General features: G+C 69.3%; 57 protein-coding genes and 5 pseudogenes (1 of these 62 running past the window's edge). 16 read left to right on the forward strand and 46 right to left on the reverse strand.

The genetic code is table 11. The annotated features are described in order from the left end of the window. The first annotated feature begins 552 nt into the window (after window positions 1-552). Window positions 553-2,958, forward strand: a complete 2,406-nt coding sequence (locus QT196_RS38485; RefSeq protein WP_290356832.1) for a DEAD/DEAH box helicase — start codon at window positions 553-555, stop codon at window positions 2,956-2,958. Further along, window positions 2,958-3,347, forward strand: a complete 390-nt coding sequence (locus QT196_RS38490) for a hypothetical protein (protein WP_290356833.1) — start codon at window positions 2,958-2,960, stop codon at window positions 3,345-3,347. Before QT196_RS38485 ends, QT196_RS38490 begins: the two co-directional genes overlap by 1 nt. Window positions 3,348-3,376: 29 nt before the next feature. On the opposite strand, the gene QT196_RS38495 is transcribed toward QT196_RS38490, so the two are convergent. The 16 genes from QT196_RS38495 to QT196_RS38570 form a co-directional block, all read right to left on the reverse strand. Then, window positions 3,377-3,694 carry a hypothetical protein gene (locus tag QT196_RS38495; protein WP_290356834.1) on the reverse strand — a complete coding sequence of 106 codons (318 nt, stop codon included), beginning with the start codon at window positions 3,692-3,694 and terminating at the stop codon, window positions 3,377-3,379. A gap of 222 nt (window positions 3,695-3,916) precedes the next feature. Then, window positions 3,917-4,228, reverse strand: a complete 312-nt coding sequence (locus tag QT196_RS38500; protein ID WP_290356835.1) for a hypothetical protein — start codon at window positions 4,226-4,228, stop codon at window positions 3,917-3,919. 84 nt (window positions 4,229-4,312) lie between these two features. After that, on the reverse strand, window positions 4,313-4,933 hold the full coding sequence (locus tag QT196_RS38505; protein ID WP_290356836.1) for a hypothetical protein: 621 nt from the start codon (window positions 4,931-4,933) through the stop codon (window positions 4,313-4,315). 70 nt (window positions 4,934-5,003) lie between these two features. Continuing rightward, window positions 5,004-5,567, reverse strand: a complete 564-nt coding sequence (locus QT196_RS38510) for an AAA family ATPase (protein ID WP_290356837.1) — start codon at window positions 5,565-5,567, stop codon at window positions 5,004-5,006. Continuing rightward, a complete protein-coding gene (locus QT196_RS38515; RefSeq protein WP_290356838.1) occupies window positions 5,560-6,363 on the reverse strand; it encodes a DUF6042 family protein in 804 nt (267 codons plus the stop codon). Before QT196_RS38515 ends, QT196_RS38510 begins: the two co-directional genes overlap by 8 nt. A gap of 63 nt (window positions 6,364-6,426) precedes the next feature. Further along, the gene (locus QT196_RS38520; RefSeq protein WP_290356839.1) at window positions 6,427-6,942 is read right to left on the reverse strand and encodes a hypothetical protein; all 516 of its coding nucleotides are present in this window, start codon (window positions 6,940-6,942) and stop codon (window positions 6,427-6,429) included. A 1-nt stretch (window position 6,943) separates the two neighbouring features. After that, entirely contained in the window at window positions 6,944-7,432 is a 489-nt protein-coding gene (locus QT196_RS38525; protein WP_290356840.1) for a GNAT family N-acetyltransferase, read from the reverse strand. Beyond that, entirely contained in the window at window positions 7,426-8,313 is an 888-nt protein-coding gene (locus QT196_RS38530) for a hypothetical protein (RefSeq protein WP_290356841.1), read from the reverse strand. The genes QT196_RS38525 and QT196_RS38530 overlap by 7 nt, the downstream gene beginning before the upstream one ends. Beyond that, the gene (locus tag QT196_RS38535) at window positions 8,229-8,927 is read right to left on the reverse strand and encodes a DUF6875 domain-containing protein (RefSeq protein WP_290356842.1); all 699 of its coding nucleotides are present in this window, start codon (window positions 8,925-8,927) and stop codon (window positions 8,229-8,231) included. The genes QT196_RS38530 and QT196_RS38535 overlap by 85 nt, the downstream gene beginning before the upstream one ends. Continuing rightward, a complete protein-coding gene (locus QT196_RS38540; RefSeq protein WP_290356843.1) occupies window positions 8,924-9,322 on the reverse strand; it encodes a hypothetical protein in 399 nt (132 codons plus the stop codon). Before QT196_RS38540 ends, QT196_RS38535 begins: the two co-directional genes overlap by 4 nt. Window positions 9,323-9,433: 111 nt before the next feature. Next, the gene (locus tag QT196_RS38545; protein WP_290356844.1) at window positions 9,434-9,841 is read right to left on the reverse strand and encodes a DUF6415 family natural product biosynthesis protein; all 408 of its coding nucleotides are present in this window, start codon (window positions 9,839-9,841) and stop codon (window positions 9,434-9,436) included. 104 nt (window positions 9,842-9,945) lie between these two features. Next, window positions 9,946-10,797 carry a helix-turn-helix transcriptional regulator gene (locus tag QT196_RS38550; protein WP_290356845.1) on the reverse strand — a complete coding sequence of 284 codons (852 nt, stop codon included), beginning with the start codon at window positions 10,795-10,797 and terminating at the stop codon, window positions 9,946-9,948. Between the two features lie 27 nt (window positions 10,798-10,824). After that, window positions 10,825-11,355, reverse strand: coding sequence for a DUF6879 family protein (locus QT196_RS38555; protein WP_290356846.1), 531 nt, complete (start codon window positions 11,353-11,355; stop codon window positions 10,825-10,827). Beyond that, complete coding sequence (locus QT196_RS38560) at window positions 11,321-11,575, reverse strand: hypothetical protein (RefSeq protein ID WP_290356847.1); 255 nt, start codon at window positions 11,573-11,575, stop codon at window positions 11,321-11,323. The genes QT196_RS38555 and QT196_RS38560 overlap by 35 nt, the downstream gene beginning before the upstream one ends. Before the next feature lie 427 nt (window positions 11,576-12,002). Further along, window positions 12,003-12,203, reverse strand: coding sequence for a winged helix-turn-helix transcriptional regulator (locus QT196_RS38565; RefSeq protein ID WP_290356848.1), 201 nt, complete (start codon window positions 12,201-12,203; stop codon window positions 12,003-12,005). Window positions 12,204-12,211: 8 nt separating this feature from the next. Next, the gene (locus tag QT196_RS38570; protein WP_290356849.1) at window positions 12,212-12,457 is read right to left on the reverse strand and encodes a hypothetical protein; all 246 of its coding nucleotides are present in this window, start codon (window positions 12,455-12,457) and stop codon (window positions 12,212-12,214) included. Window positions 12,458-13,264: 807 nt separating this feature from the next. Here QT196_RS38570 and QT196_RS38575 point away from each other — a divergent pair. Both QT196_RS38575 and QT196_RS38580 read left to right on the forward strand, forming a co-directional pair. Continuing rightward, window positions 13,265-13,936, forward strand: a complete 672-nt coding sequence (locus QT196_RS38575) for a hypothetical protein (protein ID WP_290356850.1) — start codon at window positions 13,265-13,267, stop codon at window positions 13,934-13,936. A 35-nt stretch (window positions 13,937-13,971) separates the two neighbouring features. Beyond that, the gene (locus tag QT196_RS38580; RefSeq protein WP_290356851.1) at window positions 13,972-14,283 is read left to right on the forward strand and encodes a hypothetical protein; all 312 of its coding nucleotides are present in this window, start codon (window positions 13,972-13,974) and stop codon (window positions 14,281-14,283) included. A gap of 115 nt (window positions 14,284-14,398) precedes the next feature. Here the strand turns inward: QT196_RS38580 and QT196_RS38585 are convergent, their stop codons facing one another. Both QT196_RS38585 and QT196_RS38590 read right to left on the reverse strand, forming a co-directional pair. After that, window positions 14,399-15,232 (reverse strand): FtsK/SpoIIIE domain-containing protein, encoded by an 834-nt coding sequence (locus QT196_RS38585; RefSeq protein WP_290356852.1) that lies wholly within the window; start codon window positions 15,230-15,232, stop codon window positions 14,399-14,401. Between the two features lie 110 nt (window positions 15,233-15,342). Further along, on the reverse strand, window positions 15,343-15,540 hold the full coding sequence (locus tag QT196_RS38590) for a hypothetical protein (RefSeq protein WP_290356853.1): 198 nt from the start codon (window positions 15,538-15,540) through the stop codon (window positions 15,343-15,345). Window positions 15,541-15,684: 144 nt separating this feature from the next. Between QT196_RS38590 and QT196_RS38595 the strand changes: the two genes are divergently transcribed. Further along, entirely contained in the window at window positions 15,685-15,972 is a 288-nt protein-coding gene (locus QT196_RS38595) for a hypothetical protein (protein ID WP_290356854.1), read from the forward strand. Window positions 15,973-16,436: 464 nt separating this feature from the next. Here the strand turns inward: QT196_RS38595 and QT196_RS39510 are convergent. Next, window positions 16,437-17,291, reverse strand: a pseudogene (locus tag QT196_RS39510) (pRL2-11); the annotation flags it as partial. Window positions 17,292-17,441: 150 nt separating this feature from the next. Here QT196_RS39510 and QT196_RS38605 point away from each other — a divergent pair. Both QT196_RS38605 and QT196_RS38610 read left to right on the forward strand, forming a co-directional pair. Beyond that, window positions 17,442-18,104, forward strand: coding sequence for a hypothetical protein (locus QT196_RS38605; protein ID WP_290356855.1), 663 nt, complete (start codon window positions 17,442-17,444; stop codon window positions 18,102-18,104). Window positions 18,105-18,211: 107 nt separating this feature from the next. Continuing rightward, window positions 18,212-18,730, forward strand: coding sequence for a DUF6233 domain-containing protein (locus QT196_RS38610; RefSeq protein WP_290356975.1), 519 nt, complete (start codon window positions 18,212-18,214; stop codon window positions 18,728-18,730). Window positions 18,731-18,752: 22 nt separating this feature from the next. Here the strand turns inward: QT196_RS38610 and QT196_RS38615 are convergent, their stop codons facing one another. The 11 genes from QT196_RS38615 to QT196_RS38665 all read right to left on the reverse strand — a co-directional run bounded on the left by QT196_RS38615 (window position 18,753) and on the right by QT196_RS38665 (window position 29,023). Then, a complete protein-coding gene (locus QT196_RS38615; protein WP_290356856.1) occupies window positions 18,753-19,049 on the reverse strand; it encodes a hypothetical protein in 297 nt (98 codons plus the stop codon). 91 nt (window positions 19,050-19,140) lie between these two features. Further along, window positions 19,141-20,538, reverse strand: coding sequence for a replication-relaxation family protein (locus QT196_RS38620; protein ID WP_290356857.1), 1,398 nt, complete (start codon window positions 20,536-20,538; stop codon window positions 19,141-19,143). Window positions 20,539-20,894: 356 nt separating this feature from the next. Next, window positions 20,895-21,092 (reverse strand): hypothetical protein, encoded by a 198-nt coding sequence (locus QT196_RS38625; RefSeq protein ID WP_290356858.1) that lies wholly within the window; start codon window positions 21,090-21,092, stop codon window positions 20,895-20,897. A 225-nt stretch (window positions 21,093-21,317) separates the two neighbouring features. Beyond that, entirely contained in the window at window positions 21,318-22,049 is a 732-nt protein-coding gene (locus QT196_RS38630) for a hypothetical protein (protein ID WP_290356859.1), read from the reverse strand. A 41-nt stretch (window positions 22,050-22,090) separates the two neighbouring features. After that, on the reverse strand, window positions 22,091-22,672 hold the full coding sequence (locus tag QT196_RS38635) for a hypothetical protein (RefSeq protein WP_290356860.1): 582 nt from the start codon (window positions 22,670-22,672) through the stop codon (window positions 22,091-22,093). 105 nt (window positions 22,673-22,777) lie between these two features. Then, complete coding sequence (gene mobF, locus QT196_RS38640; protein WP_290356861.1) at window positions 22,778-24,607, reverse strand: MobF family relaxase; 1,830 nt, start codon at window positions 24,605-24,607, stop codon at window positions 22,778-22,780. Between the two features lie 640 nt (window positions 24,608-25,247). Next, window positions 25,248-25,931: a hypothetical protein gene (locus tag QT196_RS38645; protein WP_290356862.1), complete on the reverse strand. Its 684-nt coding sequence runs from the start codon at window positions 25,929-25,931 to the stop codon at window positions 25,248-25,250. 134 nt (window positions 25,932-26,065) lie between these two features. After that, a complete protein-coding gene (locus tag QT196_RS38650) occupies window positions 26,066-26,971 on the reverse strand; it encodes a sigma-70 family RNA polymerase sigma factor (RefSeq protein WP_290356863.1) in 906 nt (301 codons plus the stop codon). After that, window positions 26,968-27,192: a hypothetical protein gene (locus tag QT196_RS38655; protein WP_290356864.1), complete on the reverse strand. Its 225-nt coding sequence runs from the start codon at window positions 27,190-27,192 to the stop codon at window positions 26,968-26,970. The genes QT196_RS38650 and QT196_RS38655 overlap by 4 nt, the downstream gene beginning before the upstream one ends. Window positions 27,193-27,726: 534 nt before the next feature. After that, window positions 27,727-28,419 carry an HNH endonuclease family protein gene (locus QT196_RS38660; RefSeq protein ID WP_290356865.1) on the reverse strand — a complete coding sequence of 231 codons (693 nt, stop codon included), beginning with the start codon at window positions 28,417-28,419 and terminating at the stop codon, window positions 27,727-27,729. Between the two features lie 223 nt (window positions 28,420-28,642). Then, complete coding sequence (locus tag QT196_RS38665) at window positions 28,643-29,023, reverse strand: DUF6193 family natural product biosynthesis protein (RefSeq protein ID WP_290356866.1); 381 nt, start codon at window positions 29,021-29,023, stop codon at window positions 28,643-28,645. Window positions 29,024-29,189: 166 nt separating this feature from the next. Here QT196_RS38665 and QT196_RS38670 point away from each other — a divergent pair, with 166 nt between their 5' ends. Next, entirely contained in the window at window positions 29,190-29,420 is a 231-nt protein-coding gene (locus QT196_RS38670; RefSeq protein WP_290356867.1) for a DUF6207 family protein, read from the forward strand. A gap of 186 nt (window positions 29,421-29,606) precedes the next feature. On the opposite strand, the gene QT196_RS38675 is transcribed toward QT196_RS38670, so the two are convergent. From QT196_RS38675 to QT196_RS38685, 3 genes and pseudogenes are all read right to left on the reverse strand, one after another. After that, a complete protein-coding gene (locus tag QT196_RS38675; RefSeq protein ID WP_290356868.1) occupies window positions 29,607-30,116 on the reverse strand; it encodes a hypothetical protein in 510 nt (169 codons plus the stop codon). Between the two features lie 82 nt (window positions 30,117-30,198). Then, window positions 30,199-31,569, reverse strand: a pseudogene (locus QT196_RS38680) (NF041680 family putative transposase). Beyond that, a complete protein-coding gene (locus QT196_RS38685; RefSeq protein WP_290356869.1) occupies window positions 31,566-31,919 on the reverse strand; it encodes a hypothetical protein in 354 nt (117 codons plus the stop codon). Before QT196_RS38685 ends, QT196_RS38680 begins: the two are co-directional and overlap by 4 nt. A gap of 459 nt (window positions 31,920-32,378) precedes the next feature. On the opposite strand from QT196_RS38685, the gene QT196_RS38690 reads away from it, so the two are divergent. The 3 genes and pseudogenes from QT196_RS38690 (at window position 32,379) to QT196_RS38700 (ending at window position 36,015) form a co-directional block, all read left to right on the forward strand. Then, window positions 32,379-33,278: an aminoglycoside phosphotransferase family protein gene (locus QT196_RS38690; protein ID WP_290356976.1), complete on the forward strand. Its 900-nt coding sequence runs from the start codon at window positions 32,379-32,381 to the stop codon at window positions 33,276-33,278. A gap of 198 nt (window positions 33,279-33,476) precedes the next feature. Continuing rightward, window positions 33,477-34,936, forward strand: a pseudogene (locus QT196_RS38695) (NF041680 family putative transposase). 237 nt (window positions 34,937-35,173) lie between these two features. Continuing rightward, window positions 35,174-36,015 (forward strand): annotated as a pseudogene (locus QT196_RS38700) (IS5 family transposase). A gap of 84 nt (window positions 36,016-36,099) precedes the next feature. Here the strand turns inward: QT196_RS38700 and QT196_RS38705 are convergent. Both QT196_RS38705 and QT196_RS38710 read right to left on the reverse strand, forming a co-directional pair. Beyond that, window positions 36,100-36,420, reverse strand: coding sequence for a hypothetical protein (locus tag QT196_RS38705; RefSeq protein ID WP_290356870.1), 321 nt, complete (start codon window positions 36,418-36,420; stop codon window positions 36,100-36,102). Between the two features lie 322 nt (window positions 36,421-36,742). After that, the gene (locus QT196_RS38710; protein ID WP_290356871.1) at window positions 36,743-37,249 is read right to left on the reverse strand and encodes a hypothetical protein; all 507 of its coding nucleotides are present in this window, start codon (window positions 37,247-37,249) and stop codon (window positions 36,743-36,745) included. Window positions 37,250-37,461: 212 nt separating this feature from the next. On the opposite strand from QT196_RS38710, the gene QT196_RS38715 reads away from it, so the two are divergent. Continuing rightward, window positions 37,462-38,112, forward strand: coding sequence for an HNH endonuclease family protein (locus QT196_RS38715; protein WP_290356872.1), 651 nt, complete (start codon window positions 37,462-37,464; stop codon window positions 38,110-38,112). Between the two features lie 454 nt (window positions 38,113-38,566). Here QT196_RS38715 and QT196_RS38720 read toward each other — a convergent pair whose 3' ends face one another. Beyond that, window positions 38,567-39,061 carry a hypothetical protein gene (locus tag QT196_RS38720; RefSeq protein WP_290356873.1) on the reverse strand — a complete coding sequence of 165 codons (495 nt, stop codon included), beginning with the start codon at window positions 39,059-39,061 and terminating at the stop codon, window positions 38,567-38,569. Window positions 39,062-39,702: 641 nt separating this feature from the next. On the opposite strand from QT196_RS38720, the gene QT196_RS38725 reads away from it, so the two are divergent. After that, complete coding sequence (locus QT196_RS38725) at window positions 39,703-39,873, forward strand: hypothetical protein (RefSeq protein WP_290356874.1); 171 nt, start codon at window positions 39,703-39,705, stop codon at window positions 39,871-39,873. Between the two features lie 495 nt (window positions 39,874-40,368). On the opposite strand, the gene QT196_RS38730 is transcribed toward QT196_RS38725, so the two are convergent. From QT196_RS38730 to QT196_RS38740, 3 genes are all read right to left on the reverse strand, one after another. After that, window positions 40,369-42,027 carry a DUF2637 domain-containing protein gene (locus QT196_RS38730; protein WP_290356875.1) on the reverse strand — a complete coding sequence of 553 codons (1,659 nt, stop codon included), beginning with the start codon at window positions 42,025-42,027 and terminating at the stop codon, window positions 40,369-40,371. Window positions 42,028-42,389: 362 nt separating this feature from the next. Next, a complete protein-coding gene (locus QT196_RS38735; protein WP_290356876.1) occupies window positions 42,390-43,487 on the reverse strand; it encodes a ParB/RepB/Spo0J family partition protein in 1,098 nt (365 codons plus the stop codon). Next, window positions 43,484-44,701, reverse strand: a complete 1,218-nt coding sequence (locus tag QT196_RS38740; RefSeq protein WP_290356977.1) for a ParA family protein — start codon at window positions 44,699-44,701, stop codon at window positions 43,484-43,486. Before QT196_RS38740 ends, QT196_RS38735 begins: the two co-directional genes overlap by 4 nt. Window positions 44,702-45,717: 1,016 nt before the next feature. Between QT196_RS38740 and QT196_RS38745 the strand changes: the two genes are divergently transcribed. Then, the gene (locus tag QT196_RS38745) at window positions 45,718-45,939 is read left to right on the forward strand and encodes a hypothetical protein (RefSeq protein ID WP_290356877.1); all 222 of its coding nucleotides are present in this window, start codon (window positions 45,718-45,720) and stop codon (window positions 45,937-45,939) included. Between the two features lie 60 nt (window positions 45,940-45,999). Further along, window positions 46,000-47,136, forward strand: coding sequence for a winged helix DNA-binding domain-containing protein (locus tag QT196_RS38750; RefSeq protein WP_246296132.1), 1,137 nt, complete (start codon window positions 46,000-46,002; stop codon window positions 47,134-47,136). Window positions 47,137-47,883: 747 nt separating this feature from the next. Here QT196_RS38750 and QT196_RS38755 read toward each other — a convergent pair. The 3 genes and pseudogenes from QT196_RS38755 to QT196_RS38765 all read right to left on the reverse strand — a co-directional run. Further along, a complete protein-coding gene (locus tag QT196_RS38755; RefSeq protein WP_290356878.1) occupies window positions 47,884-48,225 on the reverse strand; it encodes a hypothetical protein in 342 nt (113 codons plus the stop codon). 358 nt (window positions 48,226-48,583) lie between these two features. Then, window positions 48,584-48,784, reverse strand: coding sequence for a hypothetical protein (locus QT196_RS38760; protein WP_290356879.1), 201 nt, complete (start codon window positions 48,782-48,784; stop codon window positions 48,584-48,586). Window positions 48,785-48,786: 2 nt separating this feature from the next. Continuing rightward, window positions 48,787-48,975: pseudogene (locus tag QT196_RS38765) on the reverse strand (transposase); the annotation flags it as partial. 36 nt (window positions 48,976-49,011) lie between these two features. Here QT196_RS38765 and QT196_RS38770 point away from each other — a divergent pair. Beyond that, window positions 49,012-49,641: a class I SAM-dependent methyltransferase gene (locus tag QT196_RS38770; protein WP_290356880.1), complete on the forward strand. Its 630-nt coding sequence runs from the start codon at window positions 49,012-49,014 to the stop codon at window positions 49,639-49,641. Between the two features lie 48 nt (window positions 49,642-49,689). Here QT196_RS38770 and QT196_RS38775 read toward each other — a convergent pair whose 3' ends face one another. The 4 genes in view from QT196_RS38775 to QT196_RS38790 are tightly spaced (at most 59 nt apart) and all read right to left on the reverse strand, a layout consistent with a single transcriptional unit that may run on beyond the window. After that, window positions 49,690-50,094, reverse strand: a complete 405-nt coding sequence (locus tag QT196_RS38775; RefSeq protein ID WP_290356881.1) for a hypothetical protein — start codon at window positions 50,092-50,094, stop codon at window positions 49,690-49,692. Continuing rightward, on the reverse strand, window positions 50,087-52,249 hold the full coding sequence (locus QT196_RS38780; RefSeq protein WP_290356882.1) for a hypothetical protein: 2,163 nt from the start codon (window positions 52,247-52,249) through the stop codon (window positions 50,087-50,089). Before QT196_RS38780 ends, QT196_RS38775 begins: the two co-directional genes overlap by 8 nt. Further along, window positions 52,246-54,051: a hypothetical protein gene (locus QT196_RS38785; protein WP_290356883.1), complete on the reverse strand. Its 1,806-nt coding sequence runs from the start codon at window positions 54,049-54,051 to the stop codon at window positions 52,246-52,248. The genes QT196_RS38780 and QT196_RS38785 overlap by 4 nt, the downstream gene beginning before the upstream one ends. 59 nt (window positions 54,052-54,110) lie before the next feature. After that, on the reverse strand, window positions 54,111-54,920 hold the 3' portion of the coding sequence (locus QT196_RS38790) for an integrase (protein ID WP_290356884.1). It continues 717 nt past the right edge of the window; the window shows 810 of its 1,527 coding nt (coding positions 718-1,527); the start codon falls outside the window, past its right edge; the stop codon is at window positions 54,111-54,113.

Raw genomic sequence — 54,920 nt, forward strand, 5'->3', positions numbered from 1 at the left:
GCCCCGGCAAGCCGGGGCATAGAGTGCGAATTGCGCAAGCGCAATTCGAATTCCCCCGCAAGCGGGGGAATGGAATTCCGTAAACGGAATTCTCGAAGGGAATGTAATTCGCGCTTGCGCGAATTGAGGGAGCCCCGCAAGCGGGGCTCCGAAGGCTGGCTACGAGGGGAGGTGCATCGCGCGCGGGCCTGTGTAGTGACTGAGAATCACAGCCCGTACCCCCTACCGGAGGTGATGGCTCGTCGGCCTGACGAAGTGCCGGCCTCGCCGCAGTGACGGGCTCCGCTGCGCTCCACCCTGAACCCTCCTCCACCCTCGAAACCAGCCGCTCACGTTCACCAATACCCCGCCAGCATACAGCATGAACTGTGCCCGTGGGGAGAGAATCGGCCAAGTGTCAGCCTTCGGGACGAACCTGCCGCCCGGGTGATGCATCACAGGTGCTCGCTGTGTAGAGTTTGGGTCCAGACAGCAGATCCCCCGGCCCCTCTCACCGCGCCGGACTTTCCTTTCTGATTGCGCGCTGAACTTCACGAAAAGGAGAACACGGGAATGGCCGTGAAACTGCGTGACCACCAGATCGAGGCCGTGGCTGCCATTGTGCGCGGTCTTGATATCCCGCAAGGTGGTATTCCCGTCAATGGCCTGCGCGGGCAGGTGCACGCCGCGTGCGGTACGGGAAAGACCATCATTGCGGCGGCGGCGGCACGGCGCATTGTGCCCAAGGGCCGCGTTCTCGTTCTGGTGCCGACGCTGGATCTCCTGACGCAGACGGTGCAGGCGTGGCGCGAGGCTGGGCACACGGGGCCGGCGGTTGCGGTGTGCAGCCTCCAGGACGACCCGGAGATGTGGAGCCTTCAGGTGCGCTCCACCACGAACCCCGTACAGCTGGCTCTGCGGCACGGCCAGGGGCCGGTCACCATCTATGCCACCTACGCGTCGCTGGGCGTACTGGCGGAGGCGTTCGAGGGTGTCTATGGGCAGCAGTTGGCCCCGGTGGACCTCGCGGTGGTCGATGAGGCTCACAGGACTTCGGGCTCGATGGGCAAGGCGTGGGCGGACATCCACAACCAGAGGGTCATCCCGGCACACCGCCGGCTGTACCTGACGGCGACGCCTCGGATCTGGCAGGAGCGGCCGAACTGGGAGGTCGCGGAGGGGGTTCGCGAGGCGCTGCCGAAGGAGATGGCGGCGAGCATGGACGACGAGGCCGTGTTCGGGCCCGTCCTCTACAAGCTCTCGCTGGCATCGGCGGTGTCCCGCGGCTTGCTTGCGCGGTACCAGATCATCGTCCTGGAACTCCAGGACCCGGTCGTCACCCCGGAGCGGCTGATGGGCGAGGAGCGGCGCAGCGAGGAGGTGCGGGGCCAGCGGCTCGGGGCGCTCCAGGCGGCGTTGCTGCACACCATGAGCCAGCATCAGCTCCAGACGTGCATCACCTTCCACCACCGGACGATAGAGGCTCAGGCGTACGCGGAGGGCCTGGAGCGCGTGGCCAAGCGCCTGCACGCTGACCAGCCCGAGAAGTACCCGGCGAAGATCTGGGCGGACTGGCTGTGCGGCGAGCACGTCCCCGAGCGCCGGCGGGACGTCCTGGGCGAGTTCGGTTCCACCGCCCGGCGTGCGGTCCTGTCGAACTGTCGTGTCCTGGGTGAGGGTGTCGACATCAGGGCTGTGGACTCGGTGGCCCTCCTGGACCCGAAGGGCGCGCCGCACGACATCGTGCAGGCCATTGGCCGGGCGCTTCGCCAGAAGCCGGGACAAGGGAAATTGGCCTCTCTCATCGTGCCGGTTTTCCTCCAGCCCGGAGAGCAGCCGGAAGATATGTTCACGTCGGGATCGTACCGGCCTTTGGTGAAGGTTCTTGAGGGTCTTCGGGCTCATGATGAAGAGGCCGTGGAATTGCTTGCGATTCCGCAGGAGCCGCAGAAGGACGTCGTGCAGCCGTCCGAGTACATCGGATCAGCGCCCGAAGATGACGAGGAAGAATCGCGTCTGCTGCTCCGTTTTGCCGCTCCGCGTGACCCGGTGATGGTCGCGGACTGGGTTTCCTTCAACGTGATCGACACGGAGAAGCAGGACTGGGCGCGCGGCTGGGCGTCGCTCAAGAAGTTCACCGAACGTGAGCTTCACGCCCGAGTTCCGTACGGGCACAAGGAGGGCGCCTACCCCCTTGGGCAGTGGGTGGCAGAACAGCGACGGGCGTTCGGGGCCGGGCAGATGACCGGCAAGCGCGCGATGCGGCTGGAGAAGCTGGGCATGGTCTGGAGCCTGGCGGATGAGCGGTTCCAGGAGAACCTGGAGGCGGCCCGCGCGTACTTCGAGGAGCACTGGACGCTGTGCGCGCCGCGGTCGGCAACGGCGTTGGATCGGCCGGTGGGGCAGTGGCTGTCCAACCTGCGCCGCCCCGGGGCGCTGGAGGGTCGCCCGGAGTGGGAGACGGCGCTGAAGGCGATCGACGAGGACTGGAATCCGGACTGGTCTGCGGAGTGGCAGCGGCACTTCGCGGCGGTGCGGGAGATGGTCGCCGAGGAGAGCGAGAGCGCGCTGGTCTACGTGGAGCCGGGTGTAACGGTGCACGGGATGGACGTCGGCCGGTGGCTGGAGCGGCAGCGCCGGCACGAGGTCTGGCAGGGGCTGATGGACGGGCAGCGCGAGCGCCTGGAGCAGCTCGGCGTCAGGCCGCTGCCCGCGCCCAAGGAAGCGCCCGCGAAGCCGTCCACGGGGGCCTTGAGCGCCTTCGAGCGGGGCGTTGCGGCCCTGGCGCAGTACAAGGCCCGTGAGGGCTCTGTGACGGTCCCCAGGGCCCACGTAGAGGCGTTGCCGGACGGTTCAGAGGTGAAGCTCGGGGTGTTCCTGTCCAACACCAAGAGCCGCCGGGCCAAGCTGACCGTCGACAAGCTCGCCGCGCTCGCCGGCCTCGGGCTGGAGTGGGCGGCCACGGAAGGAGCGGCGTGATGACCGCACCCGAGGAAGAGCGGCGCGTGCAGGACGCCGTGCGGCGCCACGCCCGCACCAGCGCCTTCGCGGAGGCGGAGGACGTCATCGCGTTCGTGCTGTCCGACCCGGGGGTGCAGGAGGCGCGGGCCCGGGTGGAGACAGCGGAGACGGAGCTCGGGCTGGAGCTGTGCGACCGTCTCCAGCCGTTCCAGGACCGCTACTACCAGGCCGTGGCGGGTGGCAACGCGGCCCGGCTCACCGAGGTCTGCGCGGGCAAGCACGGCCACTGGGGGCGGATCTGCGTCCTGCCCGACGGACACGAGACCTCGATGGAGGAACCGCACTGGGGCCGCAACAGCGAGGGCCGGCCGATCGCGTGGGTGGGCAGCGCACCCGACGGCTGGTGAGCAGCGGCGCACGCCTCGCCCCACCCAGCTCAATCTTTGCCTCGTCCCTTGTCCTGGTTCTTGAGGTTGCGGCCTGCACCACTGGGTGACTTCAGGTAGGCGATCTCATCTTCTGCGCCCTGCCACTTGGCGTACAGGTACGTGCATGCCCAGATGGAGGCTCCGAGGGCAGTAAGGGTCACGCCCTGAGCTACCAACAGACGCTTGGTGAGCTTGGAGAGCTTGCCTCCAGTTGACGCGGCCTCGCTCTTGCAGATGCCGACGTGGCCCGTCTCTTGTGAGTGCCGCTGCAGATCTTCGAGACCTTCAGCCTGAAAAGGACACGCCGTGCACGCGTAATTGATCACCGGTTGATCCCCCCAAAAGAACCTAGATTGCCACAGTTTGAGTGCGTCAACGCACCACTTAGCCATCCTCCAGCCCGGAGCCAGCTGGAAGGTAACTGTCGCCCCCGCAGCAGCGTCGTGCCAGGCCCTGCACGCACTGAGGTGCGATGCCCGGGGTTCTGAACTGCGGCATCGCACTGGTGTGCGTGTAGGCCCGGGGATCTTGGGCTCTCCCCCGGCGAACTACGTTGCAGTGGGGGCGGGATCGGTGAACGAAATCGGCTTGCCGGTGGCGTGGGCATAGCCGATTTCCCTGCTCGTGGACTCGCCGATGTACCCGCCAGGGTTGACGACCAGAACCCGGTCTGCCAGGTCGATCTTGCGCAGATGGAGGGCGTCCAGCGCCGTCTTCTGCTTGTCGGTGATCAACTCGTCTGCTTCGCCTGGCGCGACAACAATGACCCCGGCGAAGGTCAGATCACGATTCACCGCACGCATCTCGTTCACGAACCGGGTAGAGCCGCAGATGCAGACGATTTCAGGTCGGTCGGGCACAGCTCAGCCCTTCGCTCGAACGGGACACCGCCAGCGTGCACGTTGGTACTGCATCGGCAGGAGGTTAGTGGGTTGACCGGCCGGTCAGCCGTCGGCTCGTTCCTTCTCGATCGCATTCATCCTGCGGACCATGTCGATCTGCGCGCGGATCATCGTGTCGAACAGGGCCTCCGGATCGCCGTCGGGTCCGGCGTTCGCAGCCAGCAGCGAGGCGACTTGGCTGGCGAGGACAGTGACCACGTCGGCCGTCCCCACCGGGCCGCGGACCTCGATCAGTTTGCGCACGGCGTCGTCGATGCGGTCCATGGCCTCCTCGCCCTGGAGGAGCAACCCGAGCCGGTCGGCGAGGAACATGCGGACGACCGCCACACCGTCGGCCAGGGCGGTGTCCACGTTGAAGTCGGCGCGGGCCTTCTCCGACTCCTTGAGCACGGCCGGAATCGTGTACGTCCGCTGCTCCGGGATGAGGCCCTCCTTTCGCCACTTCGCGTACGGGATGGGGCCGACGGCGTCACGGCGTGCACGGTGTTCGTTGGTCGGGCGGCCGCCCGCGGTGCGGCAGGCCCGCCCTGCGGCTGCCTTGCAGGTCGGGCATTCGACACGGCGCATCCACGAGCGCACGAGATCCAGCTCGGCATCGGAGCGGAGGTGGCGTCGCCACTCGCCGCCCCACGGGATGCTGTGCGATCCGTTCTCCACGCCCATTGCCCCCTGGGTCCGGTGGTGTGTGCCGTCGTCGGTGCCGTGATGATGACCGTACCTGCGGTGGCGCCCCTCAGCGGTCGATCGGGAGAATGCCGTCCAGGCCGCTCTCGGAGAGGATCTGTTGGACCGTGTCATCCAGGGTGCTGGCCGCGTCAACGACGGTCTCCAGGCCGTTGGGGAGCAGGTCCTGCTCTCGGTACCAGTCCCGTAGGTGGCCCTCGTTGACGTGCGCAAGGTACTCGGCATCTGGTTTCGTCGCGTGCCGGAGCACCGTCTCCTCGAAGGGCACGTGGAGGTAGTAGCACCGTGTGACGCCCTGATGGGCGCGCACCAGGTCCTGGAGCATCGCGCCGTAGCGGTCGGCGTACAGGATGCCTTCGACGACGACGTGGAAGCCGTGGTCCAGGGCGTAGCGGGCCGTGAGGTCGATCAGGCCGATGTTGGCGCCGCCGGGCCGGTCGCGTTCGCGCAGCACGATCCGGCGGAGGTTGTCCTGGGCGACGATAGCGAGGTTTCGCCCGAACTTTTCGCGCAGGCCGGCCGCGACGGACGACTTGCCCGAGGCGCTGTTGCCTCGGAGCACGATCAGGCGCGTGTCGCTGGTCCCCACGGTGCCGTGCGCGGCCTCAGCCACCGCGGCTGACCTGGATGCGGTTCTCGTGGAAGTGCTCCCAGTCCATGACCAGGCGGAAGCGGCGGTGTGCCTCCAGGCGCTCCGCGTCGGCCGGCTCCTCGCCGCGCTGGACGCGGGCGTCGCCGGATTTCACGAGTTCCGCGAGAGCGAGCCGGACGTCGTCGACGTCCTGGCCTGTGGCTGCCGCCAGCCGGTCCAGGGAGGTGAGGGTCTCTGTCGGTTCACCCAGATCGTCGACCAGGTGGTCGATGAGGGTGTCGAGGAGCGGGCCGGTGCGCATCGTCCAGCGGATCCCGTCGAGGCGCTCAGTGAGTTCGGGGTCCAAGGGCAGCAGGTCGCCGGGCAGCGGCAGCGCGGCGGGCATCGACCACCGGGTGCCGTCCGGCGTCTCCTCGCGGCGGGCCAGGCCCCACGTCAGGTAGAGCTCGGACAGGTCCCGCACGGTGGTGGGCACCTGGAAGCCGGCTGTCGTCAGCATGGCGCTGAACTGCTCCCAGCGAGCCGCCTCGCATGCCTCGCGGCCCTCCGGCGCGGCCTCGTAGTCCCATTCCTCATCCGCCCAGGAGAAGGTGAGGGGACCGTCGAGGTCGCCGCCGATCATGTCCCAGTGCCCGTCGAAGATCTCGTGCACCAGGTCGTCCAGGGAGCCGGTGAAACCGGGCTGGCACGCCGTCCCGATCAGCATGGTCAGCGGGAAGCCCTGACGGGGCAGGACGTGCTCCCAGCCGGACACCCACCAGTCGTTGTGCATCGCCAGGTCCCGGCGCGGCCCGGGAACAGACGCCTTCTCAGTCATCCGCAGCTCTTCCTCGAAAACACCTCGGTGCTCGCAGCGTACGCAGCGAGACGCGGCAGGTTCTCACGGACGTCCTACCCACGCCTGGTGGTGCGGGGCGACGCGCAGCTGCTCGCGGAGGCGGCCGCGCAGCACTCCGACGCGGGTGCGGCCCTCCAGGACCTGCAGTCCGCTGTCCGCCGGGTCCAGGAGGCGCCGGTCGATGAGGAGCGGCGGGCGCATCCACGTCCCGTGGTCTTCCCAGTGCCGGCCGATTTCCGGGGGCCGCACCTTGACCCAGTACACCGGGTCGGCGGCGTAGCTCTCGATGCAGCCGGCGTCGCTCTCGCCGGTCGGCATGGTGGGGAAGGCCGCGGCCGGAATCGTCTCCAGCTTCCAGGTGATGGCGCACAGATCGACGTCTCCGTAGTCGTCCACGAAGTGGCCGTTGTCGCCGTGGTCGAAGAGGAAGTCCCTCAGGACGTCGTCCGGCCATTGCAGGGCGGCCACTCCGGGGTCGGCGCGGAAGCGGTCGAAGTCGAAGCTGAGGCCGCCGTCCCGGCGGCGGGCCATCAGCGGGCTGAGGTCGTTGAGCTTCATGTCAGGCCCCGCTCTCCAGCGCGTACAGCTCGTAGGGGACGGTTCCGGTCTCGGTGTCCCGGTCGGCCGTGCCGATGCGGGTGAACCCGGCTTTGGCCAGGACGCGGCCGGAGGCGGGGTTGTCGGGGTGGTGCATGGCCTCCAGCCGGTTGAGGCCGGCGGTGATAAAGGCGGCGGTGACGACCTGGTGGGCGGCGTGGGTGGCGTAGCCGTGGCCCCAGCTGTCTTCCCGGAGGATGTAGCTGATGGTGCCCATGGCCGGGGTGCGTCGGCGCAGGGCGATCAGGCCGATCAGGTCGTGCTCGTGGAGGATGCCCCAGCTCCACTGCGCGCGCGGGGTTTCGACGGCTCGGGCGAGAGCGGTGCGGATCTTGTCGTGGGCCTGGTCGAGGGTGAGGGGCTTGCCGGTGGTGTGCCGGATGGAGGCCCCGCTGTAGATGCGGGTGAGGGCGGGGGCGTCGTCGAGGGCCAGGGCGCGCAGGGTCACCATGAGGCTGTCAGCTCCTTCGCGGTGGGCCGGTCGGCGGGGTCGGGGGCCAGGCACGCAGTGATGGCGTCCTCGAACGCGGGGAAGGGCCACGGCCGGACGTCGCGCAGCGCGGTGGTGGCGCCCCGGGCGATGACGGCCAGCTTCTCCAGCCGGTCGAGGTCGTCGTCGTAGGTGACGGGGCGCTGGCCGGTCCAGCACCAGAACAGGGAGGCGCCCAGGCTCCAGATGTCGCCGGGTGGCTGTGCCTGGATGTGGGTGTCGGCGGGGGTGTCGAGGATGGCGGTGGCAATCTCGGGGGCGGTGGTGTGGGTGAGGGCTCCCCGGTACGGGACGCGGCGATGAGCGTCGTCGGGGCCGCAGGCGAGGGCGTAGTCGATGACGGCGGCGTGGCCGTCGTGGGTGACCAGGGTGTTGGTCGGCTGGACGTCGGCGTGGGCCCACCCGGCGGCGTGCATGCGGGCGAGGTGCTCCGTCCAGGTGCGGGCGATGCCCGCGAGCCAGGGACGGACCGAGGCGCGGTCTCCTTCCGGGCCGCGGGCGAGGGCGAGGGCCCGCCACAGGGGCGCCCCGTCGATCCAGTTGACGGCCAGCCACCGGCCGCCGTCCCATGTCCCGGCGCTGACCCGGTAGTTGGGGCTGAGGGCGTCGGCGGCGGTGAGGCGAAGGAGGTGGTCGTCTTCCTGGGCCATCTCGGCGGCCTTGTCGCGGGCGTTGTCGCCGTCGGGGTTGTTGGTCTTCAGCGCGACGGCGCGCTTGGGGCCCTGGAGCTTCCAGGCCCGGGAGCCGCGCCGGTCGCTCAGGACTTGGATGGCGGTGGGCTCGCCGGTCTGGCCGGTGAGGAGGGCGACGGCTTCGCCGGGGGGAGCAGGTGTTGTGCCCATGTGCGGATCTCCGTCCACTCGGTGGGGATGTGCTCGAACACGTCGCGGCCGTCGTCGTCGGCCGCGGCGAGCGCGGCGGCCAGGTCGGGGGTCGCGCTCAGGAAGCGTGGGTCGCGGCGACGGACGGCGGCCCTCACGGGGAGGAACGAGGCGGGGGCGGCCGGGATCCGGTGGCCAGCCGCGGTGACTTCCTCTTCTCCCGCGTAGAACTTGCCGAACATCACCCCGACCGGGCCGTAGAGGTTCTTCAACACCCAGTGCGGCCAGGCGAGCAGGTCACGGTGCCGGGTACCGGGTACGTCGCCCAGCAGGACGATGTTCTCGCACCGTAGGAGGCCGTGCGGCCGGTTCAGCAAGGGTCGTAGCCATTCCGCGGCCTGGGCGCCCGCGTGGAACAGCTCGGCCTGGACGGCTTCGGCGTCGCCGTCGGCGCGGTAGACCGTCCAGGTCGTCAGACCCTGCTGGAGGGAAGGGGCGAGGTAGGGGCAGTGGGCGGTCATCTGCCGCGCGTAGTCGCTGATGTCCACGGAGGTCGGCTGGGTGGTGCTGGCCTCGACGAGTCGCAGCGCCCCGGCGGTGGGCCGGGGCGCTGGCGTGGTGCGGCCGGTGGTCACCGGCGGGCGGTCTCCGGCCGGTCGGGCGCGACGTCGTCGCCGCCGATCGGGCCGCAGTCCCATTCGGCGACCACGGTGCCGGTGGCGCGGTAGTGGGCGATGGCCTCCTGGTCGACGTTCCCGTCGGCGTCGGTGAACCAGATCTCCGGCAGCGGTCCGTACGCCTCTTCGTAGGCGGTGACCCAGGAGATCGGGCCGTGGCCACCTGTGGCGGCGTGACCGATCGGCCGGCCAGCGGTCTCCTGGCAAAGGGCCGCGTACTGCGGGGTGCCGAGCAGTTCGTGCCAGGCCGCGTCCACGGCCGGTGAGAACATCTCGGGTGCCAACTGGCCGTTGTTGAAGCGCTGGCCGGTGATGGTCAGGAATCTGCGCAGCTCGGTCGTTGCGGTGCTCACGGTGGTGCCCCTCTCGGTGTCGAGTGGTGCTCGCCAGGCCCGGGTTGGGCTGGGCGTGGTGCCGTGCACCGCGCACCCGGGAGACGGGTCTCGTCCGGGTGCGCGGTGGTCTCAGGGGGTCGTGGCGGCCTGGGGTGCGAGGCTGGCGAGGCGGTCCAGGCGCTCGTAGAGGGCGCGTACGAGCCGGGCTCTGTTCTGGCTACAGGCGACGGTGCCCTGTGCCGGCATCGACAGACGGCGGTCGGCCTCCGCGAGCACCACGTCGACGAGGGCGCGCCGCTTGCTGTCCTCGGGCAGGCCGGCGGCGCGGCGCCGTAGGTCGGCGGCGACGATCCTGGCGTGTCCGGTGAGTTGGAGGGCGATCTGGGCGAGGTCGCTTTCGCATAGATCGGCGGTGTCCGTCCATGCGAGGACGGCCTTGACGAGCGAGCGGTGCGGTTCGCGGTCCAGGGGGAGCTGGGCCTCGATCGTGCCGTCGGGGTCGTACAGGACCGCGCATGTACTGGGCGCATCCGTCATCAGGGCCTCGCTCAGGTCATGGGCCGCGTGCCGGGAATCCGGCAGTTCGACGCTAGGCAGGCGGGGATGGGCGTCTCAAGAAAGTTGCTGGAAGTTGCGCCGATTCACCCGAGAGCTTCGATCGCGGCGAGGATGCGCGCACGCGCTTTCGGCCCGAACACCGCGAGGTTCTGGAGCGCGGTGAACGCCTTGGTGTAGACGGCGATCTCCGAGGGCCGGGTGATGTTGATTTCGGCGGACAGCGTCTCGACCTGCACCCGGTCGGTGTCGAAGGCCATGAAGGTCTCCAGTGGCCACATGGTGCGTTCGGCGGTGAAGGGGATGACTCCGAACGCGACCGACGGCAGCGACATGAGCTCCAGGAGCTTGCCGAGCTGGCCGGCCATCACCTCGGGCGCGCCGATGCGGTGGCGCAGCACTGTCTCCTCGACGAGGAGGACGAAGCGGTGGTTGCCCTCGTAGATGACGCGGGAGCGGTCCAGGCGGGCGGCTGCGGCCTCGGGGGCGTCGTTGGGGGTGCCCTGGAAGTCGCTGATGGTGGACAGCAGGGCCTCGGCGTAGCCGTGGGTCTGCAGCAGGCCGGGGATGACGTTGGAGCAGTAGACGCGGAAGAGGCGGGTGCGCTGGTAGAGCGGGATCACGGACTGCTGGAAGTGGCGGATGCCGGTGCGGTGCAGGCGTTTCCACTCGACGTACATCTCGTCCGCGCTGCGGCTTTCGGCGATGAGGTCGTCGATGTGCTGGTCGGCGGAGCAGGCCGCGCACCAGGCGCGGATGTCGGCGTCGGAGGGCAGGACGCGGCCGTTTTCGATCCGGGATGCCTTGGACTTGTGCCAGCCGCAGCGGGCCGCCACCTCGAACGCCTTGAGGCCGGCGTTCTTGCGGATGGCCACCAGGCGCCCGGCGAGGGCCGCGCGTGCCGCTTGCGCGGCGGAGGACGGTGAGGCGGTGGTCATGAAAGGTGGCGGCCTGTTCGGGTGCTGTCAGATCTTGTACTGGTCGTGCGGGAGGGCGCGCTCCCACACCGTTTGGAAGGCGTCGGTGCAGAGCTTGATGACCTGTGGGTCGTCGCTGTGCTCGGGGTCCTGGGCCTCGCCGTCGCCGGAGAAGATGTTGAAGCGCACCAGGCGGTCGTCGATCAGCCAGAAGTCGTTGCCCGGCAGCGACAGGTCCGAGGCGCAGCGGCGGCCCAGCCAGCGCACTTCCTCGCCCGCGCGGAGGTTGGTGGCGGTGATGGCGTGCTCGAAGCGGACGTAGTCGGTGACCGGCTCCGAGACGATGCGGGCGCGCCGTACGGCGACCCCGCGGGCGACGGTCCGTTCCACCAGCGAGACCCATGGGCGCCAGAAGGCGGAGTCGTAGGCCGGCACGGCGCCGTCGGCGAGGAACGCGTCGTAGACACCGCGTTCGTCGCCGACGGCGTAGGCGTCGCGGAGTTCGAGGTGAAGGGCCTGGTGCTGGGCTGAGTCCAGCAGCTCGTCAAAGCTTGGGGGTGCCGGCACGCTCTGCGGCATCGCACGCCTTCCTGATCAGCGGCACCATCCGGGCCGGGATACGGATGACCGTCTCGTTCGCGGCCGGCGGGCTGTCCGCAGCGCACCTCGCGCGCATCACCTCACCCGCCGTCCATCCCTGGAGCACGAGCTCCGGCCGTTCCATGTCGGTGTCGACCCAGACCGCCGGGCAGTTGCCACCGCCTGACTCCGGGTCCGTTCCAACGAAAAGTAGTGCCATGTCCGCCTCCTGAGTCCAGAGAGTTGCGCCATGTTGCGCTGACCGTCCCGCGAGGAGGCACGGAGGGTCAAGAGGACAGTCGGTCGAACAGAGGCAGGGCCGCTATGTCAGGCACCGTTCTGCGCGGTCCGAAGGGAGAAAGGGCCTCTTCCTCCTTCTGAGGAAGAGGTGTCAGCGGCGCGCACTGCTTACCCTCGCGCCCTGACCTGCACGAATGCGGCTGCGGTTCGCAGGCACCTGGTACGCAGGGTGGTACTCACGGCGGTACCTACCGTGGAACGCGCGGTGGTCCGCACGGTGGAACGCACGGTGGTACCGCGCGCAGGGGTTCCTGCGGCAGCAGCTGGTTCTCGACGATCCGCTCACCGGCGTTCCGGGCACACCGCGCGGCTGGCGCCCAGCGTCACCTGCCGCAAGGGCGCGCCGCCTAGAGGAGTACCTGGTAGGAGCGGCTGCGGTGCGGGGCGTGGGTGACTATCCCGTGGCGTTCCAGGGCCCGCAGGTGGTAGGCGACCGTGGATACGGACGACCCGACCGCGCCCGCAATCTCCCGTATGGAGGGCGGGTAGCCGACATCGTCGGTGAGTTCCCGCAGCGCCCGCGCGATCCGCGCCTGGGCGTCAGTCATGAAGGCGGTCACCGCCGAGCCTCCGCCGGGCCCGACTCCCAGGTGTACTGCTTGAGCGCCATCCGGGCCGCCGGCGCCCGGCCGGGGATCGTCGCCCAGTAGGGGTGTGTGGCGATCCGGACAGAGAGCCGCTGCAGGGTGCGGCGCAGGACAGTGGTCTGGGACGGGTTCACCTCCTGGGCGAGCTGGCGGTAGGTGGCATACCAGGCCCGCTGGGCTTGCAGGAGGTCATCGGGGAAGTCGTAGGAGGACATCACCCCCAGATTGCATCACATGTTCGAATTGCGGTGCAGCACACGCAAGGGTGAATCGGGGCTACGGCTGGAGCTGACCGACGACCGCCCCGGTGAGCCGAACGCGATGGCATCGGCCACCCGGATCGGCTGCCGCTGTCCGACGCCGGACGTGTGGCGCCCAGCCGGTCCGGCCCTGGCCAGATTGAGGGTAAGCAGCGGGGGGAAGCGCTCGCCGCCGGTGGGATAAGCGGTCACACCTGCCCGGGTAAGCGGTTGCCCCCGCCGTGCTGACCGGCGAGTACCCGAGGATCGCCGTGGCAGCCGGGTTGGCCATAAGCGCCGGGCGGCCGCCGTGCTGGTGGCCGATCGGCCACTCCGGCCATCGGCCACCGGCGTGCGTTGGCACCGCCACGGCTGACTGGCCATCGGCCATGGCCGATGGCCGACGCCGGTATATCGGCCATCGGCCACCCGCCCGGACACTGGCCACCGGCGACGTGCTCCACCTCCCGGCCGACTGGGCAGAGCCACGGCCGCGCTGGGCAGGTCGGCTCTGCAGGCGGCCACCACGACATCCACGGTCGCGAGGGAGCAGCGGCACGGATCACGGCCCGCCTGGCTGCTGGCGGACGTCGATGAGCGGCGGGCAGCCGGGGCAACAAGGTCGACGGCGGCCGTGACGGCGTCTGACGCGTCGGCCAGGAGGCACTCTGCGTGGCGCGGTCAGGCATCGCGGCCGGGCAGCCGGTATGGCGTGAGGCGGTCTTGGGCCGCCGCTCATGCCTGATCGAGGCTTGGCTGATCACACACGGAGGGGGAACCTCGATGGGACGGTTCAAGCCCAAGAAGCAACGGCGTGACCAGCAGCAACCACCGCGTCAGCGGTTCCACATCGACGACCGGGCCGTCAGCCAGGCGGAGATCCTGGCAGCCGGGACGCAGCTGAGCGACAACGTCGACGACCACGGCCGGCTGCTCTACATGGACTCCCCCTCGCTCGGGCTGGGGCAGGTCGCCACCGGCATAGACCCGGACACCGGCACCGTGCAGACCACCGACGGCGAAGACCCGATGCCGGTTGCCCTGTTCGAGCCGGAACGCTCGATGATGTCCCGTCTGCCCGGCAACGATCCCAAGGAGATCCAGGTGGAGGGCGCGATCGCGGCCGGGTTGCGGCGCTTCCCCCGCGGCTTCGCCGATCTGCGGACCATCCCCGGCTGGGCTCTGCACCGGCTGGCCGACGACCGGATCGAGCTGCGCTCCCCGGACGGCGGCGTCTACTCCCGCATCACCGTCCCCGCCTCGCCCGACTGGTACTCAGCCGCCCTGCACCACGGGTACGTGGTGTGCTTCTACGGCCCGCAGCTCGGCGTGCGCACCCCGCCGGGCAGCACGCCGGAGCAGTACACCGACGCCAAGCGACTGGAGGAGTTCCGTACCGCCCGCGGCCGCGGCCTGGTCGCCGGCGGCATCATCGCCTACCGCAACAACCGCTGACCCGCGCCGTCCTGGGCGGTTGAGGAGGAGATTGCATGCCCACAGGAGTAGCTGTCGTCTGCGACACGGACGACTGCCTCGCCGTCTATCTGGCGGTCGAGACTGGCAACAACGATGACGAACGCTCTGCGGACGACGTCTCCCAGCTGGCCCGTAAGGCTGCTGAGGGTGATGGCTGGGTGATCGGCTTCGGCGTCGGCCAGCCGGTGATGACGTGCCCGGGATGCGCAGACGGTCGCGGCCCCGTCCGGGAACGCGGAACCTGCCGACGGTGCATCGGCCGCACCGATGCGGCGTCCAGGTGTACGTACTGCCTGCACTCCGAGCTGCCAGGCACCGGCGGCTGACGGCCTTCGCTGCGCGGCCCGTGACGCCGGAGTCGGGCCGTCGTTGCCCCGTACGACTCCATAGAGCCGGGCCCCGGGGATGTCCCCCGGGGCCCGTGGTGTGTCCGACGTGGGGTCAGCTCTCTTCGGCCGCCGTGGCAGTTACCCAGGCGGCGGCTTCGGCATCGGTCATGAGCAGTACCTGCGTCGGGTGGACGGTGAAGCCCTGCACGACGTGGACGCGGCCGGGGTGCGTGTTGCTCTTCGGGGTGGTGTCGACCTGCGGGGCCAGCTGGTCCCAGGTGCGGGTGGTGACCCGTCCCAAGACGACGGTGGAGAACTGCTCGCGCCCCTCCCGGCCGAGGGTGGTGTTGGCGGCGTGGCCGTCGAAGAAGACGTACATGCGGGCCTGGCGGCCCGCGAAGAGGAGCTCGTGGAGGGCGTCGACCGCCGGGGACGTCTTCGGGTCTCCCTTCTCCCGGACCGTGGCCCAGTAGCGGGCGAGCTTGCGCAGGGTGTGGTCGGCGGCCTCGAACACCACGGTCAGGCGCGGCAGGTCGTCGGCGCCGCCGTGCTGGTCGATGCGGTCGATGCGGTGCTGGAGTTCGGCCCGGAGGCCGACCAGGGCGTCGTGGATGTCGGCGATGTCGGTGCGGTAGGTCACCGTCGGCAGGTCGCTCGCCCACTGGTGGGATATCTGCTTGAGGTCGAGGACCAGGGCGTGGGCGCCGTGGTGCAGGAGCTGGGCGGCCAGGGTGCGCAGGATGGTCGTGGTGCCGCCGCCCCTGGCGGAGCAGACCAGGACGTGCGGGGATTCGTTGTCCAGGTCGACGCAGACCGGCTGCCCGTCGGTGGTCAGGCCGATGAGGACCTGGGAGGCCGGCAGTGCCTCCAGCTGCGCGCGGATGCCGGGGTCGGTGAGGCGCAGCAGCTCGGGGAGGTTGGTCGTGGGGGTGGTCGTCTTCTTCATGGTGCGGTGTTCCTTTTCTGTGCTGCCGGTGAACCGGGTGTTCTCCAGGCGAGGGGAATCGTGTCGGCTGAACCGGACAGGGCCGGTTCGTGGAGCCGGGGCCGGGACGCTCAGTCCGGGTCGGTGGTGCCGGAGGCTGCGCGGGGTCGGTTGCGGGCCCACTTCTTGAGGTCGCTGACGCGGTAGAGGAGTTCGGCGCCGCGCTTGCCAGCCGAGCCGGGAAAGGTCGCGTCGTTGGCGCGGGCGTAGCGCAGGGCGACGAGGGTGACGTCCGGCAGGTGGTGTTCGTGGGCCTCGCGCAGCCCCACCGCCTGGTCGTCGTCGACCGGGGCCTTCGCTGGCGACGTCGCCGTGGTGGCGCTGGCCGCCCCGTCGTCCGGGTCGACGGCCGGGGCGTGATGCTCCAGGCGTCGGCAGGGAGGTCACCGTCGGAGGCCGGTGCAGGGTCGGCCGTGGACGTGCTAGCCGGGGCACTGCTGTTCCAGGCGTCAGCGAGGAAGTCGGCGGGCAGCTTCTGCATCTGCACGGGGCCGGGCTGTGCCGGGACAGCCGCGCGGTTCGGGGCGGTGACGGCCGCGCCGGTGCTGGCCCACTGGCGGGCTTCGGCGTCGGTGAAGAACAGCACCTGGGTCTCGCGGGCGGTGCCGCCCATGACGACCTGGGCGCGCCCCTGGTGCTTGGTGGACTTCGGCGCCGGATGGATCTCCGGAGCGAGCATGCGCCAGGCGTTCACGCTGTAGCGGGCGAGGATGCGGGTGGCGAACTGCTCGCGGACTTCCGGGCCTCCGAGGGCGCGGGCGGTGGCGGACTGGGCGACCAGGAGCACGTGCATGCGGACCTGTCGGCCCATGTAGAGGATCTCGTTGAGTGCGTCGACCGCCGGGGAGACCTTCGGGTCGCCGGACTCGCGGGTCTTCTCCCAGTAGCGGGCCAACTGCTTCATCGTGGCGTTGACCTCTTCGAGGAGGATCAGCAGCCGTGGGCCGATGGCGTCCGGGTCGGCGTCTGGCCCGAGTTCGTCGGCGACGCGCACCCGGCGCCGGCCTTCCATGCCGAGGTCGACCAAGGCGTCGTGGATGTCGGCGATGTCGCGGCAGTAGGTGACGCCGGGCAGGCCGTTCGCCCACGGGTGAGAGATCCGCTTGGTGTCGAGGACGAACACGCGCGAGCCGTGGTGGAGCATCTGGCAGGCGATGCAGCGCAGGGTCACCGACTTGCCGCCGCCGGTGGAGGCGTTGACCAGGATGTGCGGGGATTCGGCGTCCAGGTCGACGGAGACGACCCGGCCCGCGGAGCCGATCCCGATGACTGGTGCGGACTCCGGGGCCTTGGCCACCAGCTCCCGCATCTTGGGGTCCTTGAAGAGGGCCTTGGCCGGGGGCTTGCGGGCCTTCTTCACCAGCAGGTGCGTGTCGCGTCCGGCGACGTTCCAGGAGAACGTCACGCCCTCCAGGGCGAGTTTCTGGGTGATGAGGTCGGCGACCTGGTCCCGCGAGAACTTCAGGTTCCTGGGCAGGTCGACGCGTATCTGCGCGTCGTCGTCGGAGAAGTTCTTCGGGATGTGGAGGTAGCGGCGGGGGTCGGTCTGCTCCGCGTAGCCCAGCGGTCCGGCGATCGCTTCGTGCAGCGGGACGACCCACTCGCGCATCAGCTCCCGGCGCTCGCGGGTCAGCATCATGTAGGCCGCGGTGCCGACGGTGAGGACGGAGGCCGCGCCGATCCCGCTGGTCTCCAGCGCGGCGAAGGTGGCGTCCCGGTTCTCCCACAGGTCCTGGGCGCTCTGCGCGGTGGCGTCGAGGTCCCGGCCGGCCAGGTAGCCGGTTTCCGCGACGCCTGCCCCGAGGGCGAGACGGAAGGTCAGGCGCCGCCACCCGGCCTTGTAGGAGCGGCGCCGTACGCGGCCCTCCACCTTCGGCAGGACGCGTGTTCCCGGGCGCCAGAAGGTGGCGTCGGTGCGCTTCACGCCGTCCAGGTCCCGGCCGGCCAAGGCCCGGCCGATGCCGAACGCGAGGGATTCGGCGGTCTCTTCCACCTGCCTGTCGAACTTCGTCTGTGCCATCGACCGTGCCCTTTCGGTGTGCGTCCCGGCACCTCACCCCCGGAAGCGGACACCGACCGTAAAAGCGCGGGCCTGTGGATAGATTCTGGCGACCCACACCGCTCGAAACTTTTGTTGTCGCAACTCGCATACGTGCTCTATGGTTGTCGCATGGTTGACATGTGGGACCTCGACGGCGAGGCCATCGAAGAGCGGGTTTCCTTCCACGCGCAGGTGCGTGACCTCGTGTGGCGCGAGACGAAGAAGCGCCTGGGCTTCGGCGAGCACGAGGGCCCCGCCACCCCGAACGCGCTCGCCCCCACCTCCGCGGCCGCCATGCACCTGCACCTCATGTACCTCCAGGTGGCCACGCAGGCCGGAGAGGCCGCGCAGCAGCTGGCCGCCGACGCCGCCAAGCGCGCCGGCCGCGCCGGGGCCACCTACGCGGACCTCGGGCTGTCCGCGGACATCACCCGGCAGGCCGCCCGCAAGCGGTGGCCTGGCACCGTCGGCACCCAGTGGGTGCTGCAACTCCTCACCGGCAAGAGCCACCCGCACGGCATGGCCACCCGCGTGTTCCGCAGCGGCGAGAAGGCGATCGAGACCGGGCGCACTGCCGTGGACGAAGGCGCCCTCGCCGACGACGGAGCCGTGGGCGCGGTCGTCATCGACTCCTCCCGTCAGGCCGTGTGGGCCTGCTACTTCAACGACGGCACCTGGGCGCCGGAGGAGATCACCCTGCCCGAGACCCTGCGGACTGTCCCCAAGAGCGGTGAGGCCGGGCACGGCGACTGGCTGTGCCGGTGGGAGCAGCACATCACCAGCCTGCTCTGACCCGCAGCTGCCGGTCACTCCACGGGCCCGGTCCTCCGGTGGGAGGGCCGGGCCCGGTTGTTTACGGTGGGGCCGTGACGACGTCCTCAGACGACGCGGCCGAGCCGGTGCCGGTGCGGGTCGCGCTGCCCGCCGACCCGGTGCTGGGGCATCCGGAGCAGGAGGTCGTCGCGCGGCTGTGGAGGCGGCGGCAGACCGAGGCGGGCTGGTTGTACCTGGTGGGGCTGCCGTCGTACCGGGACCTCGAGGACGGCGGTGTGGAGGCGGCGGAGTACCGGGTGTGGCTCCGGGCTCCCGACCAGGTGCGTCCGGTCGACGGCGTCGACTACGACCAGGTCGCCACCGAGCGGCTGGAGCCGTCGCCGAAGTCGGCGGTTCGGGAGGTGCTCGGGGAGCGCCGGCCTTCGGGCTGGGTGCTGGCGAAGGTGCGCGAGAGGCGGGGCCCGGCCCGGGGTGTGCTGCACGCGCCCGACTGCGAAGAGGCACCGCAGGGCGCTCCACTGCTCGATGTGGAGCACGCCTTGAACATCGCGGAGAACCCGGGGACGCGGCTGTACACGCTGTGCGGCTGCGCGCAGGAGCTGACGCCGATGCTGAGCGGGTTCGACCACATCACCAACTCCTGACCTGGCGTGGTCGGGCCTGTGGTCAGGGCGTGTCGCCGGAGTAGTAGAAGCGGCAGCTCACACCCGGGCCCAGTGTGCGCGGCTCGCCGGGGTGGGGGTCGTACAGAGCGCGGCCGCCGGGCCACCGCGACAGCTCGGTGGGCAGGGCAACGCCGTCGTCGACTTCCTCGGTCCGCCATCCGTGGATGTCCAGCAGCAGGCCGTCCAGCGGTCCGCCGACCAGTTCGGCGTAGGTCCGGTGCGGGAGCGGGCCGGGGTTGGGGGCGTCGTGGTCGTGGCCATAGACGCGGCCGTTCAGCAGCTGCTCATCGCCGTTCATGCCGTTCAGCCTTGCAGCCGCCACCGACAACGCGGGCTTGCCCAGGGGCACCTTGGGCTTGCCCGCGTCGCCGGCGGACGGCTTGCCCGGGTCAGGCGCGGAAGCGGGAGAGCCAGCCGCCGGCCTTCTGCGTGGCCTGCTCGGCTTCCTGCTCCTGGTGGAGGCGCTCCTGCTCCTGGCGCTCGCGTTCGTCGGCTTCGGCCCGCTGCTCGGCTGCGGCCGTCCGGCTCTGGCAGTCCTCGCACAGGTGCGGGTGCGATTCGCGCGGGTGGCTCCAGTCGTAGGAGTCGACGGCCTTCCACCGGTCGTCGGTGAACTTGCGCCCGCAGTCCGCGCACACCGGCCGCCGCGCCTCCCGTGCCGCGGCTTCCTGCTCCGCGCGGCGCCGTTCCCGCTCGCGGGCGGCAGCGCGACGGCGCGCGAGGGCTGCGTCCCGGCGGGGGTTGCCGATCGCCTCCAGCAGCGGCTGGCGGTGGTCGCGGCCGAAGCGCCAGAACACGGGTCCAGCCGGGCCGTGTTCGCGCAGAAGCTCCAGCGTGGTCGCCACGATCGGGATGCGGCCGTCGTAGGAGTGGTAGCCGTTCTCGCGGTCCCACGTTCCTTGCCAGTGGTGGCGGGTGAGTTCGGCGACCTTCGCCATCTGGCTCTTGGCGGAGCGCTTGCCGACCTGGTGGAAGACGAGCAGGACCGGCGGGTGCACACGCTCGAATCCATCCCATTCCGGTGCGGACCAGCGGGTGCGCCACATTGGCTTCTCTATGCCGTCGGTGTCCTTCTCCTTGCGCTGAAAGAACCGGGCGTACTTGTCGAACTTCCGCCCGATCAGCACGGCTTCCTCGGTGCAGTTGTCGGCCTCGATGAACAGCAGCGGCACCCCGGCCTCCGGGGCGATCACGACGATGTCGGCGCGGGCGCTGCCGATCGCGGGGTTCTTCCAGGTGCCCTTCACCGGGAGCGCGACCTCGGTGGCGTACGAGGTGAGGGTGCCGGTCCCGTCCGGCGCGTCGACGGCGGCCCGCGCGGCTGCCTGGGCTTCGGCCGGCTGCTCGGTGAGCCGGTCGAGGTCGGGCTTCGGGCGGATCAGCGCGATGACCGTCTCGTTCACCGTCATCGGGTGCGAGGCGCCGGAGCGGCCCGCGCTCTTGGGCATGCCGCCCATCTCCTCCGGCTCGCGGTCCAGGTCGATCGCGGCGGCGGCCAGCCCGGCCGCGGTGAGCAGCCGGACCTCCTCCCCGCCCCGGGTCCGGCCGCCGTCGACGGCCAGGCCGTGACGCCGCAGATCGTTCGCCGCACCACGGTGGGAGGCAGTACGGGCTTCCTTCCGCTGGGCGGCCGTCTTCTTCTCGGTGTGCCGAAAGGACAGGTGCGGTGAGGCCAGCCGCTGGATCTGGTCGGCCGTGGCGACCTTCAGCACTCCGAGCACGCGCAGCACGTCACCGCGCAGGTCATTGGTCGATCCCGCCTCGTTCGCCTTCCTCTTGCCTGCCATCAGGCTCGCCCTCCCGTCGTCCGCGTCCGGTCGGCGGCCGGGCACCGGCCCCCGGCCGTGGAGGGGACCAGGCCCCCGAACCCGATGATCTCCCCCACCACTGACAACCAACTCAGGTCATAGGGAAGAGAAGAGGGTTGTGACGATCCGGCGTGGGCCCTGAAACCGTGGTGACAAGGGGAAATGCAGGCGGGCGGGTTTCGGGCACGGAAGTGGCTTCGGCAGTGGGAACGCAAGCGTCGGCGGCAGGGCCTCACCAGGGCTTGCCCACCGCTGCGCGCAGGACGCGGACGGCACGGGCCGGGCTGCGCGCAGCGCCGGAGCGGTTACGCACCGGATGCCGGGATGCCCCGCACTCACCGCTGATGACGTCGGCGCAGGCGCGCGGACCGCCGCGGCTTCGACCGGCCGTTGGGGTACTGCCGCGATCGGCGCCGGACCGGCGGCGGCTTCGGGGCCGGGTACAGGGCCGCTCGCAGCCGGACCGCGTCGGTGAGCTGCTGGAGTCGCTCCAGTCGCTCCGGCGAGAGGTGCGGCGGGATCGGTTCAACCATGCGGGCCTCCGCGCTCGGTGAGTCGGTCCCCGCACCCTTGCCACTCCCGCTCGGTGCCGGGTCGTGCGCGTCGGCAGCGTCCCGGCAAGTGGCTCGGCGACTTCGCTGCCCGTCCCGTAGGACGGGCCTCGGCCCCGATGCGCACCGCGCGCACGACGGCGGGCCGACCGCCACGGCTGCTGGCCGCGGACCTGAGTGTGGTGGCGGTCGGCCGTGCGGGGCCGGTCAGCTCCGCTGCATCGCCTTGAGGTCGCGCAGCGTCAGCTCGTTCTTGCCGCGGTCGGCCGCGCTGCTCTGGGTCCAGGCGAGGATCGCGGGGTGTGCCTGCTCGTATGGGGCGCCGGCGGCTGTGTTCTCTCCATCGGTGTCGGCGACCTGGGTGAGGTAGGTGGCCAGGGCGTGCGGGCCGCCGCCGTTGTAGCCGATGTTGTAACCGAGGGCGTTGCGCTGCGGCAGGATCGACAGGAGCCCCTTCTCCGTCCGGGCCCAGAACAGGCCGCGGCCGGTGATGAAGCTGCTGAAGGCGTCGTCAGGGCGCAGTTCGAGCGGAGCGTAGGTCTTGTAGGACCACTGGTCCGTGCCTCCCTCGCCTACGTGCTTGAAGTGTTTGGCTACGACGGGCAGCCCGAATTCCGGGTCGTAGAAGGTCCGGCGGCACACGCAGCCCGATCCGGAGTTGGCCGACGGGCTGTTCTTGTCCTCCGTGACGCACGGGTGGAACAGGGCAGGGATCTTCATCGGCTCCACGAGCGTGCAGTGCATCGCGTTCGGCTCGCAGCGCACCAACCTGCTCAGCCACTCCTGCATGTGTGGGGTCTGGGTCTGGTTCGCCTCGATGGACACCTCGGCATTCAGCGACGTCGAGGCGATGCCGAGGCGGGCCTCGGTGTAGAGGACGAAGTTCAGGTAGCCCTTTGTCGGGTCGGTGAGGTTCAGGTCGACTGGCTCGAAGGTCAACGTGGTGCTCCAATGCGGGCCGTGCTCGGTGGGCGGCGGGGTCAGGAGACGCGGTGGTCGGGGCGCAGGGTCAGGCCGCGGTGCAGGAACTGCTCGGTGTCGTGCGTCCCGAGTCCGAGGGCGCGGGAGACGGCTGTGCCTTCGTCGTGGGCGAAGGCGAGCAGGATCTTGCGGCTGGCGGGATCGGCCATGGCCCGGCGAGCGGCTTCGACGGTGTGGGCGACGCAGCCGGTGGTGCCGTCTTCGACGATGTCCCGGCGCGTGGTGTCGTCCCAGACGTTGAGCTGGAGGTGGGCGCCCTCGGTGGAGCAGTCCTGTTTGGAGTCCGCACCGAGCACGCACCGCCCGAGCATGGCGGCGTGGGCATGGCGCTGGAGGTAGACGGCCTTGCCCAGGAGCCGGTCGACTTCCTTCTCTGTGTTCTCCCGTGCCTTCTCAGGACTGACGAGCGAGGTCTTCGGGTTGTATGGCTGCACCCGGATTTTCAGCGCCGAAAGGCTGCGGGCGAGGTCGTCGGCGACGCTGAGCAGGCCCACCAGGTTCACGTCGCCGCGCTGCCGGGGCGGGGGCAGTTCGTCGGGGTAGCTGTCGAGCGGTTCCAGCGGTTCGTGCAGGTCGGTCAAGGGTTCCTCCCGTGCCGGGTGCCAACTTCCCGATTCTCGATCCGCCCCGAGACGGAGACAGCGCGAAGGCGGAGATCAGCCACGCGCTGGCCGGTTGCCATCCCCTCAGTGGTCACGATCCGCTCCCCTGCCCTGGTCCGGCCGGGGCGTGTGGTGCTGCCGTTGGTCGGCGGAACTGGCCGCGTCGGTCGGCTGCTCGGGGTGCGGCCGGTCGGCGACGGCGCGGCGGCGGGCATCGGCGTCCCGCTTGTAGGCGGCAAACCGGGCGAGGCTCTCCGGCGAGCGCATCCACGTCGCCGGATCGGTCGTGCGGCCCTCCAACTGCTCCGGCATCGCGGCCTGCTGGTGAGCGTGGACGGCGGCGGCCTGCTGCGCCCGGGTGAGGGCTGCGTCCCGGTCTGGGTGGTCGACGGCGTGCGGTGCAGTCGCGGTCGGGGCTCCGTCCCGCGCGGGAGCGGGTGCGGTGCGGGTGGCGCGGATCGCGTTCTGCACGGCGAGGCTGGCGACCTGGGCGCGCTCGTACCTGCTCGACTCCCGGGGCGGTCTGCCGTCGGTGCCGGCGATCCACCAGCGCTTGGGCCAGGCGAAGTCGGCGGTGTAGGTGAGCTGGTCCGGCTCCGGGGTCCGGCGGCCGGGCTGGGGAATGGTGAGCTGGCGGGAGTGGCGGGTGAGGGCCGCGTCGGCGATGTAGTCGTCCAGGCCGGGCGCGAGAGCGCGGCCGCGTAGCGTCTCCAGCAGGTGCCGGCGCGCTTCGGCCAGGACATGGCGGCGGGCGAAGGTGCGGCGCACGGTGTAGACGACCGCGGCGACGTCGACGGCGGCGAGCGCGGTGTCAACTAGCGGGTCCACCCGGGCTCGGATCGCTGCACCGGCCGCCCGGCAGCGTTGAAGGAGTCCGTCGACCAGGTCCTGCCCGAAGCGCAGGATCGCGGACGCGCGCCACCACGCGCGCAGCTGGTGGAGCGGGCGCGGGGTCTTCTTCTCCGGGCGGGTGTTCTGCGCCGCCCACCACCCGAGGCCGTTGCGGCCGCGCTCGCCGGGTAGCCGCCCGTGCTTCTCCGCGTACTTGTCGGTGATGCCTTCCAGCGCGTCCTCGATCCGCTGGCGGCGGGTGGAGGACCAGGCGATCAGCTCGGAGTCGACCCCGGCTACCTCCATCACCGGGCGCAGGCCCGGCGTCACCTCACGCGGCACGGCCGCCAGCCCCAGTTCCTCGCACACCTCGGTCGTCATCGTGAGGGTGTAGAGCGTCCCGGCGGCCACGACGTGCTGGAAGAGGCGGCGGGTGTCGAGCGCACTCCACGTTCCGTCGGGGCGCTGCGCCCGGTTGAGGAGCAGGCAGTGGTCATGGAGTAGCGGGAAGCCGTCCCGGTTGTCGAAGTGCCTGAAGGAAGCGACCACCAGGGCCGGGGCCTTTGCACGCTTCCGGCCGGACGCCCAACGAGTCTGCGCGACCTCATCCTCCAGCCAGCCGAAGGTCACGGCGACGGCTCGCTCGTGCGCCCGCTCGATGATCCGGCGCGTCCTGTCATCTCCCAGGGCCCACAACACGATCAGGGATGCCTGAGGCCGGAACACGAAGTCGAGGGCGAGCAGCGGGTTCTTGATGTCCTCGATCGGCTTCCCGAGGACGGTGGCCAGACGCGCCGTGGCCGGGGCAGCGCCGTCGTCCAGGAGCTCGCGCTCGATGCGGCCGGCGTCCGGGTGCCGGCCCATCCCGAACAGCAGCTCCGCCTGCCGCTCCGTCACCGTCTGCCCGGCAGTGAGCCCGAGCGCGGGCAGGCCACGGCCCATCCACACCCCGGGCGGGAGCCCGGCCTGCTCCTGGGCGTCCTTGATCGGTGTGCGGGCCGCACGGCGGCCGTCGCCGACGACCACACCCCGCAGGTAGTACCGCCAAGCGTTCCCCGGCTGAACCTTCGCGACGCTGATCATCCCCACAGGAGACACCGGCTCTGACCTGCGAAAAAGCGCGATCCCGTGGGGCGGGAGGGTTCACCAGAACTTCACGGCCGATCCCGCACGGCGGGCGCAGGCGGCGATGTCGCGCCCGCCCGGCGAACACCGTCTTTCGCACTCACGGCCCCTACAGAGGGCCATGCAAATGCTGCGCGGCGACCAGTCACCCACGCCTCACACACCCCAACCACCGACGACAAACGACTCCACGTCAATCCGCGCGCCCCCACGTACCGCTCCCCATCGACCAGCTACAGACGCCGCCCCTGCGCCACGTCACCAACTCCCTTCAGGTTCTGCCCCGCTTCACCGCCGATCTGGACCGCCTCACCCCCGAACAGCGCCGCGTCGTCACCCGCGCCTTCGTGCCCGACCTCCGCACCGGAGGCTGGTTCCGCGCCGGTCTCCGCATCAAGCGTGTCCGCTGCGCGCCGGGCGTCTACGAGCTCACCTGGTCCGGGGGCGGCCGGGCGCAACCGTGGGGCCGTCGCTAACTGGGCCCGCGGCCTCGACCTGCTGTAGTCCGTGCCGAGTATCTGTTGCCGGGTGTGGAGTCAGCAGCGGTCGCTGCTGACTCCACACCCGGGACGCCTCGGCGCCGCGCGCGCGGTGGTGATCAGCGTGTCGCTGTCTCGCCCATGTGCCAGTTGCATCCTTCCGTGCGTAGGTCACGGGCGGTGTCGTGCCGTGCGCGGGTCGAGGTTTTCGCACGAGCGGGGAGTCGGCTGGGGACGTCGGGCCGGTTGGCGGCCGCGGTGAGCAGGGTGCGGATTCTGCGGGCGAAGTTGGGCCCCGGCATGGGCAGTTCCATGTCGGGCTCGCGGAGGTACCCGACCGCCACGGCGGTGGGCATGTAGTCCATGAGTTCGGTGACCGCGGCGGTGCGGGGACGGCTGGTGTGCTTGGAGAGGTGGCGCAGGACGCGCAGGATCGTGGTGGTGGAGGCGCTGGCGATGGAGACGCTGGCGATGCGGTCACGGTTGGTGGTGTCGGTTTGTGGTGGGGGCTGGACGTCGTCGGTCTGGTGATGCCACCACTGGGCGGTGTCGTCCTCGCCGAGGGAGAGGTGGTGGAGGTAGAGGCAGTAGGCCGCGGCTGCTTGTCCGGCGCCGGCGGCGTACTGCCACCAGAAGCGGGCGCCGCCGTCGGTGTTGGTCAGCTGCAGGACGCAGGCGAGGATCAGTGCGCTGCGGGGCTCGGGCACCTGGTCGGTGACGAAGCCGGTGATGGCGGTGGCGGGGGTGTGCGTGACGAGGGTTTCGCACAGTGCGCGCAGGTCTTCGGCTGCGGCGTTGGGCATGGTGTCTGTCGTGGCCGATGCGACGTCGAAGGGGGTATCCGGGTCTTTGCCGGGGTCGGAGCGCGGAACGACGTCGCGTGGTACGAGGCGGTCAGGTACCAGCAACGCCCGGGAAAGGATCTCTTCTAGCGGTGTCATGGGGTGGGTCCTCCGGTCTCGGGCGGTAGGTAGATGGCGCGCTCCAGGTAGCGGACGGCGTGACGTTCGTCGGACAGGACGGCGGCCAACGGGACACCGAGGAGGGCGGAGACGTTCTCGGGTGGGAGCCCGCACAGGTGACGCAGCACCATGACGTCGAGCTGGGCGTCGGGCAGTTTGCTGATCGCCTTGAACAGCTCCAGGCTTTCTGCCACTTGGGCCAGGCGGTCGGTCTCGGAGGTGCGGCTCCGCAGGGCGACGGTGTCGAACGCCGCGGGTCCGAGCTCGGGTCGGCTGTCCAGGTGTGGTGTCTTGGACATGACGGTGGCGCGCAGGATGTTCCAGGCGTAGCGGCGGATGTCGGGGCTGGCGAGTGCGTCGTTCCAGTACAGCCAGAGGATGTCGAAGGTGCTGGCCACCGCGGCGTCGCGCGGGTCGTCGAAGAGGAAGACCTGGGCGTAGCGGCGGTAGTCCATCTCCACCATCTGGCGAAGGGCTCCGTGCTCCAGGGGTGGCTTGGGGTTCGCGGTGGCCAAGGTGGTTTTCTCGGTGGAGCGGTCGATCCACTCGCGGGTCTTTTGGGCGTCGAGCGCTGCCTGTCGCCAGAGGCGGTACAGGGGCCAGGTGGGCATGTTCAGCTCGGTGGACAGTCGGTAGATGACTTCCCACCGCGGGTACAGTCCCACGCCGCGCAGCATCTCGGAGAGTTTGGACTTGGCCAGCAGGACCCTGTCGCTGAGGTGGCTGAGGGTCCGTCCGCTGGCGAAATAGCTCTCACGCATCGGCTCCAGCCAGGCCCGGTGCGAGCTGCCGACGCAGTCCGCGATCGGGCCGAGCTTGCGGCCGGGGCGTGCCTGTGCCGGCCCGGGGGCCGGCACAGGTGACTCGAAGGGCGTCGTCACGGGGCGGCGTCCTCCTCGTCGGATACCCCCACCATGCCCTGCCCTGAAGTCGACGCGTTCCGCGAGCGGGTCGCACGAACGATCTGCTGCACGGTCAGCGCCAAGGCCGGGGCGAGCCAGGCGACGACGGACACGTGGCCCATCGCCGTCATCACCACGCTCCACGCGAACACCACCATGGTGACCAGCAGAACCGTGGTCACTATCTTCCTGAGGTCCATCACACTCCTTGAGGTCGGCCGCGGCCATCCGGAGAACCGCGCGTCAATGCGCCCTCAACAGGCGGGTGCCGAACCGCCGTTGAAAGGGACCTCAGCATTCACGACACCCGCCAGTAACACCACGTGATCAAGGAATCACGGAACATTGCGGGTCGTGGAGTGTTCAGCGAGCGCCCTCAGATGACCGTTCCGGCGCTCGAAATCGGCAGCCTGGCAGCGCTCCGGGTGGAAGTTCCCGATTTTCCTTGCAATCCCCCCGGCTACCCCCGTCAATGGATGCAGGACACCTTGGTGTCGGCCTTCCATCCGGAAGAGGCCCGCCCCGTGCCGAGTACAAAGGGGGCGAGCCTGGCCGTTCCCGCCTGGCCGCTGTTGGAGGCCAGGCGGGAACGGGCGCGTCCCGCAGGACGCGATGAACGTAGCTCAGGGCACTGACAACGCCCCGGGGACGCCCGATCGCGGCAACCTGACCTTTCCCGCACGGCCTGAGGGACAGAGATGTCCTCACTTGGGGCACCTGGGAGTCGCGGCGCTCTACGATGCCGGCGTGAACGTCAGCGTCGCGTCCCTGCAGCCCGCGGCGACCGTGCGCAGAGCCTTGGCCTCGGCACGGTCAACGGTCAGCTGCCACCGCAGCTTCGTTGCGACCCAGTCGGTGGCGTAGGTGCAGGTGGCGTCCTTCGCCGGCGGCATCCACTCGGAAGGATCCTTGTCACCCTTGGTCCGGTTGGGCCCCAGGCTGACCGCGACGAGACTGCGCTCCGCGCCCAGGTCGTTGGCGTACTGCTCACGGCGCTGCGCGGTCCATTTCGAGGCGCCGGAGTCCCAGGCTTCGGCGAGGGGGACGACGTGGTCGATGTCGAGCTTGCGGGCGTCGGTGATGGTCTTGTCGTCGTAGTACGAGCGCCAGCTGCCGCCGGTCAGCTTGCAGCTCTTGCCCTGGCGCGGCTTCTTCACCGCTTCGGCCAGGAGGACTTCCTTGCGGGTGTCGCAGCCGTCGTGGTCCGCGTCGGTCCACAGACGGAATTTGTCCCGCTCGTATCCGGCACGGGCCTCGCGGGACACGTTCAGCCGCCCTACCGCGTCCGTCAGACGAAGGCTGCCGTTCTTGCCGCCGGAGGGCGAGGTGCTCGGGTCCGCCGACGGCGGCTTCGCATCCTCGTGGGAAGTGCCGGGAGTGCAGGCGGCCGCGGACAGGACCAGCAACGGGCAAACCAGAGCAGCCAAGCGGCGCGCGGAAAACATAGGGCTCCCAGGTCAGATGAGAACGTCAGCTCCATGGGTCTACCCATCGCACCAGGGCCCGTCAACCGCGAAATCGCTGCCATGAGCGGCCCCTCACGCCACTGCCGCGCTCCGACGACTTCAACGGACACCGTCACCGCCCACGTGCCAGGGCCTCCCCACTCAGGTCGAACTGCTCCGCCAGCGGGAGTGTTTGCTTGGTGGTCTACTCCCGGTCGCTGCTCGGTTCTGGCCACGGCCCTTCGATGGCAGGGCCGCAGTCATTCGGCAGATGGGCGACGACGAGCGCTGCGGCTTCCTGCGGAGTCTCCGTCTCGCCAAGGAGTTCGGCGTAGCCGGTGGCGTACACCTTGTACGGCGTGGTGCAAGCGATGAAGGGCAGGTCGTTGCTCCACGGGAAGTCGGTGTTGCGGTGGAAGGTGAGGCAGCCGTGGCTGAGGAAGGGGAACAACTGGCGCAGGCGTGGCTCGGCGGACGCAGCTTCAATCGCCCCAGGACTGCCGCCTCGGCGTGCGTCAGGATGGTGCTCCAGCAGCTGGCGCCAGGTCGTCTCGACCACGGTTTCCGTACTCATGTTGTCGATCATGGGGAGCAGTGCGTACCCGAGCAACCCTCAGTGGTCAGCACGAGCACCTTCATGAACGCGCCTTCGCTCCGTCGCCGCGCTCTGGTGATGCTCTCCCCGAGCCACGTCCGGGTGACTTCCGCCGTCGCGACGAACTCTCCGGTCGGCGAAGGCCGTCTGTGTGGTCATGAAGATCTCTGAAGAGCACCTGAGCGAGCCGGGCCTTGTCGTCATCGACATCACCGCGGCCGACGAAGCGACCGCCACCGAAGCCGCAGCGGCGCTCGGCGGGCTGTGGCTCTCCAGCGGCCCCTCCGCCCCCTGGCGCACCCCCGGCCAGGCCAGCGTCACTATCCGCGCCTATGCCGACCTTCGCCGTGCACCCCTGCCGGCGACAGCCGGCCCCGGCACCTGCTGAACACCCCGTCGCCAACAGTTCCTCAGGGACGGGTAGCTACCGCATCGACTCCGGCTCTACGCAGCTTGCGGGCGAGGTACTCCACCTCGGGCAGCGTTCCTGAGCTTTGCGTTTTAACCTCTGACTCGATCAGTTTTTGGCTGGTCGAGGCAGACAAGAGAGTCGCACGGAGCTGAGCGCCAGCTCTCAATCTTCATGCGACACACCGAGGTCGTGGCGCATAGCGGTTCTCATAGTCCGGAGCATCTCCCAGACCTCGTACTGGGCCTGGGCTGCGGTCTCCATCGTTTCGCCTGGTTCGGAGGCACCGCGTTCGAGGCGCTTGACCTGGCCGTAGACCTTGTTCAGGGCCTGGTTGACGACACTCGCTCGCCTGAGTATTTCTTCGGGGGCGGCCATCTGTGCTTCGGAGTATCGATCGCGGTGCGCGTTCTTCGCTTCCTCGAGTGCGTCGCTGTCGGCCTCCGCCACGCCGCGTTCCCTCATGACGTGCAGGTGACGGTTGAGTGCGGTGGTGAACTGCCGAGCATCCCGGTTGAGTTCCACATAGCAGGTGCGTCGCAGCGAACGGGCCTCGCGGACCTCCTCATGGTCTCGAACGAGCTCTATCTCCAGGCGCTTCGCTCGTTCGGAGCCGCGCTGGGTGAGTAGCGCCCCTCCCAGGGTTCCTGCGACGCCTGCGACAGCGATGATCACTGAGCTGAGATCCACCGACGTACCCCGTGAAATTCTTCGGCCTCGTGCCCGCTGCACATGACCCAGGCCGTCAAGTTTGCCGCTACTCGGTGCGCCGGGGTTTGGTGCCCTTCTTGTGGTGGGCGGGGCGGCTGTATGCCTCGCCGGTGGCCAGGGCTCTGCCCACGTCATGACGGGTGGCTGGGCGGCGGTTCTTCGAACCCGGCGGCCGGCCAGGCCCCGGACGAGACGGTTTCGGTGCTCTGGCCGGGGAGCCGGTCTTCGTGCACAGGTTCCTGAACCCCCTGCGGACCCGGGCGGGCGTGAGCCTGTTCGGCGGAGCCGGTTTCTCCCAGGGCCGCCGGAGATCGGTGGCCAGCGGCAGCGCGAGCCGGAGCTGGGCATAGGCGGCGATCACCAGCCACGTCCACCGGTCGGCAGCCTCCGAGCTGCGGAGACGGGGCTTGGTCCACCCAAGTGTCTGCTTGAGCAGGCGGAAAGTGTGCTCCAGGCCGAAGCGGCGAAGGAAGGACTGCCAGCAGCGGTCGACATCGGCCTTGGTGTCAGCGGTGCCCGACCACCACAGCCAGACCGGGTTGTTCACCCGCCGCTGGGCAGCTTCTGCACGGTCAGGCGGATGACGGTGCCTTCGATGATGGGTAGCGGTCCGTCGTAGTCGATCCAGGCCGCCCGGCGGGTGAGCCACGGGTGCAGGCGGTCCCATGCCTGCGCGGTCGCCTTGCCGTAAAGGCGGGTGTCGGTGGTCGTCACGGCCTGCTCAATACCCCACGTGGAGGGGTCACCGAAGACGAACTCGCCTCCGTGCTTGGGTGGTCGGCCGCCCTTGGGGTCGTAGACCCGCGGCGGTATCGGCCGGCGCATGACTCGGTCGGAGCGGAGTCTGCCGAGGATCTCGACGGGCAGATCGGTCAGCAGGTGGGCGATGCGGGGTGCGTCGTATCCGGCGTCCAGCACGACCAGGACTTCTGGGTCGCCCGGCTTCCACTGGTCGGCGGCGACGAGCCGGTCGACCAGCTCGCGGAGCTGGGCCGTGGTCACCGCGGCAACGTCCGCGCCGGGCTCCAGACGAACCGCGTCCAGCACCGCCGTCCACGACGTCCGGCCGGTCTCCAGCGCAGCCACGATCGAGTACGGCCAGCCCGGGACCATCTGATGCTTGCCCTCACCCCGGCCGAAGGTGTGGCAGAAGGACCGGTCAGCGCAGGTGTTGGCGTCCGGCCGCCGCCCTCGGCAACGGCATCCCGGCCAGGGCCCGACGCAGCCGGGCGATATCGATCCGCCCCTGGTTGAGGCCGTCGTAAAGAGCCCCGTGCCCGCGGCGGTGTTCCGGCGCGCGTGCCAGGTCGACGAGCGTCCGCACCGGCCCGTCCGTGCACAACAGCGCGTCGCATAACTCGAACAGGGCGTCGCCCCGTGCGGTCACAAGCTCAAGGCTTCCGCGCCTTGCAGTCAAGGCAGGCGAGTAGCGTCAAGCGTGCCGTCCTCGTGAATTTCGAGACGGATCGGCTCCTCGTCCCGCCTGAGCGGCAGCGTCTGCGGTTTCGCCTCGACCCCGTCTTCCCATGTGACTGAGAGGGTCTGCGGGGACGTGCTGGTGTCCACCTCCATGAAGGCCACGCCGAGGTTTGTGTGAACGCACAGCGCTCCCCAACCGTCCCCCTTCTTGGGAACCCAAATCCAGTCATCGACAGGCTCATGGTCCTTGCTCGGCTTGACAACCCTGCTATATGGCGGATCGCTCTGATGCACCATCGTGAGGTAGTGCTCGGTTCCGTTCCTGATCTGCTTGATAGTGGCAGCCACCAGAAACTCCTTCGCATGGGGTAACTCTGCTTTTCTCCAGCTACACACAGGGCAGTGGCGATCGCACGAGCCATTACTCCAGTCGAGTGCACAGGTATCGGGGCACGTTAGGTCCCCGGCCGGCCCGGCCCGCAAGATCGCGCTCTCGGACAGCACGCCACCGGGTGGCGTCCTCGTGGGACAGGTCGCGCCGGGCCGCGTGTCGCACATGACTGCCACCATCGGGGACGTTCCGGCCGCGGCGGCGGCGCGAACGAGAGAAACCGCGCTGGCCCCCTCTCGGCCGGCGAAGGGGCCGCCACGTCGTCACTGTTCAGTTCGCAAACAGCTTCTCAGCTTGTCCTTTAACCTCCCCATGCCCAGTGAGCCGAGAAAACCGGTCGACAGGCGAGGGCGCGACGCAATGTGATAGCTCCGAGTGCCCGCCGCATGTAGCGGGCCGATCTCGGGAGCTTGCTGTTGGTGACCGGAAGGATCGCGGAGACGCGCCCCGCGATCGACGCCGCGCTGGTCAGGCGCTTGGTCGATAAGCAGTTCCCCCGGTGGGCCGATCTGCCCCTGGGACTGCTCGATCCGGCCGGTTCGGACCATGTGATCTACCGGCTGGGAGACGAGCTGTCCGTGCGGCTGCCCCGCCACGCCGGGGCCATCGGACAGGCCAGGAAAGAGTATGAGTGGCTGCCCAGGCTCGCCCCGCACCTACCGCTGGCCATCCCCGTACCGGTGGCGGTGGGAGAACCCGACTTCGGCTATTCATGGCCGTGGGCAGTCTCCCGCTGGCTGGACGGCGAGGTAGCGACCGTTGAGATGCTGGCAGACTCGTCTCAAGCCGCCGTAGAATTGGCGGAGTTCCTGAAAGCCCTCCAACAGTTCGCGCCCGGGGCCATCCCAGCCCAGGACGCCGGCAAGGACCTCACCGCCTGGCCCCTGGCTGACCGTGACCGTGCCACGCTGGCCGCCATCGAGAAGGTCAGCGGGGCGTTCGACGCCGTGGCGATGACCGAGCTGTGGGACGCTGCGCTGAGCGCTCCCGGATGGGCTGGCCCGCCGGTGTGGTTCCATGGCGACTTCCACACCGGCAACCTGCTGACTGTCGACGGCCGCCTCAGCGCGGTCATCGATTTCGGCGAGCTGGGAATCGGCGACCCGGCCTGCGACCTGACGATTGCCTTCACCCTGATGTCGGCCCAAAGCCGGGATGCGTTCCGTGCCGCGCTCGGTGTGGACGACGCCACGTGGCTGCGGGGTCGCGGCTGGGCCCTGGCGACCGGCCTGAACGCCTATATCGCCTACGCTGCTTTCAACCCCCGGGTTGCCGCGCAGACCACCAGACAGATTACTGAGGCACTCATCGGTTGAGCCTTGACGGTTGGCGCCGGGGCAATGGTCCCTTTCTCTGCCAGGTCGTTCAGCTGCACTCGGTGAGGGAAGCATGAGCTGCTCTCCAAGGGACCTGAGTCGAACGAGACTCGAACTTGATCGGCGTTTTCGCAGTTCAGCGGATGTGAAAGCGGCCTTCGTCTGATCCTGTGCTCCGACCAAGGTGCACCGATCGAGATGAAGGCCGTGAAGGTGAGTCTGCTGCCTGGCACCGGTCGCGGGCAGGCGTTCGCGAAAGCGTCACGCCTCCGGGACGACCTATTCGACTGTCCGACCGCTCGCGGGGACGAACTGTTCGAGCTGACCGATGCGTTGCTGTGTGCGGACGGGCCGGTGAGGGCGCCGGTGGACCTGACGCTGGTGGCCGAGCACCGGCGCGGGCACGGCGCCATGTACGACGCGCTGAACAGCGGGAACGTCGATGTGCACCGGCTGCGGCAGGTGCTGGCCGACCTGCCCATGCCGCAGGCCGCCGACGGGCGCCTGGTCCTCGCAGTCGACATCAGCCACTGGCTCCGCCCGGACGCCCCGACCAGCGCCGACCGCCTGTTCTGCCACGTCTACGGCCGCAGCGGCCGGTCCTCGGACCAGTTCATACCCGGCTGGCCGTACTCGTTCATCGCCGCCCTGGAATCGGGCCGGACGTCCTGGTGTCAGCTCCTGGACGCCGTCCGTCTCGGTCCGGACGACGACGTCGCCGAGGTCACCGCCGCCCAGGTCCACCGGGTGGTCGTGGACCTCATCGAGATGGGCCAGTGGCACGTCGGCGACCGCGACATTCTGGTCGCCTTCGACGCTGGCTACGACGCCCCGCGCATGGCCCACCTCCTGTCCGGGCTGCCGGTGGAGGTCCTGGGCCGGATGCGCACGGACCGGGTGATGCGCAAGCCGGTTCCGGTGCCCTGGATCTCCCCTCCGCAAGGCGGGCGGCCTCCGAAGCACGGCAAGGAGTTCCGCTTCGCCAAGCCGGAGACCTGGGGCGAGCCGGACGCGGCCACGGTGCAGGTCACCGACCGGTACGGCCAGCCGGAGCCATGGCCTGGGACCGCATCCACCCCCGCCTGACCACCCGTTCCGCGTGGATCGACCACACGGGCGCACTCCCGGTCATCGAGGGCACGTTGATCCGCCTCCAGGTCGACCGTCTGCCCGGTGGCCACGACCCGCTGCCGATCTGGTTGTGGTCGTCGGCCACCGGCCTGAGCGGCGAGGACGTCGACGTGCGCTGGCAGGCGTTCCTGCGCAGGTTCGACCTGGAGCACACCTTCCGGCTGATGAAACAGACCCTGGGATGGACCCGTCCGAAGCTCCGCACTCCCGAGGCCGGAGACCGATGGACGTGGCTCGTGATCGCCGCCCACACCCAGCTCCGGCTCACCCGCGAAGCCGTGGCGGATCTCCGGCGCCCCTGGGAGAAGCCGACCGAGCCCGCACGACTCACGCCGGCCCGCGTCCGCCGGGGGTTTCGGAACCTCCGCCCACATCTTGCCTGTCCGGCCCGTGCACCGAAACCCTCAACACCCGGACCAGGAAGACCACTTGGATCCAAGCATCGCCGCCCCGCGACTCGCTATGACGTCGGGAAAATGACCAAGCGACCCGAGAGCATCATCGAGCGCGACAGCCTCAGAGGTTAAAAGACAAGCTGAGAGGGCGTTTTGCTGCTTTCTGGCATGATTTGCGGAGAAAACTGGTGAGTGATCGATGGGAATGAAGGGGCATTTGTTGTTCCCGTGATGGATGGGGCCGGGGACGGAGTGTTGCGCTCCCTCTGCTCCTGATTCATCCAAAGACGCGCCGCTTCACTCCCAATGCCCTGAGCAGCCGGACGCACGCTCTGTCCGACGGCGCGCGACCTCCGCTACCCCGGAAACATGAGTGAACGGCGCCGCCGGTACCCCAGTGATCTGTCCGACGCCCGCTGGGCCCTGGTCGAGCCGCTCCTGACGCGATGGCTGGAAGAGAAGGCGCGGCACGGGCTCAACATCGGCACCCCGCCCCGGCACGACCTGCGCGACCTCCGCGACGCAGTGTTGTACGTGGCCCGCACCGGCATCCCGTGGCGCTACCTCCCCCACGACTACCCGCACTGGAACACCGTCTACCACTACTTCGGGCGCTGGGAGAAGGACGGCATCTTCGAGCAGCTCAACGCCCTGCTCCGGCGCCGGGTCCGCGAAGATGAAGGACGCGCACCGGAGCCGACGGTCTGCGTGATCGACAGTCAGAGCGTCAAGACCTCAACCATGTCCCCGCCGCTGACCAGGGAGTCGATGCAGGCAAGAAGATCGTGGGTCGGAAGCGGAGCATCGTGATCGACACGACCGGCCTGCTTCTGACCGTGGTGGTTACCGCTGCGAGCATCCAGGACTCGGTCGCCGGCGAGACCCTGCTCGACCGAATCGCCGCTGGCCACCCCACCATCCGCAAGGGCTGGGCCGACCGCGGCTACCGCGAATACCTCGTCGACCACGCCGCCCGCCTCGGCATCGATCTCGATGTCGTCCGCCGCGCTCCCGGAACCAGGGACTTCACCGTGCTTCCGCGCAGGTGGACAGTGGAACGCACCCTGGGCTGGCTGATACACCACCGCCGCCTGGCCCGGGGCTATGAGGCCCTCCCCGCCCGCTCCACCGGCATGAACTACGTCGCGATGATCGCCCTCATGGCCCGCCGCCTCACCAAAGAATCCACCCCAACCTGGCGAGGCGGTTGAACCATTGCCGGAGCCTCATCTCGATATGCCAAGGCGCCATAGCCGTGACCACCCAATTGGGACCGGCAGCGCCGCAGCGAGTGGTCATCGCCGCGACGCTGAGGTCTCCGGGGACCGCCCGTAGGCCAGAGCGAAAGCATTGCGCACTGCTACGTGTCCGACCGCGTGGAAAGACTCGGGGCGAGAATCTATGTCGTGGAGGCGCATGCTGCGCAATACAACCGCGACCGCCACAGTGGTGCCGCTCCCCAGCTCAGCCAGCTCTTCGCGGATTCCGGTTTCGAGCGCGGTTTGATAGGTGGCTATCTCTGACTGACTGAAAGCTTCCCGCCTGTCTATGTCCAGATGGGTGGCTACCTGGAACGTGATGCCCTCCTCCCAGGGCTCGAAGTCCACGGTGACCACTGCCCAATCGTGGGGGTGACCGGTATGAAACGCATATGTAGCTCGGACACCCCGGATGGGACGGGGAGGGAACGTTCTGGCCTTGGAGTCCACGCGACCACGGTAGTCGGAGGAGTGACGGAAACGGCCTCTGCCTGCATCTTGCTGATCGAACCAGCGACATGACTACTTGTGTGACACCTACCGTCCTTCCGCTCGCCTGGGACGAAGCATCGGGAGAAAACGCCCTCTGAGTAGGCCCCTGCCAGCACCTGGCCCAGGAGGGCCTTGGCGTCCGTCAGGCCGGCGTCGGGCCGCGTCAACTGATGAACACGAGCCGGAGTCAGCCGTGTCCAGCCGATGATTGCCGATTCAGGAAACGTGCGGCTGCCTCGATCGCTTCACTCTTGAGCTTTGCGACGGGTACTCCCCAGTTCTCGTCCCAGTCGTCGAGGTTGTACGCACACACGACGAGCGAATGCAGCTCGTCGGGGTAATCGAGGTCCCAGGCGACGTCACGCCAGATCCGGAAAGCGCCGGCCGCAGCGTCGAGGGAACCGTCCACCATTTGACCAGCGAGCCAGTAGGCCAGGGCCCACCTCGCTGCCCGGGCATCGGCGGGAACGTCGACGTCGAGCCCCAGCTCGTACAGCACCCGCTCGAAGAGGTCCGGCGCCTCGAGCTCTTCATTGCGCCCAAGGCCGGCCAGCATCGCAAGGGACTCGCTCTCGACCCCTGCAAGCAGTGCGTCCAGACCGGCCTGAATGAGCGTTTCGGACCCGACGTATCCGCCGAACGCCCGCTCGTGCGCGAGACGGCTCAGCTCCTTGAGCGCCTCATCATGAGTCACCGGGCCTCCTGTCGGCGGGACTGAACCGCAGCCTCCTATAGCCGCGACAACTGACTTCCTACCCCAGGCGATCGGTGCCGGCCTGCTGCCTTCAGCTGGCCAAGCAGGGACACCGACGTGAGTTTACGGGGCCGGTATGACTACCCACTCCCCCGAGTTACCGTCATCCGGATCCTGCACGGCGGCCAGCACGCCGGCGCTATCAACAAACCATGATCAAGACGATTGCCCGCGCCCTCACGGCCGCAGCCCTCGCCCTTCTGCCGCTGGCCACGACTACCCCCGCTCAAGCCGCTGAGACACTCAGCCTCCACGACGGCATCGAAGCCCTCCCCCAGGCCGCCGAATCCCGAGACGGCTACGAGCGCACCAAGTTCAAGCACTGGATCGACGAGGACAAGGACGGCTGCAACACCAGGGCGGAAGTCCTCCTCGCCGAAGCCGTCACCCAGCCCACCCTCGGCACCGGCTGCAAAATCACCGGCGGAACCTGGCGCTCCTACTACGACGACACCACCGTCCAGGGGCCGTCCGGCCTCGACATCGACCACATGGTGCCCCTGGCCGAAGCCTGGGACTCCGGCGCCTCCCAATGGACCGCCGCCCGCCGCCAGGCCTACGCCAACGACCTCGGCGCCGAACGCTCCCTGGTCGCCGTCACCGCCAAGAGCAACCGCTCCAAAGCCGACCAGGACCCCGCCCAGTGGATGCCGCCGACCGCCGACGCCCAGTGCACCTACCTGTCCGACTGGGTGAGCACCAAGCTCCGCTGGTCACTGACCGTCGACCGCGCTGAGCGCGACACCCTGCGCCGGCTCGCCGCCGGCTGCGAGAACACCGACGTGGAGTTCGAGCGGGTGTAGCACGCGGAGTTGGGCGCAGCGGCCTTCCCGCTGCAAGGTCGGGACATGGTGGTGCGCCGCAGGGCAGGCCCCTGCGGCGCACCACTCCCGACAGACGCTCGGCTCCTGCGTGCCGACGTACGGAATAGTGGAGCTGGACTTCGAGTCGTTGCCCGCACAGTTGGAAGCTTCTGGGCGGCGGTAATGTCAACAGGTCACATCGGGCGATGGATCACGTGAACGGGGTGAGCGCTATGGACGGAGATGGCAGTGGGGGCGGCCATCATCATCACCATGGCGGTGCTTCCGACAACGGGGACGGTGGAGGCGGGGGCTCCTCCGGCCTCTGGGTGTTCCTTGCCTCGGTCGTGACTGCGATCGTCATGTTCGTCTGGGCCCACCACTGATCACAGGTTGCGGGCAGAGGAGCGCGACCCGCAGCTGATCGAAACCGTCCGTCTCTGGCTCGGCCGAGTCAGGCGGCCCGACGCAGCAGCACCACGACCGAGGCGTCGTCCCGGTAGCCGTCGTCATCGGTCTCTGCTGCGGCGACCAGCGCGTCCGCCAGTGCCTGCGGCTTCCGTGGCTGCGGCATCAGGTTCTCGCCGGCCAGGTGCAGCACATCAAACGCGACGAAATGAGCAGGTGCCTCGCGGATCTCGCGAGCAACCGTGGCAGCGGTGCGGTTGAGCCGGCGCTGCAGCCGGTCGAAGGCCAGCCGGCCCTCATGCCAGACCACCAGCTCGCCATCAAGGAGAACCCCGCTGTCGGGCAGGTCCCGTTCCGCGGCCGCCGCGATGTCGCCGAACGCCACCGTCAACGCGGTGCCTCGCCGCGAGCGCAACTCCACCCGGCCGTCCGGATGGCGGGCGAGCAGGCACCGATACCCGTCCCACTTGCCCTCGTAGGCCACCCCGGCCAACGGAAGCACATCGACTGGCACCGCCAACATCGGCTCGGGAACCCGCATACCTCACCCCTACCCCTGCCAGTACTGATGGCACGGCACGCCGGGCCAGATGCCCAGGCAGGCCACCAGCCGGTCGCCACAGTGCAGGGCTGTAGCAGCGTGAGCGCCTGGCCAAGTTCGCCCCGCGGGTGCAGCACCCGAAGTCGACTGGCCCGCGCTGCGCATCTCCTCGGCCGGGCCCATGGCGGGAATGGCCGATGGTCCCACGCCATGGCCGATGCGCCTGCCTGGATCAGGGAGCATCCATCGGTCGGACAGCTGTACATCGGCCAGATGACCGCTCACGGCGCTCCGGCGAGCCTGCCTCTCCACGCGGATACCCAGCTTGCTTCCGCCCCGGATACCCCGGGTACGACGCAGTACAGCGGATACCCGAATGCTTACCTCCACCCGGATACCCGCAGGTGAGCAGGGTTTATTCGCTGCGCGTCGGACGCGGCATCACAGCGCCGCAGCGCATCGGCCACCCCGCCGTGCGCTGCACACCGCACCAGAGCGAAGCGAGCGGATCCCCCCCGGTGGCCAGGCGGGTCGGATACCGAATGCTTACCCGCGCTGTGTCCGAAGTCGGACGGGTGACTCGGTCAGCCAGACCTCGATCGGCCATGCCCAGCGTGATGGCCGATCGCTCAATATCGGTCATGGCCGGTGGCCGATACTCGGCTGCGGCCTCCGGATCGGCCATCGGCCACCGCTTCGAGGGCAGTTCCACCATGGCCGATCCAGCAGCGATGACCGGTCAGCAGCCACGCAGACGCTCCAACCAGCCCCGTACGCGCGAGCGCGATGGGGGTGCGGCGGTGGGCGGGTAGGACGGGGGCGGCGGGATGGCCGGACCGCTGCGCCCTTCGGGAAGAGCTCGAAGTCGACATAGCCGAGGAACATCCCCGAGGACGTGTCCGCGCAGATCCACTCCCCCACCTTGCAACGCACAGCGACCCTGACCTTCGCTGACCCCGCCCCCCGACTTCGCGGCCGAGCGGAGCTGCGTCGGTGGGTAACTGGGTCGGTTGACCGGCGGGTACATCAGCCTGCGCCATGCGCAGAGCGGGTACCCAGATGCTTACCCTCTTCAAATACCCGCAGGTGCGCCGCAGTGCGAGGTGTAGACATGGAGGTATCCGTGCGCGGGTGCGTGGCCGATCGAGTGGCCGACTCCGATACTTCGGCCATCGGCCATCGGCCGCGGGTGGGTCGGCCATGGCCGATCCGGTGGAAGCTTGTCGGCCAATCGGCCACGGCCCGCTGTCACAGCTGTGGCGTACGCGGGCCGTGGCCGATGCCGTGGGCGTCGACGTGCCGACCGGTCAAGTGCGGTGGGTAACCGACCTCAAGTGCGAGCGGCCCTGCTGTCTCTCGCGAGCGGCCTTGACTTCCTTGGCTGCGGAGACCGCGCGCTGCCCCGTGCGCGCAGCTACACCCAGCCGACGAGCAGCCTCTGCACCGGACAGCGTCTTGCCGACGGCCTCCGCCTCGATCAGCCACTGCACCACCAGCTCGGTCCGCTGCGCCTCGGGATCAACCTCTTGCTGCTGTGGTTGCGGCTTTCGCGCCGTGGCCTCACCGGTGTCCTGCGCGTCGGTCTCCCACCGTTCAGGCTGGCCGGTGGTGTCTGGCACGCGCGCTGGCGGGATCGTCGACGGTCGGGCGGTAGACGCAGCGTCGGCCTGTACGGCCGCGCCTTGTCCGGTGGCCGAGGAGACCGGATGGTGCGCAGGCTGTCCGCCGGTGGCCGATGCTGTGGCCACCGGTTCCGGAAGGGGGCCGGTAGGGGCCGACGCGGCGCTGTTGGCCGATCCGTGGTCGGCCACGCTGCTGTACGTGGGCTGACTGGTACCGGCCGCCTGCCACTGCTCAGGCTCCGGCTTGGGCTCGGGGTCGACCACGTCCATGGCCTTCGGCGCGGCGGGGTGTTCCCGGCGCAGCTCTTGCAGGGCGGGACGGAGCGTGCCTTCGGGGAGCGGGCCGCCTGTCTCTGGGTCGGTGATGCCGATGTCGGCGAGGTGCAGGGCGAATTGCCGGGAGTTGGGGTGGCTGCCGTGCAGCGCGAGGTAGGTGCGGAAGGCGTCGGCGAGATCAGCGGTGCCGACTACCCGCTCGTGCGTCTCCCGCGGGCTGAGGCCTACGGGCGCTGGGCTAGTCTCCTCGCCCCGGCGACCAGCCAGCTCGGCGGTGTCTTCGGATGCGCCGGGCGTGTGCTGGTGGTTATCAGCCGACGCCAGCTCGGCGGGAGCCGGGTCCGCCAGGGCCTCGATCGGAGCCTCGATGCCCGCGGCGGCGAGGCCAGCCGGCGCGGTCTTCACCAGCGGTACCCCGTACCGGGCGAGCCGCAACGGCATCAGGGACTCCACGGGAGCCTTACGACGCCAGCCTCGCCCGAAGCGCGAACGCAGACGTGCCTGGTACACCAGCCGTTCCTGCTCCAGTTTGATCACCGCGTCGTAGGACCGCAGTTCCCACAGCTTCATCCGCCGCCACAACAGGAACGTCGGGACCGGCGACAGCAGCCAGCGCGTGAGGCGCACACCCTCCATGTGCTTGTCCGCCGTGATGTCGGCGATCCGCCCGACGGCGTGCCGGGCGGCCTCCACGGCCACGACGAACAGCAGCGGGATGACCGCGTGCATCCCGACGCCCAGCGCGTCCGGCCAGGCCGCCGCGGCATTGAACGCCACCGTCGCGACAGTCAGCAGCCACGCTGTCTGGCGCAGCAGCGGGAACGGGATTCGGAGCCAGGTGAGGAGCAGATCGAGCGCCAGCAGGACCACGATTCCGGCGTCGATGCCGATCGGGAAGAAGTATGCGAAGTCGCCGAAGCCCTTCTTCTCGGCCAGTTCGCGCACCGCGGTGTACGAGCCGGCGAACCCGATGGCCGCGATTACAGCGGCTCCGGCGATCACGACCGAGATCAGGATGCGGTGGGCCCGCGTAAGGGTCTTTTGCTGCGTTGTCTTCCCCGCGGACACGTGCTGCTGCCCCTCCTGCTGCTGTCTCGTTGTTGAGCGGCTTTCACACTCTCACGTGCATCGTGAGGCGTGTCGGCCCCGGCCCTGGCGATCGTCCAGGGCAATGAATGAAGCGGGCCCGTACTGGGGCCGCCCTTTGAGGTGAGCCACCCAAATTTGGGTGACTGCCCTACGTGCTCGCGAGCGCGGTCTGCGCGGTCTGCACCGACGATGGTTCCGGCAAGACGTGTCGGCCGGGGCCGTAATGTCCCGTCGGCCTGAGCGGGCGGGCGCCAGACCTGCCTCACAACATGGGCCCCAGCAGCTCGTAGCTGCTGGGCCCCACATCGATCCGTCGCCTTGGTCGGTAGCCGCCTGAAGGGCTACCGCGCTACGGGGTACTGCTCCCCCAACAGTTCAAGGAGGCGGTGAATCTCCTGCTCGGGCATCAGCCGTGTCGCAGCGGCAGCAACGGATCGCGCATCTCGCCAGTTGATCGCGTCGATCTCAGAGGGTTCCTCCGCGGATCCACCATCTGCTGCGGCACTACGTGCTGCCGGCACGGGAGCAGCGTCGGACTCCCCTGGTGCCTCGGTGATAACGGCGTTATCACCTGCTGTCCTTGCAACACCGACATGATCGTCGGTGGCTGGAGCGATAACGCCGTTATCACCCTGCGCCGGTACGACCGCCGGACCGGACTCCTTGACGGCTCCACCACCAGCTGGCCCAGGGGCCGGAGCCGTACGGCGGCCGACCGCCTTGCTTGCCGCGGTTTCACGGCGCTCGTCGGCCTTTTCCCTCTGAGCGGCGGGATCGAGGCCTGCCAGGCCCCGGACGTGCTCCACCTTCCGGGCACCTGTCTCAAGATCAGCTTGCAGGGCAGGGTCCAGCTTCAACAGAGACAGGCGCTGTGAGATGAATGCCTGTGTCACACCCAGCCGTTGCGCCGCTTTCCGCTGCGACCCGTAGTGCTCGACAAGCTTCTCCAGAGCAGCGGCCTCCTCCAGGTCGGAGAGGTTCTCCCGCTGGAGGTTGGCGACGAAGGCGGCTTCCAGGAGCTTTTCGTCGGTGGCGACGAAGTCGTCGTTGACGGTGTATTTGATGGTCTCGAAGCCGGCCTCGTGGGCGGCAGCGTGTCGGCGGTGCCCGTCGACGACCACATATTCGGCGCCCGGCTCCAGGTCCTTCGCACGGTCGGGGCGTGTGCGGAGGTAGGCCTCGACGGTTGCGACGGTGATGGCCTGGACCAGGCCGATTTCCTTGAGGGTCGTGACCAGGTCGGTGACGTCGCCGACCTTCTCACGGGGGTTGTCAGGGTTCTCGCTGATGAGCTTCAGCGGAAGCTCCGGGCGGGTGGCTTCCCCGGTTCCCGCGGTAGGTGCCTCGGTGGCAGCGGCGATCGCTTGGCGGCGTGCGCTGACCTGAGAGGCGTGGGAGAACGATGAAGAGACCGCGAGCCGGTCACGTGCGCGGCTCATGCGATCTCCCTCGCCAGGGCCCGCATGTTGGCAGCCTGCTCGCTGGTGGGGGAGTAGGACAGCAAGGGCTGCTTCATGCGCACTGCTTCGCGCTGCTCACGGCGGTCGGGGATCACACCGACGACGCGTGGATCCTTTATGGCCTTCCATTGCTCGAGGGAGGAGGTGGCGATGTATCCGCGGCGGCCGTCGTAGAGGTTGACGATGATGCCGAGGTAGTCGAGCTCGAGCTTCATGTCGGCGCGCAGGTCCTCGATCTGGGTGACGAGGAGGTCGTAGGCGTCGGCGGAGCTGTCTTCTGCCTGGACGACGATGCAGACCCCGGACTTGCCGACGGCTTCGTCTTCGCGGCGGCGGCCGTAGTAGACGGCGGCGTCCATGCTCATGCCGAGGCTGGGCGGGCAGTCGACGATGACAACGTCGTAGTCACCCTCGACGCATTCGAGGGCGCGTTCCAGGGCCGCTTCGCGCATACGGACGCGGGACAGCCGTACGTCGAGCAGGAAGGCGTCGGCGCATGCCGGCAGGAGGTGCAGGCGGCCGCCGAAGCGATCGTCATCGACGGAGACGATCAGTTCGCTGAGGTCGCCCTTGGCTTCGCCGGCCATGTGGTTGGCGAGGCTGTCGCCCTCGATGGGCAGGGGAGCGTGGCCGAGTTGCTTGGTGAGGTGCCCTTGGGGATCGAAGTCGACCAGGAGGACTCGCAGCCCCATGCCCGTGAGGTCTTCCAGTTCGGCGTCGACGCCGGTTTCGGTCATCTGGCGTGCGGTGCGGACCGGGCAGAGCTGGTTGGGATCTTCAGCGAAGGCCTCACCAACGCCGGCGGCGATTGCTGTCTTGCCCACGCCGCCCTTCTGGTTACAGACGACCTTGCGTTGGACGACGGCCGGACGGGCGATTGTGGGGGAGGGGTTGATGTCCAGCCACAGGCGCACAGCCTGTGCCAGGCCTTGGGTGATGGAGACCCCGCGGGCCTTCACTTCCCCGCGGAACTGGTCCCATTGGCCTTCAGGCAGCCACGTCGAGAAGGACTCCGCTCCACTGGTGTCCATGGTCGGAGGGTTGGCCCCGAGTCCGCGCCAGGTGGCGATGCCCTCGGCGACGGCGTCTTGGATGTCGATGCCGAGCTGGGCTGTGCGGACCTTCAGGTCTTGCCGGAGCGCGGCTGTCAGTTTGGATACGACCTTTTCGCGGCCGCCTTGAGGTGACGTCATGGAGAGAACCTTACTAACGTCGTAGATCAATATCTGCATCCAGACGTTAGTGTCTGCCAATTATGCCCGGACGGACCATCACAACAGCGCCCAATCAGGCCTGAAGCACCCAACCCCAACGCCGCCCTCACCCGCGGCACCAAGTCCTACCGCACGCCCATGCCAGGCGACGCCCTGCCTGACAGCTACGAAGGCAAGCGCAAGCTGATGGGTGATAACGCCGTTATCACTCCAGCCATCGGGGCAGCCTGCACCTGCCAAGCACCCGCGGGCCTCTGAGAGCCGGTGACGCTGAGACCGAGACCGACGCGGCAGACACATCCCACCGACGGACAGACAGCCACTGCGTACAGCTGCTGACAGTTGTTGCCGAGGTGATGACGACCTTCCCCAGGCTCTAGCGGAGGCACACACCGCCGCCCCAGAGGCCCAACCTCCCCGCCGTCCTTGCGGCCGCCTTCGGCCGGAATTCCGAAGGCGGCACGGTGGACTCCGCATAGCCGCTCAAGCCCGCAGGCGACCGAGGAGAGAGAACCTCGGTGATAACGCCGTTATCACCAGCAGGCCAACCGCCGCTCAGCCGCAGCGTGAAAGCGGACTCCTGGAGCCGACAGCGAGGTCTACGCGAATGAGGCCAGCTGTGACTGAGTTCTTCAGATGGCCCGTGAGCGGGTGAGTTGGCCCGGCTGAGCGTCGTAGTCGGCCTGTGCGTGTTCAATCGTGGGTAAGTGCGTGTTTCTGATCCATCGCACCAGTTATGCGACATCCCGCGGGTTCGTCCTGGCTTTCATCTCCCGTTGCCGCAGGTCAGCCCGGCAGGCGGGAGCGATGGATCCGCATAGATCATGATGGACCTTCGGGATTCCTGAAGAACCATCATGATCCCTCCATAGACGCACAGGCCGAGGGCGACGGGGTGCCTGGTAAGGCCCCATGCCGAGGAACCGAGGGGCACGGCGAACTCGCGGGATGTTGCACACGGCGGGGGCGATGACGGCAGCCCGCGGATGCCGCTGATGTCGGCTATCACCAAGGACCTGATGCTGCGCGGCTTCGCCACGCTGCACACCCCGGACCAGATCGAGGAGTGGAACGCGCGGTTCGGCCCGTGGCTGCGGGAGGGACGCAACGTGTTCCTGCACACGGTCGTCGAGGGCGGCACCGGTCAGCTCCCGGCGGCGTGCGCCGCCCTGCTCGACCGCACGTACAGCAGCACGATGCTGGTGCGCATGAGCTGAGCGGCATCGCAGTACGGCGGTGGCGTCCCGGGCGCGGTCCGAGGCAGCCACCGTGTTTTCGTGAGTGGACACGAGGAAGGGAATCCCGTCGTGGTGACAGGAGACGTGAAGGTGCTGGACCATCGGGCGCTCAACCGGAGCCTACTGGCCCGGCAGTTGCTGCTGGAGCGGTCCGCGATGCCAGCGGGGCGGGCGGTCGCGCACCTGGTGGGCATGCAGGCACAGGCGCCGAACCCGCCCTACATCGGCCTGTGGACGCGGCTCGCCGGCTTCCGCATCGAGGACCTGGCCTCCCTCGTCAGGAACCGCGAGGTGGTCCGGGTGGGTCTGATGCGCGGCACGATCCACCTGGTCACGGCGGACGACTGCGTCGCACTGCGCCCCGTCCTGCAGGGCGCCCTGCGGCAGGGGCTGAAGGGCGCCTTCGGGCGCAAGCTCGAAGGGCTCGACGTCGAGAAGGTGGCCGAGCTGGGCCGCGAGCTGGTCGAGCGGGAGCCGCTCACGCTGGGCGGCCTGGGCACCCTGCTCGCCGAGCGGTGGCCGGACCGGGACCCCTTCGCCCTCGCCAACGCCGTGCGCAACCTGGTACCGCTCGTGCAGGTGCCGCCGCGCGGGCTGTGGGGCGAGAGCGGGCAGGCCGTGCACACCAGCGCCGAGGCGTGGCTCGGCCGGCCCGTCGCCGGGCTGGCGGCACCGGACCTGATGGTCGAGCGCTACCTGGCGGCCTTCGGGCCGGCCACGGTCAAGGACATCCAGGTCTGGTCCGGCATGACCCGGCTCGCCGACGCGGTGAACCGGCTCCGGCCGCGGCTGGCGGTCTTCCGTGACGAGAACGGCCGCGAACTGCTCGACCTGCCGGAGGCCCCCCGCCCCGACGCGGACACCCCCGCCCCGGTGCGCTTCCTGCCGGAGTTCGACAACATCCTGCTCTCCCACGCCGACCGCGCCCGCATCCTCACCGAGGAGCAGCGCAAGCTCGTCTTCACGCGGAACGGGCTGATCAGGTCGACGTTCCTGGTGGACGGGTTCGTGGCGGGCGTGTGGCGCGTCGAGCAGACGCGCGGTGCCGCCGTCCTCGTCCTGGAGCCCTTCGGTACCCTGCGTGCCGGGGACCGCGCCGCGCTCACCGAGGAGGGCGGCCGGCTGCTCGCGTTCGCCACGGCCTCCGCCGCCTCGCGCGAAGTCCGCTTCGCCTGATGCCCGGCCATGCGCACGGCGTGTGCAACATCCCGCGAGTTCGCCGTGCCCCTCGGTTCCTCGGCATGGGGCCTTACCAGGCACCCCGTCGCCCTCGGCCTGTGCGTCTATGGAGGGATCATGATGGTTCTTCAGGAATCCCGAAGGTCCATCATGATCTATGCGGATCCATCGCTCCCGCCTGCCGGGCTGACCTGCGGCAACGGGAGATGAAAGCCAGGACGAACCCGCGGGATGTCGCATAACTGGTGCGATGGATCAGAAACACGCACTTACCCACGATTGAACACGCACAGGCCGACTACGACGCTCAGCCGGGCCAACTCACCCGCTCACGGGCCATCTGAAGAACTCAGTCACATTACGTCGCAAAGATGCCCTGGCAGCGCCACAGACCCTCACCCGTGGCACTAAACCGCCTGTGCGGAGATCTGACGCCCTGGCAGGCACGTCAAGGTCGGGCCATACCAACCGCTTCGAGTTCGGCCGCGCATGGCGCCGTTCTGGCGGTCACCTTTTGGATGATGAGGACGAAAATTACCGTTTCAGCCACTAGTTGCCCCGCGCGAGTTGGCCCGTGTGCAGCCCCTGTGGGGGGTAGCAGTGCGGGTCGACTCGCCCCGCATCGAGGGCTCGATTCTCTGTGCGTGCACCTAAAACGCACGAAGGCCCGTGCCGCTGCATCGTCCGCAGTGGCACGGGCCTTCGTGGGTCTCAGTGCGCCCAGATCGTCGGCATCCGGTTCGCCTACGCCGTCGCGGCACCCGCCCCTTCGACGGCGGCCGCCAAGAGCACAGCGACGTCGGTCTCGTACGGGTCGTTGTAGGCGGCGTGGTCGCTGACGTCGAACGGCGCGTCCTTCGCGGTGACGGTGAAGCCGGGGATTACGGTGGCTGCCTTGCCCTCCAGCTCGGTGTTGATGCGGCCGGCGTCGCGGGAGGCGAGCCAGGTCTGGGTGTAGGGCCCGAGGCGGAGCAGCGTGTAGCAGGTGCCGTCGCTGCGTCGGGCTTCGACGTGGACGCCGTAGTGAGCGGGGGCCATGGCGACGTCGTCGGGAAGGGGCAGGCCCGCGGCGGCGTGGGTGAGCATGGCGTAGGCCGGCTGCCAGACGCCGAGGATCGCGGCCGTCTCGCAGCGCAGCCAGCCCTTGTCGGTGTAGCCGAGGCGGTGGCCGTGGAGGTAGGCCGCGGCGTGCGGGGTGTCGGGGTGTCGGGGTGGGCCAGGGAGACGGCGATCAGGTCGGGGCCGTGATCGTCGCCGGAACGGGGGCGCGCGCGTTCGATGAACGGGCCGACCCTCACGGCGACGTCTTGGGCGCAGCCGGGCGTCCAGAGCTCTGCGTGGCGCACTGCGGCGAGCATCGCGCGGAACGCGTCGACGACGGCCTGGTCCTCGGCAGATAGGGCGCTGAGGGCGTTGCCGCAGCGGCGGAACATACGACGGATCATCAGGCGGTCTCCTGCTTGGTGTCGGGGCCGGCGGGCGTCTTGAGGACGCGTGGCAGATGGACGTGGAGGTGCTCGACTTCGACCTCGCGGCCGCAGTCCCGGAGCGCTCGGGCCAGGAGCTCCGTAAGGCCGCTGGCGCGGTGCCGGCCGCCTGTTCTCTCGCCTATTTCGAACTGTTGCTTCCGACTGCAATCGATCATGGTGCGGTCTGCCACGGCCCGTACCGCTGAGGCAGGTCGCGCCAAGGAGCCCCAGTCCGCAGCCGCCACAACACACCATTGACCACCTACTGTCGGCGATCACGCCATGGACGGCCCCGCCCGTCCGCCTGCGGCAACAAGGGCTCTATCCGCTCCCACGCCGCGTCCGTCACCTCGCTTTGACCTGCCACAAGACCGATTATTGGACCGGCTATAGGGTCCTCCCTGTGGCGAATCATCAGGACGAGACCAGAGCGGCCTACGACGGAGTCGTTGAGCTGTACGCATCGCTGTTCGCAGACCGGCTGGAGACGCAGCCGTTCGCCCGGGCCATGATCGGCACTTTCGCCGAACTGGTGCGCGCGACGGGCAACCTGCGGGCAGCGGACGTTGGATGCGGGCCCGGACATCTGACGGCCATGCTTCACGAACTGGGCCTGGACGCTTTCGGACTCGACCTTTCCCACGGCATGGTCGACCACGCCCGGCGGGCCCATCCTGCGCTGCGCTTCCAGGAGGCGCGGATGGAGTCCTTGCCGATCGAGGACGGTGTGCTCGGCGGCGTACTGGCCCACTACTCAATGATCCACACCCCACCGGGGGAACTGCCTGAGCTGCTCGCCGAGCAGGTCCGCGTCCTGGCGCCGGGTGGCGTGCTCCTGGTCTCCTTCTTCGGGACCGACGGACCAGAGCCGGTCAAGTTCGACCACAAGGTGGCACCTGCCTACAGCTGGCCGGCGGACCACCTCGCCGAACTGCTGGCCGATGCCGGACTCGTTCCTTTCGCTCGGCTGCTCCACGACCCGGCCTCCGAACGGGGCTTTCTCGACGCCCACCTGCTGGCCCGCCGCCCATAGGTCCATCCGTCCGGCTGGCGGGCTGGCTCCATCCGCTCGTCGCGCGCGTCAGGTGGTGCTGGTGGGCAGGCTCCGGACGGGGCTGCGGCGGGTGGTGTTGTCGGTGCGCCGGTCCAGCTCTGTGCGGAGTTCGTGGATGACCTGGGCATAGACGGCGACGTGCTCGCGGAGCTGGTCGTTGTCCTCTCGCAATGCGTGGGCGGTGGCTTCGGCGTCGACGGCGCGTGCGTGGAGGTGCTGGAAGGCTGGCGGGATGCCGTTCGCCTCGGTCTTTCGGCGGGCGAATTCTTCTTTCAGGTCAACATGCTTGTGCGTCAGGACCCAGCGCTTGACGCCTGCCTCGGCGGCGAGTTGCAGCGTGGTGAGCGCCCCGGTGGACCGGGTCGGCCGGCCGTCGAGCAGCCGCTGGATCGCCGCCGTGATGGCGTCGCGTTCGGTATCGCGGTCAGTCATCGTGGGGTTCTCCGCTGTTGGCGTGGGCGGTGACGATGCGCTCCAGGCGGTCGAGCTCGTGCTGTTCGCGGACGTGTCGGAAGGCGGGAGCCAGCGGATCGTCGACGAGCGGCCGTAGCTGCTCGATCTGGACGTGAACCTGTTCGATGTCGCGATCGGTCCGCGCGATGTTGACGCAGTTCGGGCGGCAGTCGTCGAGGTCGGGGGTGCGGCGGGTGCTGTCCTCCTCGCTGCGGAGGCGGCAGGCTGCCCGCTTCGGGTCGAGGACGCAGGTCATGCCCTTGCCGGGGAAGATCTGCAAGTCGGGGTTGGCGAGCATGGCGTTGGCATGGCGCTTGGTTCGCAGGACTCGGCCGGCGAAGCGGGTGGCGGCCTGGACGCGGTGTCGATAGGTCTCGGCTGCTGGGCCACTGACCAGCTCGCCTTCACGCAGCCTTTGGTGGGCGTCGGCGAGGGTGTCCAGCCGGGCCAGCCAGTCCTCGAACGCCAGGTCGTCGGGGAAGCCCGAGGCATAGTTTCCGGCGTAGCCGAGGGTCATCTGGACGCGCAGGTGCCCGTACTGGATGGCGGCGGCGACCAGGCCCCGCGGCCGGCGGACGATGAACCAGGCCAGAGTGCGGCGCAGGCGCCCGGAGAAAATGACCGGGTGGACCGGGTCGGGCGGGATGCCGTCGCCGCGGCCACGCTCGGTGCAGTAGGTCTCGACCCAGGCCAGGAACTCGGCGAGGTCGTGGTTGATCCGGGTCTCCGACCGGGAGCCGCCGACGCGGCTGCGCAGCATGGCCGCGCCGTCGCGGCCGTCGGTGAACAGCGTCGCCGGGAACAGCCAGGTGCTCGTGTGCAGCCGTTCCAGGACGGCGACGGCGGTGGCGACGACCTCGGTCACGACCCACGGGTCGGCCCGAATCTCGCCCTCGGGCCTCTTGTCCCCGGCATCGTCACGGACGCCTTTCCAGTGTCTTCCGCGTAGGAGGACCAGATCGTGGGCCTGGTCGCGCTCGACGCAGCCGCGTTCGAGGCTGAGGGCTTCGCCTGGCCTCATCCCCGAGAGGTAGCTGATCACGATGAAGCAGGCTGTGCTCAGGTGCCGGGTCAGCGGACCGGCCTCGGTGTAGTCGATGGTCGCGTCGTGCCAGGGCCGGCCGTCCAACCGCCCGGTGACTGGTGCGTCCAGCGGCGCGCCTTCGATGACGGGCAGCCGTGATTCGGCGAAGACGGCGCGGTTGCTGGGGGCGTCCAGCGCGCCGCGGGCTGTGTCGAGCACTTTCGCCAGGTGCGAGAGGTTGACCCGGAGCGTGCCGTCGTTGTCACGGAAGCCGGGAAGCGGGCGTCCCTGCTCGTGGTAGTCGGCCAGCAAGACCCGGAGGTCGTCGGTCAGCGCGCCCTTCGGGCGCCGCGGTGGCGGGATGTCCCGGCCTCTGCGGCTGCGGCCGCTGCGCTCGCTGAGCACGAGGTGTTCGTCGAACGCCGTGGTGATGTCCGCAGCGAAGGTCTCGACGAACCGCAGGGCCCAGCCCAGCAGCGCCGACATCGTCTCGGGGTGGATGCGGGGAGTGCGGTTCTCTTCGCGGATGGCGCGCCGCTGCTGGAGGATGTCCTGGATGCGCTCGCCGCGCCAGGGCGGTGTTTGCGGCAGCCGGTCGGCCTCGGGCAGTAGGTCCCGGTAGGACCACACCCGGTTCACGATCGAGAGCTGGTCTTCGCGCAGGGCGTGGCTGGACTCGGCGGCTTTGACGTGTGCGGCGTAGTCGTCGAGGTCGGCCAAGGACACCTCGCCGAAGCATGTCCGGCCGCGTCCGTGAAGCCAGTCGGTGAACAGCCGGAGGTTGCGGAACGTGGCGGTGATCGTGGGGATCGCCAGCGTGCGCGGGCGGAAGTAGAAGGTGGAGACTCCGGCGCTGGTGTGGTTGAGCAGCAACCAGATGAGCGTCTTGACCGTATGTAGGAATGGTGCGGTGATGGGGCTGAAGTCGATCGAGAACGCGGTGGTGTGGCCCTCGAAGACGGCGGGTGAAAGGCGCCAGCGCTGGTCGGCGAACACCGACAGCGTGCTGGGGTCGGTGCCGGGGCGCAATGGCCGGTTGAGCAGCACGAGCGTGTCTGGCTCGGGCAGTGGAGCAGGAGAGATGGCCGGGGCGGTGTCCAGGCGGCTCATGTCAGGTCGAGTCCTCGGGTAAGGAACCGCTCGACCAGGGCGCGCTGCTCGGCGGTGATCTCGGCGCGGGTCGTGGCGATCGTCGCGGTCGGGAAGGCGGTGAGCAGGTCGGCCAGTTGCGTGACGGGTCCAGCGAAGCGTTCGGCCCAGCGCAGCGGTGTCATCTCCTGCTTGCGGGCCTCCAGTCCTTCGTGGACGGCGACCAGCACCGGCAGGTGCGACGGAGTCGCGCGGGCGCAGGGGCAGGACAGGCAGAGCAGAAAAGAGGCTCGGCAGGGCTCGCCCGCGGGGGTGTGCGGGCTGGCCAGGTGGTCGGTGCAGCCTCCCAGTACGGTGTCCAGCTTCCCGGCCAGCAGCTTCTTCAGGGTGGCCGGGTCCAGGCCGTGGCGCCGGGCGACGTCCTCGGGCGCGTGGCGGGCTTCGGCGACGTCAGCAGCCGTCAGCACCCGCATGACCTGCGCGGCCCTCGCGCCGGCAAGCTGGTCATCCAGTACGGCCGCGACGACCTTCTGATATTCGGCGAGGTTGCCGCGGTTGCGCGCCAGGTACTCGTTCGCCAGCGTCCGCTCCGTGTGCGCGACCGGCTGCTGATGGCGTTCCAGCCAGCTCATCCGCAGCCGCCGACTGTCGACCACCAGCGGCATCGGGAGACCGTCCTCGCCGAGTGCGTCGGTGCGCAGGTCCGCGTCACGGCCCCAGATGGCCAGGATCGACTTGGGCAGGCCGGTTCGAAACCCACGACCCCGGTCAACTCCGTTGGAACAGTGGAAGACCAGGAGCTGGTCCGTACCGATGTGTGCCCGTGCCGGGCCGGCGAGATCGACCAGCAGCGCGTAGACCCCGAACGGTGTGTGCAGGTCGTGCTGCCGGTGGGTGTTGCGGCCCGGGCCGCCGGGCGCGGTGCCGGAGAGCGAGGTCGGCATGTGCGCGCGGTCCCGGCCGCGGCGCGGCTTCACCAGGTCCACCACCGCGGTCGCGGTGGCCCCGGTGTGCCCGTCGGCGCGGTGATGCGTCGCCGAGGCTGTGGAGATCGTGCTGTAGTTCTGCCCGGTCAGGCAGAGCAGCAGCACCCCGGCCGCGCCGATGTCGGAGTAGGTCAGGTGGAGATCCGCCATCAGTTGGCCGGCCCCGAATGGACGGATGCGGTGGTCGGGCTGCCGGCCCCAGCGGGTGTCCTTACGCGGGACGTCGCCCTGCCGGTCCACGTGGTCCAGCAGTTCGCCGTGCTTCCAGGCGCGCGGTTCGGCTTCGTGGTCGATCCGTCCGGCCCGCCAGCGGGCCAGCAGTTCCCGCCCGGCGAGGATCCGGTCGGCGGCTCGCCGGAGCTGGGTGCGCGCGGCGGTGGCGATGCGGTCGAACTCGGCCGTGGTGTAGCTGGCGGCGGGCGTCGAGTTGCGCTCCAGGCCCTTGCGGGCAAGCCGCGCCAGGAAGTCCTGCCCGGCACCGTCAGGTGCGAACCGCAGCACCGAGCGCAACGTCGGTAGCTCCCGATTCAGGTTCGGCGTGCCGAGCCTGGCCAGCATGAAGCTCTCCAGGTGCGCGGCTCGAAGCTGCGCCGGACTGACGGGCGGGCGGTTCAGCGAGGCCAGGTGCTGGGCAAAGCGGCGCAGCAGCCCGAAGGCGCTCGTGGCCGAAGATGTCGTCCGGCGCCGCCCGGCCGGGGCGGTCGACCCTGCGAACGCGGTCGCCATCCACACCACCAGCTCGCGGGCGACAGGGAAGGCGGCGAAGTCGTAGTCGACCGTCGGGCCGCCGCGCTCTGGGAAGAACCGGACCAGGAACTGTCCGCCGTAGAGGAACAAACGCTGCGGCGCTTGGTATCCGGGCCTCGGCAGCACGGCTGGGCGCCCACCAGCGCGGGTCATGACGGCTGTCCGGCGAGGGGATCGGAGAGCACCTGCGGATGCACCGCGAACATCGACGCCATCAGAGCCGACAACGCGACGCCGTGGGCGTGCTCGATCAGCAGCGTGACGTCCAGGTCGCGGAAGGGCTCCAGGTAGATGTCCATCGTGGTGGTCACGTCGGCGTGCCCCAGCAGCGTCTTGACCAGATACCAGGTGTCGCCGAACTGGGCGCGGAAGTCGCGTACCTCCTCGGCGTTCAGGTGCGCGACCTGCCGCTCGTAGAGCAGCCGACCGACCGAGTACCAGCGCAACGCGAAAGAGTGCCGCATCATGTGTGCGCTCGCCTCGAACGAGGTCAGTCCGGCGCGGGCGACCCGCTCGTTGGCAGTGTCGAAGGTGTGCTGCCAGCCGTGTGCCTCGCGCGGCAGGCCGTCCTCGTTCAGCCAAACCGCCAGTGGTTCCAGTCCGGCGGCGGTCCGGCGGAACAGCCGTTTGCGGGCGCTGGGGTCCAGCGAGTCCAGCGACGCGACCAGCTGGTTGCCGTTGGCGTCGCGCATCTCCAGCCGCCGGTGCCGCGACATGCGCTCGACCAACAGCAGCCGCGGCTGCTGCTCGTAGCGGCCGGCACGCTGGGCGCGGCGGACCGCCGCGGCGCGTTCCCCCTCCTCATAGGCCAGTACGTCGGTCAGCACGCTGCGCGGCTTCCAGAACCGGCGGCCGCGTCCGCCCTTGGCGCAGGCCGCCGCCAGTCGGCAGGTGTAGTAGGTGCGGGCCTCGTCGTCGGCGGGGAGCTCCAGGCGCAGGACACTGGCCCACTCGCTCAG

The organism is Streptomyces sp. P9-2B-2 (assembly GCF_030406865.1).
GTDB lineage: Bacteria > Actinomycetota > Actinomycetes > Streptomycetales > Streptomycetaceae > Streptomyces > Streptomyces platensis.

What these genes read in the sequence shown, in the direction of transcription:
- QT196_RS38485 (WP_290356832.1), top strand. Translation starts at nt 553, where the DNA reads ATGGCCGTGAAACTGCGTGACCACCAGATCGAGGCCGTGGCTGCCATT.
- QT196_RS38490 (WP_290356833.1), top strand. Translation starts at nt 2,958, where the DNA reads ATGACCGCACCCGAGGAAGAGCGGCGCGTGCAGGACGCCGTGCGGCGC.
- QT196_RS38505 (WP_290356836.1), bottom strand. Translation starts at nt 4,933, where the DNA reads ATGGGCGTGGAGAACGGATCGCACAGCATCCCGTGGGGCGGCGAGTGG.
- QT196_RS38515 (WP_290356838.1), bottom strand. Translation starts at nt 6,363, where the DNA reads ATGACTGAGAAGGCGTCTGTTCCCGGGCCGCGCCGGGACCTGGCGATG.
- QT196_RS38520 (WP_290356839.1), bottom strand. Translation starts at nt 6,942, where the DNA reads ATGAAGCTCAACGACCTCAGCCCGCTGATGGCCCGCCGCCGGGACGGC.
- QT196_RS38525 (WP_290356840.1), bottom strand. Translation starts at nt 7,432, where the DNA reads ATGGTGACCCTGCGCGCCCTGGCCCTCGACGACGCCCCCGCCCTCACC.
- QT196_RS38530 (WP_290356841.1), bottom strand. Translation starts at nt 8,313, where the DNA reads ATGGGCACAACACCTGCTCCCCCCGGCGAAGCCGTCGCCCTCCTCACC.
- QT196_RS38545 (WP_290356844.1), bottom strand. Translation starts at nt 9,841, where the DNA reads ATGACGGATGCGCCCAGTACATGCGCGGTCCTGTACGACCCCGACGGC.
- QT196_RS38550 (WP_290356845.1), bottom strand. Translation starts at nt 10,797, where the DNA reads ATGACCACCGCCTCACCGTCCTCCGCCGCGCAAGCGGCACGCGCGGCC.
- QT196_RS38555 (WP_290356846.1), bottom strand. Translation starts at nt 11,355, where the DNA reads ATGCCGCAGAGCGTGCCGGCACCCCCAAGCTTTGACGAGCTGCTGGAC.
- QT196_RS38560 (WP_290356847.1), bottom strand. Translation starts at nt 11,575, where the DNA reads ATGGCACTACTTTTCGTTGGAACGGACCCGGAGTCAGGCGGTGGCAAC.
- QT196_RS38565 (WP_290356848.1), bottom strand. Translation starts at nt 12,203, where the DNA reads ATGACTGACGCCCAGGCGCGGATCGCGCGGGCGCTGCGGGAACTCACC.
- QT196_RS38570 (WP_290356849.1), bottom strand. Translation starts at nt 12,457, where the DNA reads ATGTCCTCCTACGACTTCCCCGATGACCTCCTGCAAGCCCAGCGGGCC.
- QT196_RS38575 (WP_290356850.1), top strand. Translation starts at nt 13,265, where the DNA reads ATGGGACGGTTCAAGCCCAAGAAGCAACGGCGTGACCAGCAGCAACCA.
- QT196_RS38580 (WP_290356851.1), top strand. Translation starts at nt 13,972, where the DNA reads ATGCCCACAGGAGTAGCTGTCGTCTGCGACACGGACGACTGCCTCGCC.
- QT196_RS38585 (WP_290356852.1), bottom strand. Translation starts at nt 15,232, where the DNA reads ATGAAGAAGACGACCACCCCCACGACCAACCTCCCCGAGCTGCTGCGC.
- QT196_RS38605 (WP_290356855.1), top strand. Translation starts at nt 17,442, where the DNA reads ATGGTTGACATGTGGGACCTCGACGGCGAGGCCATCGAAGAGCGGGTT.
- QT196_RS38615 (WP_290356856.1), bottom strand. Translation starts at nt 19,049, where the DNA reads ATGAACGGCGATGAGCAGCTGCTGAACGGCCGCGTCTATGGCCACGAC.
- QT196_RS38620 (WP_290356857.1), bottom strand. Translation starts at nt 20,538, where the DNA reads ATGGCAGGCAAGAGGAAGGCGAACGAGGCGGGATCGACCAATGACCTG.
- QT196_RS38625 (WP_290356858.1), bottom strand. Translation starts at nt 21,092, where the DNA reads ATGGTTGAACCGATCCCGCCGCACCTCTCGCCGGAGCGACTGGAGCGA.
- mobF (WP_290356861.1), bottom strand. Translation starts at nt 24,607, where the DNA reads ATGATCAGCGTCGCGAAGGTTCAGCCGGGGAACGCTTGGCGGTACTAC.
- QT196_RS38645 (WP_290356862.1), bottom strand. Translation starts at nt 25,931, where the DNA reads ATGCCCAACGCCGCAGCCGAAGACCTGCGCGCACTGTGCGAAACCCTC.
- QT196_RS38655 (WP_290356864.1), bottom strand. Translation starts at nt 27,192, where the DNA reads ATGGACCTCAGGAAGATAGTGACCACGGTTCTGCTGGTCACCATGGTG.
- QT196_RS38665 (WP_290356866.1), bottom strand. Translation starts at nt 29,023, where the DNA reads ATGATCGACAACATGAGTACGGAAACCGTGGTCGAGACGACCTGGCGC.
- QT196_RS38670 (WP_290356867.1), top strand. Translation starts at nt 29,190, where the DNA reads ATGAAGATCTCTGAAGAGCACCTGAGCGAGCCGGGCCTTGTCGTCATC.
- QT196_RS38715 (WP_290356872.1), top strand. Translation starts at nt 37,462, where the DNA reads ATGATCAAGACGATTGCCCGCGCCCTCACGGCCGCAGCCCTCGCCCTT.
- QT196_RS38720 (WP_290356873.1), bottom strand. Translation starts at nt 39,061, where the DNA reads ATGCGGGTTCCCGAGCCGATGTTGGCGGTGCCAGTCGATGTGCTTCCG.
- QT196_RS38725 (WP_290356874.1), top strand. Translation starts at nt 39,703, where the DNA reads ATGGCCGGTGGCCGATACTCGGCTGCGGCCTCCGGATCGGCCATCGGC.
- QT196_RS38735 (WP_290356876.1), bottom strand. Translation starts at nt 43,487, where the DNA reads ATGAGCCGCGCACGTGACCGGCTCGCGGTCTCTTCATCGTTCTCCCAC.
- QT196_RS38740 (WP_290356977.1), bottom strand. Translation starts at nt 44,701, where the DNA reads ATGACGTCACCTCAAGGCGGCCGCGAAAAGGTCGTATCCAAACTGACA.
- QT196_RS38745 (WP_290356877.1), top strand. Translation starts at nt 45,718, where the DNA reads ATGTCGGCTATCACCAAGGACCTGATGCTGCGCGGCTTCGCCACGCTG.
- QT196_RS38755 (WP_290356878.1), bottom strand. Translation starts at nt 48,225, where the DNA reads ATGCTCACCCACGCCGCCGCGGGCCTGCCCCTTCCCGACGACGTCGCC.
- QT196_RS38760 (WP_290356879.1), bottom strand. Translation starts at nt 48,784, where the DNA reads ATGATCGATTGCAGTCGGAAGCAACAGTTCGAAATAGGCGAGAGAACA.
- QT196_RS38775 (WP_290356881.1), bottom strand. Translation starts at nt 50,094, where the DNA reads ATGACTGACCGCGATACCGAACGCGACGCCATCACGGCGGCGATCCAG.
- QT196_RS38780 (WP_290356882.1), bottom strand. Translation starts at nt 52,249, where the DNA reads ATGAGCCGCCTGGACACCGCCCCGGCCATCTCTCCTGCTCCACTGCCC.